We start from the raw sequence: 55778 nt of genomic DNA on the forward strand, positions 1-55778 counted from the left end.
GATCCCTCATATCGACCAGTCCAACGAAAGCGATATGGCGTTTATTACCCGCCTGGCCAAGCGTTACAGCGCTATCACCAAACCGTTCAACGAGCTGTATGTGCTGGCCGAAGCCGGGCAGTTGAAGTCGATCAGCCTTCAGCAACTGCCCGAGGTGAAGTTGTCCGTGAGCCGCGACAATCGCCCCGGCGAGCACGCCTTCATCACCGCCACGCTCGACGAAAAATCACGCGCCAAATATGAGGGCAGCCGCGTCACCTGGTGGGACGCTGGCGCAGGCAAGCGGCGCGTGGTGCAGGTGGGCAATGCGCCTTTTAAAACCTTGCGCCAACCCTGCCAGAACGAAGCCGAAGCGCGCAGCGTGGCCGAAGCCGAATTGCGCCGTGTAGGGCGCCAGGACCTGCAGTTGCTGATCGATTGCCCGGGTAACCCGCTGCTGGCCGCCGAAGGGCTGCTGCGGCTGGATGACACCTGGCCCGCGTACATGCAGGGGCAATGGTCGATCAGCAAAGTGGTGCATACGGGTGACCCGGCGACGGGTTATCGCAGCGCCATCACGGCGGGCGGGTTGTCGACTTGATCGCGTTGCCCCGCGTTTTTTGCACTACCTCTGACTGGAGCAAGGATGCCTATGAATGACGAAGAATTGGCCGCGATCAACCGTTTGATCGCCGCCCTGCAAACCCAAACCGACGGCCAGACAGCGCTTAACGCTGCCATACGGTTGTTGGCCCAGAGCAACCAGGCGTTGGTCGATCTGATCAAGAGCCGTGAACCGGACCCGAATGCTCCGCCTTATCTGGATGGCAAACCGGCGCCCTGATTCAGCCTCGACCCCCGCCTTTCATCTGTTGCACCCACTACAGCCCGCATGAGCGGGTTTTTTATTGTTCATGGAGAACACTCGATGTCGATTCTTACCCAAGGTACCCAGATCTTTGCCCTCGTCCCGCCGGTCTCCGGCACCGGGCCTTACACCGTGCTGGAAGTCGAGCACGCCACCTCGTTCGAACCCGGCGGTGCGCCGGCCGAACAGATTGAAGACACCAGCCTCAACGCCGAGGAGCGCAGCTACAAAAAAGGCCTGCGCACGCCGGGCACCGCGAGCCTGGGCCTGAACGCCGACCCGACCAACGCCAGCCACATCCGCCTGCACCAACTGTCCGAAGCCAAGGGCGATACCGGCGTCAAGTGGGCGGTGGGCTGGTCCGACGGCAAAGACGTGCTGCCGACCGTCAACACCAAGGGCGATGGCTTTGAACTGCCGGCTACCCGTACCTGGTTCACCTTCGACGGTTACGTCTCGGACTTCCCGTTCAACTTTGCGCTGAACGCTGTCGTGACCACCACCGTCACCATCCAACGTACCGGCGCCAGCGCCTGGATCAAGAAAGCCTGAGAGATGCCATGAACCTCAAACAACTGAAAGCCAAGGGCGGCATCGTTGATGGCCAGCCGGTGAAGAAAGACGTCAGCTGGACACACCTGGACAGCAAAACCGGCAAGGAAGTGACTGACACCTTCACGCTGCACATCCGCCGCCAATCGTTTGGTGTGATCGAGCGGCTTTTCACCGGGGGCGAGTCTGCGCAAAGCCGCAACGCCAGTTACCTCGCCGCTTCGGTAATGCTGGGCGCCGAGGGCGATGAGGCGCTGAGTTACGACGATGCCTACAGCCTTGAGCCGTCGTTGGGGTTTGTGATCCTCAACGCAGTCAATGAGGTGAATGGCACAGGTGGCGCTGGCGCAAAGAACTGACGGCCGCCGATGAGTTCTGGCACGAACTGGTGTTGAACGGAGTCGGCGGCCGCACGATTGCCGAAGCCAAGGAACGCATGACCTACCACGAAGCCCTGGCCTGGGGACGCTATATCGACCGATATGGCTCCCTGCACGCCGGTAGGCGGCTGGAGGCGGGCAGCGCACTGGTGGCGCTGCAGACCCACCGGCTGGGCGGCGGCACGGCCGAGTTGATTGATTTCATGCCCCATGAGATGCGCCGGGGCCTGTCACTCGAACGTGCGATGAACGAGTGGCGTTAAGGACGACGCCACTTACCTTGAAACCCGCGCCAAGCGGGTTTTATCCATGACCCGGAGAAACCTATGGCAACTGCTTCCCAGGGTAATCTGACGCTCAACCTCGGCAGCCTGGAGCAGGCCCTGGCGAAGGCGTCACGGATTACCGAACAAAGCATGCGCGAGATGCAGCAGAAGATCGAGGACGCCGCTAAAAAGGTCAGCGCTTCTGCGGCAGCGGCGCTGCAGGTCACGTCCGGCCAGTTCAAGGACTTTCAAAAGTCTTATGACCCGGCCACGGATGCGGCAGAAAAATTCATCCAGAAAAACGCGCAACTGGTGGAAGTGCTCAAGCAGAGCCAGGGGGCGCAGCGTGATTTTGCAGGTTCGCTGGAGGGGCAGTCGAGTTATACCGACCGCGCGGGTTTGAAGTTTCCAGCGGGCGGGCCGTACGCAGATGTTCCTGCACCGGACGTAGGCGATGACACAGCAGGCTTTGCGTTTCTGGATGATGACAAGACGAAAAAGGTCCAGGGCAATTTCGCCGCCATGACCAAACTGGTCGATGATTGGAGCGCAGGCGCTCAAAGCGCGTTCAAGGATTATGTGAGCAGCTCGGGAACTGCCGCGGAACAATCCAAAGCGATGTTCGCCGGCGCTTTCAAGCAGATGGACGATGCAGTCCTGACGTTTGCTACCACCGGTAAATTCAACTTCTCTGATTTCGCCAAATCGGTGCTTAAGGACATGGCGATGATGGCGGCGAAAACTGCCGGTTCGAGTGCACTGAGTTCGTTGTTCAGTATCGCAAGTTCGGCCGTGATGAGTTGGTTGACTCCCTCCGCGGGGGCGAGTGCAGGGGGTGGGCCCCCTGGTTATACCAATGAACTCAACGCGTCCGGTCTGAGGTATTCGCCACCTGCCAAATTTGCCAAAGGCGGCGCTTTCACCAACTCCGTCGCGACAAGCCCCACCGTGGCCCCCATGGCCCTGTTCGGCGAAGCCGGCCCCGAAGCCATCATGCCCCTGAGCCGTGGTTCCGACGGCTCCCTGGGCGTACGTGCCTTGGGCGGGGGCTCGGCGGGCAGCGCAAGCAGCAACCAGGTGGTAATTCAACAAACCATCAACGTTGCCGACGGTCAGGGCGCAGGCACCGATGCCAATGCCCAGAATGTTGCGCGTGCCTACGCAGGTTCTGCCCGTCAGGGCGCTGCCGAACAGATTGCACGTGACCTCAAGCCCGGCGGCCAGATCTGGTCGGCCATCAACGGTCGTTGACCCCCCACGGCTAAGCCTGGAGAAAACATGAGCACAGAAACCTTCACGTGGGTACCCAAAGTGGAGCCGGTCGGCAGCGTCGAGTTTCGCCTGAAAACGGCCAAGTTCGGCGATGGTTACCAGCAAAGCGCTGCGGACGGCATCAACAACAAGACCCAATCCTGGCCGCTGACGTTTGTCGGCGACGAGGCGCGCATTCAGTCGATTGTCGAATTCCTCGACCGCCACGCCGGTGCCAAGGCGTTTAGCTGGACGGCGCCACTGGCGGGCCCCGCGCTGTATCGCTGCAAGGGGTATCAACCGACGCCGATGGGCGCCGGTGTCTATTCCCTGACGGCGACGTTCGAGCAGGCCTTTCACCCCTAGCGTCGAGGCGACGCCCCACACCCCGCCAAATGCGGGGTTTTCTTTGCCCGGAGAAACCTATGTCCATCACAGCAGATATCCAGACCCTGGAGCCCGGGGCCTGGGTGGAGCTTTTCGAGCTCGACGCCACCGCCCTCGGCGCCGAGTTGTACCGGTTTCATGGCTACCCCCAGGAGTCACCGATTTTCTGGCAGGGTCATGAATACTCGCCTTGGCCCATCCAGGCCGAAGGTTTTGAAATGTCGGGGCAGGGCACGCAACCTACGCCGACCCTGGCCGTGGGTAACGTCGGCGGTTTTATTACGGCGCTGGTGCTGTATTTCGAAGACCTGGTGGGCGCACGGCTGATCCGCCATCGCACCCTCGGCAAGTACCTTGATGGCCAGCCCGAAGCAGACCCGGAAGAAGAGCTGCCGCCGGACATCTGGTACGTAGAGCGCAAAGTCGCGGAGAGCAGCGAGACGGTGAAGTTCGAGCTGGCCAGCGCGCTGGATTTCAACGGCGTGCAACTGCCACGCCGGCAAATCGTCGCCAACGTGTGCTGGTGGCTCAGCTGCGGCGGTTATCGCGGCCCTTACTGCGGGTACAACGGCGGGCCGGTGGCGGATGCCAATGACGTGATCGTCACGGATGCCGCCAAGGACAAATGCGGTGGGCGGCTGAGCAGCTGCAAACTGCGTTTCGGCGAGAACAACCCTTTGCCCTACGGTTCCTTTCCGGCAGCGGGCCTGTTGCGGAGCTGAGCATGAACAAGATCAACCTGGCGGCAATCACACGGCACGCCGTGGCGGACTACCCGCATGAATGCTGTGGCCTGCTGATTCGCGAAGGCCGCAAGCGCGTGTATGTGCCTTGCCGCAATACCGCGAGCACCCCAAGCGAACATTTTCGCCTGGCCCCCGAGGACTACGCGGCGGCCGAGGAGCGTGGCGAAATCCTGGCGGTGATACACAGCCATCCGGACTGCCCGGCGGCCCCAAGCGAAGCTGATCGCGTGGCCTGCGAAGCCTCGGGCTTGCCCTGGCACATCGTTGAGGTGCGCAAGGGCGATGACGGGCTTGTTCGCACAGGCGAATGGGCCAGTCTCACACCGAGCGGTTATCAGGCGCCCTTGATCGGCCGCGCCTTCGCCCATGGTGTGCATGACTGCCTGAGCATCATCCTCGATTACTACCGCAGGGAAATGGGCATTGAGCTGGGCGATTACCAACGTGAAGACGGCTGGTGGGACAAGGGCGGCAATTTGTACCTGGACAACCTGCCGGCTGCCGGTTTCGAACCGGTCGGCCAATTGCAGCACGGCGATATTGTGTTGATGCAAATTCGCTCGCCGGTGCCGAACCATGCCGCGATTTACCTGGCTGATGGCGTGCTGCAAAGCGAGCCCGAACATTACCCGGCGCCTGGCTCAATCCTGCATCACCTGTACGGCCGCGACAGCAAACGTGACACCTATGGCGGCTATTGGGGCGAGGTAACGGTGGGCTATTGGCGACATCGCCAACGGCTCAAACACTAATCACATGGGCGGTTTATTTGCCTGGAGGATGCCATGCATCAAGAAAAAGTCAGGACGGTGCGCCTCTATGGCAGCCTCGGTGCGAGCTTCGGGCGTGTGCACCGGCTGGCGGTGAGGAACGCTTCGGAAGCGATACACGCGTTGTGCATTCTGGTACCCGGGTTCGAGCGATTCCTGATGGAGTCCAAGGACAAGGGCGTGACGTATTCGATTTTTCTGGGGCGCGAAAATATTGGGCAGGATCGCCTCCGGGCGCCGTCCGGCACGTCGGATATTCGGATTGCGCCGGTACTGCTGGGCAGCAAGCGGGCAGGATCGATGCAAACCATCATCGGGGTGGCGTTGATCGTGGCCGCGTCGTACTTCTCGGGTGGCCTGGCTGCGGGGGGCAGCGGCTCCGCCTCCACCTTGATCGGCGCCAGTTCCACCACCGGCTGGACCTTTGCCGCGAGCATGGGGATCTCCATGGCCATGGGCGGTGCGATGCAATTGATGTCGCCGATGCCCAAAGGGCTGGGCGCCATGGACCGTCCGGAAAACCGTCCCAGCTACAGCTTCAACGGGCCGGTCAATACCACTATCCAGGGCAGCCCGGTGGGCTTGCTGTATGGGGAGCTGACGGTGGGCAGTGCCGTGGTCAGTGCCGGTATCTACGCGCAAGATCAACTCTAGCCACCGTTTGAAAATGATCAGGAGAGTGGGCTCATGGGAGTGGCAATTCAACAACACACAATGCGGACGGTCCTGTTGTCAGGCTCGCTCGCCAGGCTTTTCGGCCGAGAGCATCGCGTGACCACCTCGGGTGGTTTCAGGGATGTGATGGGCTATTTCAAACAGTTTCCGGGCTTTGAACGCTACATGCTGCAGAGTGCTGACAAGGGCCTGCGCTTTGCCGTGTTCAATGGCAAACGCAACATCGCCGAAGACGATATTCAAAAGCCCTTGGGCAAAGATGTGATTCGCATCGCGCCGGTACTGACCGGCTCCAAACGTGCCGGCGGGCTGCAAACGATCATCGGTGCGGTGCTGATTGCGGTGGCGTATTTCAACCCGTTCGGTTACCTGACCGGCCCGGCCGCCAGCATGATGATGATGGCTGGCGCGTCCATGGCAATGGGAGGCGTCATGCAAATGCTGTCGCCACCGCCCAAAGGGCTGAGTGCCCAGGACAGCCCCAATAACCGCCCGAGTTACAGCTTCAATGGTCCGGTCAATACCAGTGCCCAGGGCAACCCGGTCGGCTTGCTCTACGGTCAGTTGATCGTCGGCAGTTCCGTGATCAGCGCCGGGATCTACGCCCAAGACCAACTCTAACGTTAACCCTCTTTAACCAGCCCGCCGCAGTGCGGGCTTTATTTCGCCTGAAGGAAAGCCATGACTGACCTCACTCTCGCTGGCAGTAAAGGCGGTGGCTCCAAGCCCCGTCCCTCCGTGGAGGCGCCAGACAGCCTGCAAAGTACGGCCTATGCCCGTATCCTCGATCTCGTCAGCGAAGGCGAGATTGTCGGTTTGAAAAACGATAAGCGCTCGGTGTTTCTCGACGAGACGCCCCTGGCCAACGAAGACGGCAGCCTCAACTTCAGTGGTGTGACGCTCGACACCCGCAACGGCAGCCAGGATCAGACGCACATCCCCGGCTTTCCCGCCGTGGAGAACGAAAGCCCGGTGTCCATCGAGCTGCGCAGCGATCAGCCGTGGACTAAGTCCTATTCCAACCTGCAGCTGTCGGCCGTGCGCGTTCGCCTGGCGGTGACGCGCCTGTCGCAGACCAACACCAGCAATGGTGATACCAACGGCTACACGGTGCAGTACGCGTTTGATCTGTCTACCGACGGCGGTACCTTCGTACAGGTGTTGGCGGCCGCGTTCAGCGGTAAAACCACCACGAAATACGAGCGTTCCCACCGCATTGACCTGCCGCCCGCCAAAAGCAGCTGGACCCTGCGAGTACGACGGATTACGCCGAACTCCACCAGTGGCGCGATTGCCGATACCACTACTGTGGAGTCGTCCACCGAGATCATCGACGCCAAGTTACGCTATCCGGGCTCGGCGCTGATCGGCCTGCAATTTGACGCCGCGCAGTTTCAATCGATTCCCTCGCGCTCGTTCGAATTGCGCGGTCGCATCATCAAGGTGCCGAGCAACTATGATCCGCAAACCCGCGCCTACAGCGGGGTCTGGGACGGTACCTTCAAATCCGCCTGGACCGACAACCCGGCCTGGATCTACTACGACCTGCTGCTGCACCAGCGTTATGGCCTCGGTCATTTGCTCAATGCCGGCCAGGTGGACAAGTGGGAGCTGTACCGCATCGGGCAGTATTGCGACCAGCCCGTGTCCGACGGCAAAGGCGGCACCGAACCGCGCTTTACCTGCAACCTCTACCTGTCGGTACGCGCCGATGCCTTGAAGGTATTGCAAGACTTGGCGACCACCTTCCGGGGCATGTCCTATTGGGGTGCAGGTTCGGTGATGGCGGTGGCGGATATGCCGGAAGATCCGGTGTACACCTACTCCAACGCCAACGTGATCGGCGGCCAGTTTGTGTATGGCGGTTCGGCGAAAAAGACCCGCTACACCGTGGCCCTGGTCAGCTGGAATGACCCGACCGACTTCTACCGGCAAAAGGTGCAGTACGTCGACGACGCGGAAGGCATTGCGCGTTATGGCATCCAGCAAACCGAGATCAGCGCGACCGGTTGCACCTCCCAGGCCCAGGCCCAGCGGATCGGCAAATGGGCGCTGTTGACCAACCGCCTGGAGACCGAAAGCGTCACCTTCTCGGTGGGCCTCGACGGCACCCTGGCACGCCCCGGCCAGATCATTCGCGTGGCCGACAACGACCGCGCCGGGCGCCGCATTGGCGGACGCCTGCGTGATGCAACGCTCGACACCCTGACCCTTGATGCCGAAGTGACGGCCGCCGCCGGTGACACCATTACCCTGGTGATGCCTAACGGCAAGGCGGTGTCTCGCGTGGTCAAATCGGTCAGCGCGGGGAACGCCAACGAGCAACAGGTTGTGCTGCAAACCCGGCTTGACGACGTGCCACCGGCGCAATCGATCTGGGCCATCGACTCCGCGACCCTGGCCCTGCAACAGTTCCGTGTACTGTCGATTTCCGAGGACTTTTCGGATAACGAAATCAAGTACAGCCTCAGCGCTGTCAAGCACGTGCCGAGCAAATTCGCCGCAATCGACAACGGCGCGAAAATCGACAGCCCGCCAGTCACCGTCATTCCACCCAGCGTGCAGGCAGCGCCAACCGGCGTGACGGTCAGCAATGACCACTTTGTCGAGCAGGGCAGTGCGGTCAACGTCATGACCATCGAATGGCAACGCCCGGCGAATGCGATTGCCTTCGAAGCGTACTGGCGTAAAAACGATGGCGAGTGGATCTACGCCGGGCGTACCGGTGGCACGTCGATTGAGGTTTCGGGTATTTACGCCGGGCGTTATGTCGCCAAGGTGCGGGCGATCAACGCGCTGGACATTGGCTCGTTGTACAGCGAGTCCATCGAGACGCTGCTCAACGGCAAGACCACCTTGCCGCCAACCGTTGCGGCGCTGACGACCGAGTCGTTGGTGTTTGCGATCAAAGTGAAGTGGCAGATTCCGCAAGATGTGAGCACGGCGGATTTGCAGCGCACGGAAATCTGGTACGGGAAGACTGCCGATTTGGCGCAGGCGACCAAGCTGGGGGATTACGCGTATCCGCAGACTGATGTGACTTTGATGGGGTTGGCAGCCGGCACTTCACTGTTTTTCTGGGCGCGGCTCGTGGACCGAACGGGCAATATCGGGCCCTTCTACCCGGTAGCAGGGGCTGTGAATGGCCACGCGAGTTCCGATCCTGCGGATTACGAAAAATACTTCGCCAATACCATTGGCAAGGGCGCGTTGTACGAAAGCTTGCGTCAGGAAATTGATCTGATTGGCGGCACTGCGCCGGGCTCGGTCAATGATCGTCTGGCGCAAGCCAAGAAAGAACTTCAAGACCTGATCGCTGAAGTCTCCGATACCCTGGAATATGACGCCGCGAAGGCGTATGCCAAAGGTGACATGGTTCGTCAGGGCCAGCATCTGTTCCAAGCGGTCAACCCGGTTGCCTCCAACATGCCCCCACCGAACCCCAGGTTTTGGTTCGACATGGGGACTATTGTTGAAACCAATGCTGCAATGGCATTGGAGATCAGCAAGAACTCCAGTGCGGTCGCGGAGGTGGATGGAAAGGTGAAAGCCACCGCCGAGAAGCTGGACGGCGTCTACGCATTGGCAAAATCAGAATCCGCTGGGGATGAAACAAGTAACGCCGGTGACGACACAGCATCTGTAGGCGTTTGGTCCCTGATGTCGGCCATTGCTGAGCGAGACTTCGCTCAATCACAACGTTCGGATGGACTCGAGACCAAGGTAGGGCAAAACGCAGCGAGCATCCTGGAAGTGGCCACCACTTCGGCCACACTCACCCAGGCGTTGGCCTCGAGAGTGACGACCCTGGATGCCAAGGTTAATAACAACGCAGCGACGTTCAGCGAACAAGTCAATGTATTGGTTTCTGCCGATAAAGTTCAGGCGGATGACATTAGAAGTGTCCGGGCTGTTTCAGGTCAAAACGCCTCCGCCATACAGGAAACCAATCGAGTGTTGGTGGACACCGGTGGCAAGGTCTCGGCGATGAAAACGCTTAAAGTTGAGACCACCAGCGCAGGTAAAAAGGTAATGGCAGGCCTTGCGCTGGGGGCTGATGGCGACACCTCCGAAATCATTGCTTATGCCCAGCGGTTTTCGATTGTCGACGAGACAGGGGGAGGGCTGAAGGTTCCGTTTGTGGTGCAAGGCGGGCAGGTGTTTATCAACGAGGCGATGATTAATACCGCGTTTATTCAAAATATTGTTTTGGGTATGACGCTCCGGTCTGAAGCCAAGGACGTTAATGGCAATCCCCTTCTGGAAATTGATGTTAAATCGGGCACTTTCACCCTTCGTAGTGCCGGCGCCGGGGGCTCAGCGTTACTTAATAATGATGGGTTGGCCGTATTCGATGCGGGCGGCGTGAAGCGCACGGTGGTCGGGAGGTTGTCGTAATGGCTGAGTACGGGTTGAATGTATTCGATGACCACGGTATCAAAACGTTGGGCATGGAAGACTTTACTATCAAGCGTCTTGCATCCCAAATAGTTCCAGCCATTAGCAGCGGTGGTGCAGGCTTCAAGACTGCCTATGATCTAACCATGGACGTACCCGGTTATGACCCGGCCAACTGTTTTGTCATTATCACGCCCCGACAGTATGCGGGGTATGATCAGACTATTTCGGACAGTTGGCCCGTTCTTCCTACTTATGTCGATTTGGGAGGGACAAGGATAGGCCTGCGTACTTGGTTGAACTACGGTGTGTATGACGGGCATCGGTTCAAGTATTACTGGCTGGCGAGAACGGTTGAGTGCGTTGTCGAAGTGGTGAGGGTGGCATAAATGTCTTTCGGGCTTTCTGCGGTAAATGGCGGGGGTGCTGTTGTTATCGGCAGCGATAGCAAAGTATTGGTGTTTTCGGAAAGGGGGGAGTTTAGAATTCAGTCACGTTACACCGACGCACCCGGTTATGGTGTTTTCTACTTTGCCAAGCCGATTTTGACTCAGGAACCGCCACAGGTTTTTCTAAGGATTGTGACGCCTAGTCATATCAGCCTGAGCCTGTATACCACCTTGCTGGGAGCACCCGGGAGCTGGACAGGGTTTAAAGTCACTTCAGGTGCCATGGGAGGAAAGTCCCTGCAAAATCACCTTATGGAGTTTGTGTCCTGCAAATATTCTGACCATAAAAGCACCAGCGCTTATGGAATGGAAATTTATGAAGGAGACGGTAATGTGTCTTTCTCGTCAAGTGATCGAGTTGTCAAATACGGCCGCTTCACAAAAAGCTGGACGTATTCGCAACCGTCCACTTTTTTCAATAATTGGGACAGTGGCATTGTAATGACGCCGGATGAGTTCGTCAGCGTGTCCAGCATGGATCGTGGTGTGAGTTGGTTTGTCAATCATGCACAGTATGCGTCACTTCATATAATGACCGGCAATGTGCGTAAAGTAGAAATTTCGGTTCAGCGGTCTACATTGGGAGACTCAATAAATGTTGATAATCTAGGTGTTACCTACTTTTCAATTCCGATCTGCAAGTTTCCCATTGAGCGTTACTATAACTGATGGTTGGTATGTATCGCTTTTGGATGCGGTGTGCGTCATGGCTTTGCTTATGTCGACACTGCGAGTGCTGATAAACCGTGAGGTTTTTGCCTGGAAAACTGACCTGCTTAAACTTCGAAGGCATTGTAAGGCCGTCTGCAATGTTGACCGGATAACCGAAACTTATTCAAACCCTGCCGTGAGGCGGGTTTTTTTGTCTCTTTTTTTAGGTGATTCATATGGCACGACAAGAGATCGACATAGGCACACGCCCCAGTGGCGTCGGCGGCGACACGCCGCGCAGTGCAATGATCAAGATCAATGCGATGACCGATGAGCTGTATACAAAAGCGCAAAGCTTGGCCAAGGCCACTGGCTGGGGGATGAATCAACCTATCTCCATGAACCCCACCGATAACGCCGACGCTTTGCCCGTCGTCAACGGCTTGTTCATGTTTGGTAATGGGGGCGTGTCGTTGCCGTACCCCTACGTCTTCATCATTCAGATGGTCTCGGCGCCGGGCGGGTATGTCAGGCAAATTGCCTACAGCCTGCTGGAAAACCAGACGTGGGAGCGGCAATTCCTGCAAGGTGCAACTGCTGGCAAGGCCTGGACGCTGCTCGTCAAGGCCGGTGATTTCGGCTACGGCGGTGCTGTAAAGCTGCTGACGACCAGTGCGGACACTGTACAAGCCACCGGCGAGTATTACGGCAATAACATCCCGGGTCCGAACGGGCCGAACAGTTATGGTTTTTTGTCGCATAAATATTTGTCGGCTCAATACTCGGCCCAGGAATGGGTTAACCCGGACACCACCAACACCCTGTTCAGAAGGGTCAACGCAAACGGCACGTGGACGGCGTGGGCCCGCGTCTTTACGGCGGCCAATGCACTGAACGATCCGACCACGGAGACCGGCCTGATGAGCAAGACGCTCGTGGGTGGCTGGACCGTCAGCAAATACGCCAACGGGCAGATTTGTATCCAGGGCGTGGGCCCGGTTACGGCGCCGCTGCCACCGAACCAGCCGACGCTGGTGACGGTGTCGATGCCGGTGGCGATCGTGCCCGGAACCGGTCGGGTCTTTGTCAATGCGCAGCCGCAAAACACCTATGACCACTACGGGGCTTTGAACTGCTACGTCAATGGCACTGCGGCCGTCGATATCATTATCAGGAACGGGCCCGGAACTCAGGCGTTTCAACCGGCTGTCACGGTGTGGGGTTATTGGAAATGATCAAGATAAAGCTGTTCCCCTTTTTGACTGACGAGCCGTTGTCGGTGTCTGTCGAAGATGAGGTGATGACCGTCTGCCGTCAGGTGGTAGACCTTTCCAGCGTTCCAGAGGGTTATCGACTGCCCGCTTCGGCAACGGCATGTGAGCATTTTGTCGACTTCATAGAGCGCATCAACGGCGTGCTCAGTGTGACGCTCAAGTTGCCGGTCACGTGGGATGCTCCCGCGTCCCTGCGCAACCCCGCCGAACCCATGATTATCCACGTGTCGGCAAATGGTCCTGTTGATGTGCCGACACCTCCCGTATCTCAAGCGCTGGCGCAGCAGCCGGTCGAGGGCATTTCCCATGATTGACATTAGCAAGCTGGAAAAAATCAAGAGCGTTCAGGACCTGGACGATGAGCGCACCCTCGACCTGGCTCGCAGTTATCTGAGGGACAGCGATTGGTACGCGCTGGCCCAGATGGAGGAAGGCACGCCGATGCCAGCGGATATCCAGGCTGGCCGCAATGCAGCGCGCGCCACGATCTACCGGCTGGGCGAAAAGCCTCGGCATTGAGGCTTGGCAGCCGCCAATAGAAGTTTTTTGCCCTGACTATGGAGAGTCCGATGGCACGACAGGAAATCAACCTGGGCGCGACACCGACAGGTGTGGGCGGTGATACACCCCGTAGCGCCAATATCAAAATCAATGCCATGACTCAGGAGCTGTACGACACCCGCATCGCTCGGGCTGAGTTACAGGCGATGGGAGTCGTGGGCGAATCAGTGAACGTGGGCGCAATCAGTGCGAACACCCAGCCGATTGGAACGAGCTATGGCTACAGCGGCAGTGATTCACAGGCCAGCGCACTGGGTTGGCCTGTTCTTTATCCCGGCAGTGACGGACCGGTGTGGTGGAACATTGAGACGCGCGGCATTGGTTCGCGCAAGACTCAAATCGCCGTTCAAGCGTTTCATCACGCCGGCAATAACGGTGTGATGTTTACTCGAAGCTGGCACGACTCCGCCTGGAGCCCCTGGAGCAGGGTAATCAGGCAGGGAACGTTCGGCCTTGCCGGCGCTAACTACTTCGCCGGCAACATTGATCAAATAGGCAATGCCACAGGGGGCGGACTCTCGACATTTCAGCTGACCAGTGAGGCGAGCGGGACGCGCCCTGCAGGATGGCCCAGCCTGCACGGTGGGCTGCTTGAGGTTCATTCATGGGATGCCAACACGGCGTCGCAGAACCTGCACATCGGCGGCTCCAACTACACGCGGTTTTTCAACGGCAGCGCCTGGTCTGAGTGGGCGCTGGTCTACACCAGCGCAAATGCACTCTCTCAAGTCGCGGGTGGCCCGGGGCTGATGGACAGCAACTACATCGGCACCTGGCGAGTCGCCAGGTTCCAGAATGGTTTTACGGTGCTCACCAACTCCGTCATTCCGGATGTTGAACTCCCTGCTGCTGGAACGTTGCACACGGTTGTCCAGTTGCCGGTCGCCTTTGATGATTACGGGAGGGTCAGCATCGATGTTCAGTGCCAGCCCTCTACCTCTTGGGACTATTACGGTGTCATTGCGAAATACGCGATATCGCCTTCGGCCGTGGCGTTCGTTTTGCGTAACGGGCAAGTTGCTCAGCGATTCGGCGCGATACGCGTATGCATAACAGGGTATTGGAAGTCATGAACATCAAACTGTTTCCCTTTCTGACCAACGAAACATTGGTTGCCACGGTGTTCGGAGATTCGCTGTGGTTGAACGACGAGGAAATTGATCTATCCGCCATTCCGGAGGGCCATCGGCTCCCCGCATCTGCAATAAACAACCACTGGTTTTCGGCCTCCGACCCCATTGAACGGGTAGGGGGAGTGATTAGCCTGACGCTCAAGTTCCCTGTGAAATGGGACAGCCCCGAGGCCATACGTACGCCCTCGGAACCGATGGTTCTGAGCCTCACTCGCGGCGACGTCAGGTTTCCGTCGGCTGAACCGCCCGGCACAGAAAACAGGCTTGCGAGCGAGATCTGATCGATCTCGCCCATTCAGATCGCCCAGACTAAGGAGAGTCCCATGGCACGACAGGAAATCAATATCGGTGCGGCACCCACTGGCGCGGGCGGCGACACCCCGCGCAGTGCCAGTATCAAGATCAATGCAATGACCCAGGAACTGTATGCCCGCCAGGCTCAATTGGGCTCGGCGGCAACCCGTGATGCAGTCGTAGACAGCGCGGACTTCACACCAGGTCGGATTCCAACCATGGGCCATGCCGGGTGGGGAGGCACGCCCATTCCCAAGAGCCCTACCGACGATGCCAATGAGTTGCCAAAAGTCAGCGGGCTGTTTGAGTTCGGTAATGGCGGGGTCAATTTGCCCAACCCTTATGTGCAGATTCTGCAGATCGCCAACTCAGGTGGGTACATCTGGCAAACCGCGAAGGCGATGCTGGACGAATCGATATTTATACGCGGTCGGCGCGCTGATGGCGCATGGACACCGTGGCGCAGTGATCTTAATTCGTCGTTGTTCGCGTTGGGCTACGGCCCCGGTGCGGTGCCTGGGGAGATGATGGGCGTCTCCTCCGCGCAGACGGCTTCGCCAAATAAAGCGAATACCGGGTTGTACAGTTATTACCGCCACCCGGACGGCGTTCCTGGGTTTGGGGCTATCAGCGTGCTCTCCCAAGTGTGGGGGCATGATCCGCAGTGGCGGGCGCAGTTGTCGATGGCGGTATCGGCAGATGGTCTGCACTTTCGCCAGTTCAGCGTCAATCCGGGGGCTGCGGCACCTCAATGGCGCAGCGTTCTCCACAGTGGCAATGCGATTTCCGGGGTGTTGAACGCCGGTCCTTCCGGTGCGTTGCCGCTCAATTCGGGGCTTATCGAGCGTGGTGGAACCATTGAAAACTGGTATTTCCGCTTTGCCGGCGGTCTGCAAATCTGCCAGCAACGGTTTGTCGGTTACACCGCCGGGGTCACCCGCAATGTGGGGTGGTTGGCGGCGTTCGTCGATTCACCCGTGGCGGTTTTTCACAATGTGTACCCATCGGTTGATTGGGACGTGACAGCCAGGTCCTACGGCGATATCAACGCCTATTACTTTCTATCCGACCGCACCCTGAACAACATAGTGACAGTGACCGCAATCGGGAGGTGGCACGCATGATTATCCATCACGTACCTTTCAGACCTATGGGTATCGCAACACCCACGACGGCTTTCGTGGAAGGTGAACGCCTGATTCTGAACAACGAGCGTATTGACCTCTCCCAGATCCCCGAGGGTATGACTTTGCCGATGTCCGCGATTGAGCACCCGCTGTTTGCAGGGCCGGTCAGTCGCCGAAATGGCGAGATCGAGTTGACCTTGAAACTGGCCGTCAATGCCAATGCTCCAGACTACATGTGGCAAAACGGGCGGCTCCAGGTGTCGGCGGGGCCTGTGCCTTTCCCGGTCGAGCCGGTGGACACGTCTGCATACACCGTCAAACCCGCCGAGGAGGTCGATGATGTTTGATCTTTCGAAACTGGAAAGAACCCTGACGCCGCAAGATATTCAAGCGCAGGCAGATTCCCGGGAGGCGCTGGCTTATCTGCTTTCCACCGACTGGTACAGCCTTCGCTTCATCGAGGAAAACAAGCCTGTGCCTGAAGCCATATTGGCCGCGCGGGCTGTGGCGCGTAGCAAGGTGATCAGATGACCCTCGGCGAGCTTCAACAGGTTCTGCCCAACGCCCGCTCCCAAGCGGGCGTTTTTATTGCGGCGTTGAATACCGCCATGGCGAACCACCAGATAATGACCGCACGGCGCGTCGCCGCCTTCCTCTCTCAGGTCGGCCATGAGTCTGCCCAACTGCGTTACGTACGCGAACTGGGCAGTGACCAATACCTCAGCAAATACGACACCGGCCCCCTGGCCGCCCGCTTGGGCAACACCCCCGAAGCGGACGGCGACGGCCAGAAGTATCGTGGGCGGGGGCTGATCCAGATCACTGGTCGACGCAACTACCTGGCCTGCAGTCAGGCGTTGTTTGGTGACGATCGCCTGTTGCAGCAACCGGAACTGCTCGAACAGCCGCAGTGGGCGTGTGAGTCCGCGGCGTGGTTTTGGCAGAGCAATGGCTTGAATGAGCTGGCGGACAAGGACCAGTTCACGACGATCACCCGACGGATCAATGGTGGTCTCAATGGCCTGGATGACCGTTTGCAATTGTGGGCGCGGGCGAAGGCGGCGTTATGCGTTACCTGACGGGGTGTCGCTGGGTCGGTGTTTGCCTGCTGATGGCGGTTGTGTGGCAGGTGCAGGCCTGGCGTTATGGCGCGCAACTTGAGCGGCAATCGGCTGAGCAAGCCCAGGCGCTCAGTCAGCAAAGCGCTTTTGCCTTGCATCAGCAGCAATTGGAGCAAAACAAACGGCTGGCGTTGGAGCAGCAGCTCGATGCCAGCGACCGGCAACATACTCAGGAGTTGAACGATGCCCAGCTTCATCAGGCTACTCTGCGCGACCGCCTGGCCACTGCTGATGTGCGGCTGTCAGTCCTTCTCGACGCCACCGACCCCGCCAGCGGTTGTGCAGTGCCAACCTCCACCACCGCCGGCGGCGTGGTTCATGCAGCCGCACGCGCCCGACTTGACCCGGCGCATGCTCAACGAATTATCGGCATCACCGACGACGGTGATAACGCCCTGATTGCGTTGCGTGCCTGCCAGGCTTACGTGCACGCCGTCGCCCATTAGCGTCTTGCATCAGTCTGTCGCTTGCGTGTGCAATCTGCTCCTGTAGGGTAGGCGAACCCCCGCCCATTCCTGGAGACGACCGTGAAGGAAATCACTCAACTGGCTGCTGAACTGGGTCGCCGTTTGCAGGTGCTCAATGCCCATGTCACCACTGCCGAATCCTGTACCGGTGGCGGTATCGCAGAAGCCATCACGCGGATTCCGGGGAGTTCGGCCTGGTTTGAGGCTGGGTATGTGACCTATTCCAATCGACAGAAGACCCGGCAGTTGGGCGTGCCCGAAGCGTTGTTCCCCAAAGTCGGCGCGGTCAGCCAGGAAGTGGTGGAAGCCATGGTGCGCGGCGCACAGGAAAAAAGCCTGTCGCGTTTTGCCGTGGCGGTCAGCGGAATAGCCGGGCCGGACGGTGGTTCGCCGGACAAGCCGGTGGGCACCGTATGGCTTGCGTTTGGCGTGGGCGACGAGGTCACAGCCGAGCGGGCGCACTTCCCCGGCAACCGCGACGAGGTCCGCCGACAAACGGTAAAGGCCGCGTTAGAGGGCTTGTTGCGACGAGCTGCAGCAGAAATCGAAAATCAGGGGTAGGCGATCCCGGATCTTTGTGGAACAATACTGTCTACTTATACAGGTGTTGGCCGTCAGGCCTTATTGATTACGTGAGGACTTCAATGGACGAGAACAAGAAGAAAGCCTTGGCTGCGGCCCTGGGTCAGATCGAACGTCAATTCGGCAAGGGTGCCGTAATGCGTATGGGCGATCACGACCGTCAGGCGATCCCGGCTATTTCTACTGGCTCTCTGGGTCTGGACATCGCGCTCGGCATTGGCGGCTTGCCAAAAGGCCGTATCGTTGAAATCTACGGTCCTGAATCTTCTGGTAAAACCACGCTGACCCTGTCGGTGATTGCCCAGGCCCAAAAAATGGGCGCCACCTGTGCGTTCGTCGATGCCGAGCACGCCCTGGACCCTGAGTACGCCGGCAAGCTGGGCGTCAACGTTGACGACCTGCTGGTTTCCCAGCCGGACACCGGTGAGCAAGCCCTGGAAATCACCGACATGCTGGTGCGCTCCAACGCCATCGACGTGATCGTGGTCGACTCCGTGGCAGCCTTGGTACCGAAGGCTGAAATCGAAGGCGAAATGGGTGACATGCACGTGGGCTTGCAAGCCCGTCTGATGTCCCAGGCGCTGCGTAAAATCACCGGTAACATCAAGAACGCCAACTGCCTGGTGATCTTCATCAACCAGATCCGTATGAAGATCGGCGTGATGTTCGGCAGCCCGGAAACCACCACCGGTGGTAACGCGTTGAAGTTCTATGCGTCGGTTCGTCTGGATATCCGCCGTACTGGCGCGGTGAAGGAAGGTGACGAGGTTGTCGGTAGCGAAACTCGCGTTAAAGTCGTGAAGAACAAGGTGGCCCCGCCATTCCGTCAGGCTGAGTTCCAGATTCTCTACGGTAAAGGTATCTACCTGAACGGCGAGATGATCGACCTGGGCGTGCTGCACGGTTTCGTCGAGAAGTCCGGTGCCTGGTATGCCTACAACGGCAGCAAGATCGGCCAGGGCAAGGCGAACTCGGCCAAGTTCCTGCAAGACAATCCGGACATCGCTGCCACGCTTGAAAAGCAGATTCGTGACAAGCTGCTGACCGCAGCGCCAGACGTGAAAGCTGCCGCCAACCGCGAGCCGGTTGAAGAAGTGGAAGAAGTCGACACTGACGTCTGAAGCAAACGATGACTGTTGTACTGGATACACTCGTCGCCGTTCGGCGCACTGCGATGGACCTGCTCGCTCGTCGCGAGCATGGTCGAGTCGAGCTGACGCGTAAACTGCGTCAGCGCGGTGCGGAACCCGAAATGATCGAAACAGCCCTCGACCGTTTGACGGAAGAGGGGCTGCTTTCGGAAGCTCGTTACCTCGAAAGTTTTGTCTCCTACCGAGCCCGTTCCGGCTACGGCCCAGCGCGAATTCGCGAAGAGCTGAGCCAGCGTGGCTTGCAACGCACTGACATCGACCTCGCCCTGCGTGAGTGCGGTATCAGTTGGTCTTCGCAGCTGGAAGACACCTGGCGCCGCAAGTTTTCCGGCCATCTGCCGATTGATGCCAGGGAGCGGGCGAAGCAGGGGCGGTTCTTGAGCTATCGCGGGTTTTCGATGGAGATGATCAGCCGCCTGTTGAGTGGCCGCGATCTGGACGACTGAGCGAACCCAAAAACAAAAGGCCCACTATGAAAATAGTGGGCCTTTTTTTTGCCTTCAAAAAACTCAGGCCGGCTCGGGTGCAACTCGCTGCTGGGCCTTGCCCTGAGCCTGTGCCCAGTTCTCCGGCAAGTTGATGTAATCCACCAATTCCCGCAACCGGCCTTGGTCCCGCCCGTTGAAGTTGAACACCAGCCGCGTCAAATGGCTGAACCTCGGCTCGTCATGCTCTTCGCCCGTGTAGTTGCGCTGCTGAAACTCTCCACTCACGCGCAAGCTGGCGAATTCGGCCTGTAAATGAGCCAGTGCGTGTTCACTGAGCGGGTGGTTCATGCGCACCACAAACTCACGTTTCAACCAGCGGGTTGAGTGGAAGTTGGCATAGAAACGGTTGATTTCATCCACCGCCTCTTCAGCGCTGTACACCAGCCGCACCAGCTTGAGGTCGGTAGGCAGGATGTAGCGGTTGGCTTCCAGTTGGCTGCGGATAAAGTCCAGCGCGCCTTGCCAGAAACCGCCGCCTGGCGCGTCCAGCAATACCACCGGCACCAGCGGGCTTTTGCCGGTCTGGATCAGCGTCAATACTTCCAGCGCTTCATCCAGGGTGCCGAAACCGCCCGGGCACAGCACCAGTGCGTCGGCTTCTTTGACGAAGAACAGCTTGCGGGTGAAGAAGAAGTGGAAGGACAGCAGGTTCTCGGTGCCATCGATGGTCGGGTTCGCGTGCTGTTCAAACGGCAGGGTGATGTTGAACCCCAGGCTGTGCTCCAGGCCTGCGCCCTCATGCGCTGCCGCCATGATGCCGCCGCCACCGCCGGTGATCACCATCAGGTCGGACTTTGCCAGAACCGCGCCGACTTCACGGGCCAGGGCGTACAGCGGGCTTTCGACCGGCGTGCGTGCCGAGCCGAAGACGGTCACCTTGCGTCGGCCCTTGAACTGTTCAAGAACGCGGAAGGCGTTATCCAGTTCGCGAATCGCCTGCAGGGTGATTTTAGCGTTCCAGCGGTTGCGGTCGTCCTGGGCCATGCGCAGGACAGTGAGGATCATGTCGCGATAAAGGGGGATATTCGGGCTGTTGGGGGCGATCAGCTGGAGTTGTGCGTCGACCTGCTGCGTGAGGTCAGTCCCGTTTTGTTCAAAATGACGAAGCAGTTGGTCATTCGATTCGTAAGGCATTCAACTTCTCCTTCTTCACAGAGACTGGGCCGTCGGCGAGAGATTCGTCCGGGGCCGCGACACTGCATGTGTCGCTGCATGCCCGAAGGCAATGCACGGTGCTCGCCAGGCGGCAAAGCGGGCTCTGTATGTTCCTTGTGATTTGGAAACCTTTGCACTGCAAGTCGCAGGAGGGCAAGCCTCTTTTGCCCTGAAAATGTTACAGAACAGCGTGGGAAACGCGGTAGATGGACTGCAGGGATGACTTGATCATGAGCCGAAAAACCGATGGCTGGCAACCGGTTATTGATCACACATGACGTAGTTTGGTTTTTGGCAGGCAGAAGCTGCGGGGGAATGCGCGCGCCGCTGGACAGCCGCGCGCGAAGGGCGAGCGGGTGTTACTTTTTCTTTTTCGCAGCCGCCGGGGCCGGGCAATCCGCTTCCACGAACTTGACCGACGCCACGGGGCGGTTGGTCTTGTTCTCGGTGATGTCGTAGCGCATCACCGCGCCTTTGGCCATCAACTCGCGGTAACCCTTGTTCAGGCACACGCTTTGGCCCAGTTGGAAATACACGGCCTTGGGGTTGGCACGCATCTGTTCTGCACGATCCGGCTGCACGCTGAGGTGATCGATCAGTTGCATGCCTTCAACGGTGTAGGCCACTTCCAGGGTTTTTTCATCGATTTCCCGGGGCAGGTCCTTGTTGCTTTCAGCCGCGACGCTTTGCAGTTTGCGGTTCATTTGGGCCTCCAGCAGCGAGGCTGCCTGGGCGCCCATGGGCAAGACCAGCGCAAATGCGACGGATGGGACGACAAGGCGCAGCATGGAACGCAGCATGAAACTCTCCTGATTCGGTTACTGGTGCATAGACCAGCCACTGCGCTGTGCGTTCAGTGGCGCGCAATTATAGGTGACCCATCGCCACTACAGCCAGGCGTATCGCTGGTAAACTGCGGCCACTTAAGCCTGCTTCGAGTTTCCCTTGTGTCGATTGACCCCTGCTCACGGTGCACCCGATGAGCCACGCCGTCTCCCGTTTGCGCACCCAGCGCCTGGCCCGGGCCGTGCGACCTTTCCTCAACCGTGGTTCGCGCGCCGAGCGCTGCCCCGGCTGCCGGGTGATTCCCGAGTATTGCCTGTGCGCCTGGCGTCCGAAGGTGCCGGCACGCTCTGCCATGTGCCTGTTGATGCACGACGTCGAGCCGATGAAACCCAGTAACACCGGCTGGCTGATCGCCGACGTAATCGCCGACACCACCGCGTTTGCCTGGTCGCGTACTGAAGTCGACCCCGATTTGCTCACCTTGCTGGCCGACCCGCAGTGGCAGCCATACATTGTGTTCCCCGGTGAATTCGTCGCCCCGGAGCGTGTTGTCAGCGAAGTGAACGTGGAGGAGGGCAAGCGTCCGCTGTTTATTCTGCTGGATGGCACCTGGAGCGAAGCGCGCAAGATGTTTCGCAAAAGCCCGTATCTGGAACATTTACCGGTGCTGAGCCTGGCGCCTGAACAGCTGTCGCGTTACAAGTTGCGGCGTTCCAAGCGGGATGACCATTTTTGCACGGCCGAAGTCGCCGCGCTGTGTCTGGAGTTGGCTGAAGATCAGGCCGGCGCCGAAGTGCTCGACGCTTACCTCGACGTATTCAGCACGCATTACCTGGCCGCCAAGTTTCAGATGCCACTGGACCTGACCGATGACGTCCATACGCGTCTCGCACCTTATATACCGGTGGTATAGCCAGACGACGTTTGCATGATGGCACCGTAACCGCACAACCCGCTAAAATGCCAACGGGCGTAGTGCTTGACTCCCTCCCCGGGGCGCCCATAAAAACAGGATCATTTAATCAATGGCCACATACGACATCCTGATAGCCGATGACCACCCGCTGTTTCGCAGCGCGCTGCATCAGGCCGTCACCCTCGGCCTTGGCCCGGACGTGCGGCTGGTCGAAGTGGCCAGCATTGCCGAACTGGAAGTGCGCCTCACCGAAAAGTCTGATTGGGACCTGGTGCTGCTCGATCTGAACATGCCCGGTGCCTACGGTTTTTCCGGGCTGGTGTTGCTGCGCGGGCAATACCCGCAGATCCCCGTGGTGATGGTTTCGGCCCAGGAAGAGGCTGACGTCGTGGTGCGTTCCAAAGAGTTCGGCGCCAGTGGCTTCATTCCTAAATCCAGCTCAATGGAAGCTATCCAGAGCGCCGTGCGCACTGTGCTCGATGGCGACGTGTCCTGGCCGCCGCAAGCGTTTGAAGAAATCAACGTGTCCGACGAAGCCAAGGCTGCCCGCGATGGCCTTGCCAGCCTCACGCCCCAGCAGTTCCGTGTATTGACCATGGTCTGTGAAGGCTTGTTGAACAAGCAGATTGCCTACGAGCTGAGTGTGTCGGAAGCGACCATCAAAGCTCACGTGACGGCGATCTTCCGCAAGCTTGGGGTACGTACACGCACCCAGGCGGCGCTGCTCTTGCAACAACTTGAGTCAATTTCGCAGCATTAATATGTAACCGATTCACGCTTTTTTGACTTTGCGTGAACTAGTTTCCCCACTTCTTTGGTTCAGTTGCCTATCTCTATGTCGCCTTTCAAGGGTCAAACCGGTATCAAACGTATCTTCAACGCAGGGGGCTATTCCCTGGATGGCCTGCGCGCAGCTTTCACCGGCGAGGCGGCATTCCGTCAGTTGGTGTTGCTGAACGTTATCCTGATTCCGTTGAGTTTTTTCCTGCACGTCAGCCGTGTCGAACGCGCATTGCTGATCGCCGTGTGCCTGTTGGCACTGATCGTTGAGTTGCTCAACTCGGCGGTAGAAGCGGCGATCGACCGGATTTCCCTGGACCGCCACCCGCTGTCGAAAAACGCCAAGGACATGGGCAGCGCTGCGCAATTTGTTGCGCTGACCATGATCACCCTGGTGTGGGCCGTCATCCTGATCTAACCCCTCAGGCGATGCTTGGCAGCACGATCTCGTCGCTGCGCTGAACCCCGGCGGTGAAGGCGCGGCACAGTTCCAGAAACTCGCGCATCGCCGAGGTCTGGTATTTCTGTTTATGCCAGATGAAGTAGAACTGCCGGGCCAGGTCCAGGTCCGGGGTTTCTACCGGCACCAGGCTGCCCCGCCGAAACGCGTCACGCAGCGCCAGCCGCGAAATGCAGCCAATCCCCAACCCCGATTCCACCGCCCGCTTGATCGCTTCGGTATGTTCCAGCTCCAGGCGTATATTCAGCGCGCTACGGTGATGGCGCATGGCTTGGTCAAACGTCAGGCGCGTGCCCGAGCCTTGTTCGCGCAGGATCCACGCTTCATGGGTGAGCTCGTCCATCGTGGCTACGCCACGCTTGGCCAAGTGATGCTGAGGCGCGCAAAACACCACCAATTCATCTTCGACCCAGGTTTGCACCTCAATGTCCGGGTGGCTGCAGTCGCCTTCGATCAGACCCAGGTCAATTTCGTAGTGCGCCACCTGATGCACGATATGCGCAGTGTTCTGCACATGCAGCTTCACCTGACTCTCGGGATGCTGCTGCATGAAGCTGCCGATCAGCAACGTCGCCAGGTAATTGCCGATGGTCAGGGTGGCGCCGACCGCCAGCGAGCCGAAGCCGGACTTGCCGTTAAGCAGGTCTTCGATCTCCTTGGCCTGGTCCAGCAGCGCCACGGCCTGGGGCAACAATTGGTGGCCGAGGGCGTTGAGGCTCAGGCGTTTGCCCGCGCGGTCGAATAATTGGCAGCTGGATTGGCGCTCCAGCTCGGTGATCGAGGTGCTGGCGGCGGATTGAGATAAGGCCAGAAGGCCAGCAGCGCGCGAGACGCTTTCCTGCTGGGCGACGGCGACGAAGACTTGCAGTTGACGGAGAGTAAATCGCATATCGATATAACCGATAACCCTTATCTTAATAATCCAGTTAACAGATATTGTCGCCGCCATTAGAATGCTGTGCAATTGCGCACCTATCTTTCTGGCGCAGACCCATTTCCAGGAGTTCCCCGTACATGAGCAACATGAACCACGAACGTGTCCTCAGTGTTCATCACTGGAACGACACGCTGTTCAGCTTCAAGTGCACCCGCGACCCGGGCCTGCGCTTCGAGAACGGTCAGTTCGTGATGATCGGCCTGCAACAACCCAACGGCCGCCCGCTCATGCGCGCTTACTCCATTGCCAGCCCGAACTGGGAAGAGCATCTGGAGTTCTTCAGCATTAAAGTGCCGGATGGCCCGCTGACTTCCCAATTGCAGCACTTGAAGGAAGGCGACGAGATCATCATCAGCAAAAAACCGACGGGCACCCTGGTGCTTGACGATTTGAAGCCGGGCAAACACCTCTACCTGCTCAGCACTGGTACTGGCCTCGCGCCCTTTATGAGCGTGATCCAGGACCCGGAAACCTACGAGCGCTTTGAAAAAGTGATCCTGTGCCACGGCGTGCGTTACGTCAACGAAGTCGCCTACCGCGAATTCATCACCGAGCACCTGCCGCAGAACGAATTCTTCGGCGAGGCCCTGCGTGACAAGTTGATCTACTACCCGACTGTGACCCGCGAACCGTTCGAAAACGAAGGCCGCCTGACCGATCTGATGCGCAGCGGCAAGCTGTTCAGCGACATCGGCCTGCCACCGATCAACCCTGAAGACGACCGCGCCATGCTGTGCGGCAGCCCAAGCATGCTGGACGAGACCAGCGAAGTGTTGAACAGCTTCGGCCTGAAAGTCTCGCCACGGATGCGTGAGCCGGGTGATTACCTGATCGAGCGTGCTTTCGTCGAGAAATAAACATCGCTACAAAAAATTGTGGGAGCTGGCTTGCCTGCGATAGCAATGTGTCATTCAGCACATCAGTGACTGAACCACCGCAATCGCAGGCAAGCCAGCTCCCACACAAGCAGCTCCCACAGTTGTTTTCGGCGTTTAGTTGGCCGCAACCACTTCCAGCACACAGATGACGCCCGCCTCGGGATAGTGCCAACGCACCTCCACATCCCAAAACCGTACGCCATATTCCCGCTCAGGCCCCGGCGTCTGATACGCCGGCCGCGGGTCTTGCGCCAAACACTGATCAATCAATTCCACCAACGGCTCACCCAGGCGCTGGGCATGGCCTTGTGCCTGCTTCAGCGCAGTCTTGAGCCACTGCACAGGAATCAGCGGCGGCGCGCCGCTGGCAATGCTGTTGGTGGCGATGTCGATGATGTCGGCATAGGGCACGTAGGGTTTGATATCCAGCACCGGCGTGCCATCGAGCAGGTCGATCCCGGAAACCCACAGCTTGCCCGGCTCCACTTTGTCGAGCTTCACCACCGACTGGCCGATGCCATTGGGCCGGTGGGTCGCACGGGTGGCAAACACGCCCATGGACGTGTTGCCGCCCAGGCGCGGCGGGCGCACTTTCAAGCGCGGTTTGTCTTCCAGTGCCTCATGGAACAGAAACAGCAGCCACACATGGCTGACCTGCTCCAGGCCCTGCACCGCCTCACCACTGTCGAACGGCGCCACCAACTCCAGCACGCCACGGGCGGCCGGCGCCAGTTGGGGTTGGCGCGGGATGGCGAACTTCTCCTTGAAACAGGAGCGCACAAAGCCGACGGGCGAGACGTTGTAACTCATGGCTTACGCACGCACTCGCAGGGTCAGGCCCTTGAGGAAATTACGCAGCAACTGATCGCCGCACGGGCGGTAGTTGGTGTGGCCGAACTTGCGGAACAGTGCGCTCAACTCAGGCTTGGACACCGGGAACTCGGAGGCCTTGAGGATGGCGTGCATGTCGTCTTCTTTCAGTTCGAAGGCCACGCGCAGCTTCTTGAGGATGATGTTGTTGGTCACCGGGGTTTCGATCGGCTGCGGCGGGCGGCTTTCGTCCTTGCCACGCTTGAAAATCACCAGGCCGTCGAGGAAGTGCGCCATGACGTCGTCAGGGCAGAACACAAAACCTTCTTCCTCATCTTTCTTGAGGTAGGTCAGCAGGTCGTCTTTGGTCACGTCCATGCCGCCGAGCTTGATGATCTCGACCATCTTGTTGTCGCTGATGTCGAGCATGTAGCGCACGCTGCGCAGTACGTCATTGTGAATCATGGTGGGCAATCCTGGTTTTCAACTGAGGACACCGCCGAATCAGGCGGTGTCGAGAAAAGGCGTACGGCTTAGAACTTCTCTTTGCCGGACAGGTAGCGCCATTGGCCGACCGGCACTTTGCCGATGGACACGCCGCCAATGCGGATACGGCGAATGGCGATGACTTTCAGGCCAACCGCTTCGCAGAACAGCGCGATCACACCCGGTTGCGGGTTTTTCATCGCAAAACGCAGGCGGTTTTCGTTCTGCCAGCTGGCTTTGACGGGCGGCAGCTCTTTGCCTTTGTACGTCAGGCCGTGGTTCAGGCGGTTGAGGCCGTGGGCAACCATGTCGCCTTCGACTTCCACCACGTATTCCTGCTCGATCTTGGCGGCATCGGCGGTCAATTTGCGCAGAATTTTCCAGTCCTGGGTAAACACCAGCAGGCCGCTGGCCTTGGCTTGCAGGTCGGCGCTGGCGGTCAGGCGCAGGAAGTGGCCTTTGAGCGGGCGCTTGCTGAAGCGGTGTTCTTCGGACAGGGTGTCGGCGCTGATCGAGGCCATGGCGGTTTCGACGTCGACGCCGACTGGGGCGTGCAGCAGGATGGTGACCGGCTCTGGCACGGTGGCCTTGGCGTCGGGGTCGAGTTCGACCTTTTCGGTGGTGACCTTGAACTGCGGCTCGTCGATCACTTCACCGTCCACCGAGACCCAGCCGCCTTCAATGAACAGCTCAGCCTCCCGACGGGAGCAACCGACCAGTTCGATCAGACGTTTGGAGAGGCGTATGGGGTCAGTCATGACAAGGGCCGTAACAAAAGGGGGCGGCTATTGTACCTGCCTGGCGCCGGTTAATCCCGGACCCATTTCAGTGCTGGTGCTTTTTGTGGGTACTTGCTTGTGTGGGAGCTGGCTTGCCTGCGATTCAGGCACCTCGGTCGTACAGCTGAGCCCGAGGCGATGCCATCGCAGGCAAGCCAGCTCCCACAGAAGAGCGCAAACGCATGTGCAGCAAAGGGTACGGCTGCCCCAGGCCATCATGCTCCGTACGTCCGATCACCTCGAACCCCTGCTTGAAGTAAAACCCCAGCGCTTGCGGGTTCTGCTCATTCACGTCCAGCTCATCGGCATTCAAATGCTCAATCGCATAACGTAACAACTGCCGGCCCAAGCCCTGGCCGCGGTATTGAGGGTCGATAAACAGCATCTCCACCTTGCCGCCCGCTACCCCGGCAAACCCGGTAATACGCTGGCGCGCGTCCCTGGTGCAGATCAGCATCACGGCGTCGAGGTAGCGCGTCAGCACCAGGTTCTTCAGCAACACGATGTAACTCTCCGGCAGGAAATCGTGGGTCGCACGCACCGAATCTTCCCAAATCTGTGTCAATTGCGCGTAATCGCTGCTGGTGGGTGTGTGGATAACCGAATGCTGACGCATGCCTGCTGCCCTTTACCGGTGATTTTGATCAAACGATAGACCGAAAAAAGCCCCGCATCTTGTCCAGAGGCGGGGCTTTTTCAGTTTTTACCGACTCAGTCGCGCTTTTCAGCCCACAAGTCGTATTCATCGGCATCGGTCACGGTGCACCAGACCTTGTCGCCTGGCTTCAAACCGCTGGCATCGTCGATAAACACGTTACCGTCGATCTCCGGCGCGTCAAAGAAGCAACGGCCAACGGCGCCTTGCTCGTCGACTTCGTCGATCAGCACTTCGATTTCCTTGCCGATGCGCAATTGCAGGCGCGCCGAGCTGATTGCCTGTTGGTGCGCCATGAAACGCTCCCAACGGTCTTGCTTGACGTCGTCCGCCACCACGGCCAAGTCCAGCAGGTTGGCGGGGGCGCCTTCCACCGGCGAGTACTGGAAGCAACCGATGCGGTCCAGCTGCGCTTCGGTGAGCCAGTCCAGCAGGTATTGGAAGTCTTCTTCGGTTTCGCCGGGGAAGCCGACGATGAAGGTGGAGCGGATGATCAGCTCCGGGCAGATCTCGCGCCAGTTCTTGATACGCGCCAGGGTTTTGTCTTCAAACGCCGGGCGTTTCATGGCTTTCAGGACTTTCGGGCTGGCGTGCTGGAACGGGATGTCCAGGTACGGCAGGATCTTGCCGGCGGCCATCAACGGGATCAGCTCGTCCACGTGCGGGTACGGGTAAACGTAGTGCAGGCGCACCCACACGCCCAGGCTGCTCAAGGCTTCGCAGAGTTCAGTCATGCGGGTTTTCACCGGCGCGCCATTCCAGAAACCGGTGCGGTATTTCACATCGACGCCGTAAGCGCTGGTGTCCTGGGAGATGACCAACAGCTCTTTCACGCCGGATTTGACCAGGCGCTGGGCCTCGTCGAGTACGTCACCCACCGGGCGGCTGACCAGCTTGCCGCGCATCGACGGAATGATGCAGAAGCTGCAGCTGTGGTTGCAGCCTTCGGAAATCTTCAGGTACGCATAGTGACGCGGGGTCAGCTTGATGCCTTGCGGCGGCACCAGGTCGATCAGCGGGTTGTGATCCTGACGTGGCGGCACCACTTGGTGCACGGCGTTGACCACTTGCTCGTACTGCTGCGGGCCAGTCACAGCCAGCACGCTCGGGTGCACTTTGCGGATATTGCCTTCTTCCACGCCCATGCAGCCGGTCACGATGACCTTGCCGTTTTCCTTGATGGCTTCGCCAATCACTTCCAGCGATTCAGCCTTGGCCGAGTCGATGAAACCGCAGGTGTTGACCACCACCACGTCTGCGTCCTGGTACGTGGACACGACGTCATAGCCTTCCATACGCAGTTGCGTAAGGATGCGTTCGGAGTCGACCAGAGCCTTCGGGCAACCCAGGGATACAAAGCCGACCTTGGGGTTGGCTTTTGCGATGGTGGTGGACATGTCTAACCTCGGTATTGAATGACGCCGCCAGTCGGGCACGACACGGCGGTAAACGGGCACTTGGTGTGCCTCTGATCAAAAAGTGCGCAATTCTAGCGACGGGCAGCGGAATTGACCAGCTTTATGCAGGGAAATGCGACGAGTGCTGCGCTATGCTTCGCGCCGTGACACGTGGGTGAAACCCCTGAGTCAATAATTCGTCTGTAACTGGAAGTAAAACGGCGCATGCTCAGGCAGTGCTGTTTATAAAAGACCTCAGGTCAAAAGGGCAGGAGTGGTTGATGGGTCAGGCAAGTAGTCAGGCAGCAGGTGCCGAACATTCCAACGCAAAGCCGATCGGCATGCTGGTGGCGGCGGTCGGGGTGGTGTACGGCGATATCGGTACCAGCCCGCTCTATACCCTTAAAGAGGTGTTCACTGGCGGTTACGGGGTTCAGGTCAACCATGACGGCGTGCTGGGGATCCTGGCGCTGATCTTCTGGTCGCTGATCTGGGTCGTGTCGATCAAATACATGCTGTTCGTGCTGCGCGCCGACAACCAGGGCGAAGGCGGCATCATGGCCTTGACCGCGCTGGCGCGACGGGCGGCGGGGGAGCGCAAAAAACTGCGCAGTTTCCTGGTGGTGTGTGGCCTGTGCGGTGCGGCGTTGTTCTACGGCGACAGCATGATCACCCCGGCGATTTCGGTCTTGTCCGCGGTGGAAGGCCTGGAACTGGCGTTCGACGGCCTCGAAAAATGGGTCGTGCCGATTGCGCTGGTGGTGCTGGTGGCGCTGTTTCTGATCCAGAAGCACGGCACTGACCGCATCGGCAAGCTGTTCGGGCCGGTGATGGTCACCTGGTTCCTGGTATTGGGCGTCCTCGGTGCATACGGCATTACCCTGCACCCTGAAGTGCTCAGTGCCTTGAACCCGATGTGGGGCGTGCGTTTCTTCCAGAGTCACCCAGGTATTGGCCTGGCAATTCTGGGCGCCGTCGTGCTGGCATTGACCGGTGCCGAAGCGCTGTACGCTGACATGGGCCACTTCGGCCGCAAGCCCATTGCCCGCGCCTGGTTCATCCTGGTGCTGCCGGCGCTGGTGCTCAATTATTTCGGCCAGGGCGCCATGCTGTTGGGCGATCCGGAAGCCGCGCGCAACCCGTTCTACCTGCTGGCGCCAAGCTGGGCACTGATTCCGCTGGTGGTGTTGTCCACCCTGGCCACGGTGATTGCGTCCCAGGCGGTGATTTCCGGCGCGTTCTCGTTGACGCGTCAGGCGATCCAGCTGGGTTACATCCCGCGCATGCATATTCAGCACACCTCCAGCGCCGAGCAGGGCCAGATTTATATCGGTGCGGTGAACTGGTCGTTGATGGTCGGCGTGATTTTGCTGGTGCTGGGCTTCGAGTCCTCCAACGCCTTGGCGTCGGCGTACGGCGTGGCGGTGACCGGCACCATGCTGATGACCACCATCCTGGTGTCGGCCGTGATGTTGCTGCTGTGGAAATGGCCGCCGATCCTGGCGGTGCCGGTGTTGGTCTGCTGCCTGTTGGTAGACGGCCTGTACTTTGCGGCCAACGTGCCGAAGATCATCCAGGGCGGCGCGTTCCCGGTGCTGGCGGGGATCGTGCTGTTTGTGCTGATGACCACCTGGAAGCGCGGCAAGCAACTATTGGTCGACCGCCTCGACGAAGGCGGCCTGCCGCTGCCGATCTTCATCGGCAGTATCCGCGTGCAGCCACCGCACCGCGTGCAGGGCACTGCGGTGTTCCTCACCGCGCGGCCCGACGCCGTGCCCCACGCGCTGTTGCACAACTTGCTGCATAACCAGGTGTTGCATGAGCAAGTGGTGCTGTTGACCGTGGTCTACGAGGACATTCCCCGCGTGCCGGTGACACGGCGTTTCGAGGTGGATGCCTACGGTGAAGGCTTCTTCCGGGTGATCCTGCATTTCGGTTTTGCCGACGAGCCGGACGTGCCCGAAGCCCTGAAGCTGTGCCATCTGGACGACCTGGATTTCAGCCCGATGCGCACCACCTACTTCCTCAGCCGCGAAACCGTGATCGCCTCGCGCATCAAAGGCATGGCACGCTGGCGCGAGGCGTTGTTCGCCTTCATGTTGAAAAACGCCAACGGCAACCTGCGCTTCTTCAAGCTGCCGGTAAACCGCGTGATCGAGCTGGGCACCCAGGTCGAAATGTAAGCGGTTGCTACACGGGAGCCGGCAATCGGCTCCCGTTTTCCTTTCTGAACCCTGTGCAATCCAGCGTTGTCGACTAGGCTCTAAGCACTGTTGAACAGTGCCCACAGAACCCAGAAGAGGTGCGCCATGAGTCAGCTGCTCGAACCCTATACCCTGCGCCAATTGACCCTGCTCAACCGCATTGCCGTGTCGCCGATGTGCCAATACTCGGCCGAGGACGGCCTGGCCAATGACTGGCACCTGGTGCACCTCGGCAGCCGCGCCGTGGGGGGCGCCGGGCTGATTTTCACTGAGGCCACCGCCGTGACTGCCGATGGCCGCATCACCGCCCAGGACCTGGGGTTGTGGAAGGACGAACAGATCGAACCGCTGCAACGCATCACGCGGTTTATTGCCGCCCAAGGCGCGGTGGCCGGGATTCAACTGGCCCATGCCGGGCGCAAAGCCAGCACGCACCGCCCCTGGATCGGCAAACACGGCAGCGTCAAACCGGAAGACGGCGGCTGGGTGCCGGTCGGCGCCTCGCCGATTGCCTTCGACCCTAATCACACCCAGCCCAAGCAGCTGGATGAAGGGCAAATCCAGCAAGTGATCGGTGATTTTGTCGCCGCCGCCAAGCGTGCCTTGACCGCCGGCTTCGAAGTGGTGGAAATCCACGCCGCCCACGGTTACCTGCTGCATCAATTTCTCTCGCCCATCAGCAATCAGCGCCAGGACAAGTACGGCGGTTCCTTTGAAAACCGCATCCGCCTGGTGCTGGACGTGACGAAGGCTGTTCGTGAAGTCTGGCCTGAGGATTTGCCGTTGTTTGTGCGGGTGTCGGCCACCGATTGGGTGGAGGACGGCTGGAACCCCGATGAAACCGTGGAGCTGGCGCGGCGCCTTAAAGACTTGGGCGTGGACCTGATCGATGTGTCCTCCGGTGGCACTGCCGCCAATGCCGAAATTCCTGTCGGCCCGGGCTACCAGACACGCTTCGCCGAGCGCGTGCGCAAAGAGTCGGGCATCGCCACCGGCACCGTCGGCATGATCACCGAGCCGGCCCAGGCCGAGCACATCCTGCGTACCTGCCAGGCCGATATCATCTTCCTCGCCCGTGAATTGCTGCGTGATCCGTACTGGCCGCTGCACGCCGACGACGATCTGGGTGGGCGCAAAGCCATCTGGCCGGCGCAATACCAACGGGCGACCCACCGGGATCAGCCGATTCATGAGTCTGATCTGAGGGATTGATCCCACACGCGCTCTGCCGAGCCCCACCCTGTGGCGAGCGGGCTTGCCCGCGTTGGGGCGCGAAGCGGCCCCTGACAGGGCCGCCGCGTTGCATCAGATAGACCGACGCGTCTGGTTTTAGGGCCGCTTCGCAGCCCAACGCGGGCAAGCCCGCTCGTCACAAGGGTGTAACGGCTACGACCTTTTTCCTTGCTCGCGTTTAACGCAACCCTGAAGCTTGCCGCTCAAGAGCAGGAGGCCATCATGCTGGTGGAGCGAGCGTTAAACGAAAGCGACATCCCCTTACTGGCAAGCATCGACCGCACAGAGCTGGTTCACGAATGCTATCGCATGGAAAACGGTGAACTGGTGCTGTACGCGGCCTTCCACGACATGCGCGGCTGGCCGGAAGGCGAGGCCGAGCAGGATGCCGTGGCGCTGCGCGCTTGCCTCCTGCGCGGCGGCTGGCTGTGGGGCGTGTTCGAGGGCGCGGTGTTGGTGGCCGCCGTGGTGGTGGACAACCGTCCGATTCGTAACCAGAACCTGAACATGCGCCAGTTGAAGTTCCTGCACGTCAGCCATTCTGTTCGTGGCATGGGGCTGGGCGGTCGGCTGTTTGCGCTGGCCTGTGAGCATGGCCGAAGTGTGGGCGTCGATGGGTTGTATGTGTCTGCCACCGAGTCGCGCAACACCGTGGATTTTTACCGGCGTCACGGCTGTTTAGTGTTGCCGCAACCCGACCCCGAGTTGTTGGCGCAGGAGCCTCACGACATTCACCTGTACCGGCCATTGTGTGAGAAAGGTCTGTAGGTCTTTGTTACCGCAGCAATTTTTTTAAGTGAATACTCTAAAAAAATCCCACACGACACGAGATTGTTTCTACGCTTAGGGTAAGTCTGATTTCTGGCCCAGGGAGTCAGTCTGTTTGTCCGGGGAGGCATTGCGCTTCACGGAAGGCGGGTGATGGGCATCAGGAGTTTTAGATCGATATCAGGAGAAACAGTCCATGGCCAAGTCCTATGGTGTAGCGGGTGTGGTGATGTCTTTTCTGACCCGCAGGGTGTCCTTGCGTGGCCGAAGGCTGAGTTCGGATGAAGCGCAATTACTGGAGCAGTACCGCGCCCTGACCGAAAACGATCAGGTGGCAATGCGGTATCTGATGGGGGCGATGAAGAGTGTGTCGCGGTTTTGAGGCCTACCCTGACAACACTGTGGGAGCTGGCTTGCCTGCGATGCAGACACCTCGGTACATCTGATGCACCGAGGGGATGCTATCGCAGGCAAGCCAGCTCCCACATGGCCTTAATTCTGCCGAGAAATCAGGTGTACTTGCGCGCCTCGGGTGCAGGCGGGAAGTACTGGTACAGCCAGGTTTCACTCAAGGTGCGGTCCTGGGTGCGGATAAACAGCCGCAGCTCCACAGGTTCCACGCTGTCACTGGTCGGGTACCAGTCGAACAGAATGCGGTAGCCCTTGATGTTGTCGAGCACCAGCACGCTGAAATCCTTCACTTCACCGTGGGAACAGGTCACCACCGGCTCGATGCCGGTGCCGGCCGGCAGGCGGTCGAGGCCGCCGCCCTTGAAGTCCACGGCAAAACGCCGTGCCCAGACCTCCGGGTAATGCTCGCCCGGTGCCCAGCCTTCGGTGAAGCCGCCCATGCCTGAACGGGTCGCGTCCACTTGCGCCAACGGCGTGCTCACCGGTGGCAGGGCACTCCAGTACAGCTTGTAGCCGTAATTCAGCGAATCGCCGGCGGCCACAGGTTTTTTCGGGGTCCAGAAGGCCACGATGTTGTCCAGGGTTTCGCCGGTGGTAGGAATTTCCAGCAGGTCGATCGAGCCCTCGCCCCATGCCGTGGTGGGTTCAACCCACAGGCTTGGGCGCTTGCTGTACCAGTCCACGGTGTCCTGGTAGCTGGCGAACTCATGGTCGGTCTGCACCAGGCCGAAGCCTTTCGGGTCTTTGTCGGCAAACGCGTTGAATTGCAGCTTGGCCGGGTTGTTCAGCGGGCGGCAGATCCACTCGCCGTTGCCGCGCCACATGGCCAGGCGGTCCGAATCGTGAATTTGCGGGTGAATGGTGTCGCACATCCGGCGCTCGTGGGTGCCGCAGCTGAACATGCTGGTCATGGCAGCGATGCCCAACTGTTCGATGGCGGTGCGCGCGTTGATATGCGCGTCGATGGCCATCACCACCTGATTGGCCTGGCAGTCGATATCGAAGCGGTAAGCACCGGTGGCGCTCGGCGAGTCGAGCAGGGCGTAGACCACGAAGCGTGTGGCGTCCTTGTCCGGGGTTTCGAACCAGAACTGGGTGAAATCGGGGAATTCTTCGCGTTTTTTCGCGTAGGTGTCGATGGCCAGGCCACGGGCAGAAAGGCCGTACTGGCCGGTGGAATCTACTGCACGGAAGTAGCTGGCGCCGAGAAATGACAGCACGTCATGCCGATCCAGTTCCGGTGCCTTGAACAGTTTGAAACCGGAGAAACCCAGGTCGCCGGTCAGCTGTTTGGTGTCGACCGTGGTTTTCGCGTAGTTGAACAGCGAAGGGCGGAAGTGCACCTCGCGCGCCTCACGGGTCTTGGGGTCGACGCTGTGCATGCGCACGGGCGTCTTGAAACCCATGCCGACGTGGAAGAACTGCACGTCGAGCTGGCCGTTCAATTCCTTCCACAGCGAATGGTTACCGTCGTAGCCGATGGCGTTGAAATTCTGCGGTGTCATGGTCGCCAGGGTCGGCGGCAGCACCTGTTTGGTGTCTTTATAGGCCGTCCCGGCCAGTTTTTTCGCCTGGGCTTTGAGCGATTCAAAATCGAAGGCAACGGCCTCGCCATCAGCAGCACGGTTGCCGGCCCAGGCCTGCGCAGCGAGCAGGCCGCTGGCCGATAAACCGGTGTAGGCCGCAATGGCCATGGACGCTTTGAGCAAATTCCTGCGGTGCATAGAGACAACCTGTCGTGAGCAAATCCCGCGCCTTTCCTGGCACGTAGCGGATCAGAAATTACGGTTCGGACATGCCTTCGGCCAAACGCAACGGACAATAAACAGACGCCGGATAGCTTAAGCGGTTCGATGGTGCAGGAAAAATGATTGATAGCGGGGTGATGGCGTTGCATGTGAAACAAGGTGTTTCCGGGTCTGTGCACACGGTAGTCGAGAATTATGAAGATCCCATGTGGGAGCGGGCTTGCCCGCGATAGCGTCGGCACAGACACATCGCCATCGCGGGTAAGCCCGCTCCCACAGGGGTAATGCGTCAGTGCTTGAACATCACATGCCGAACGGTGGTGTAGTCCTCCAGCCCGTACATGGACATGTCCTTGCCATACCCCGACAGTTTCTGGCCGCCGTGAGGCATTTCGCTGACAAGCATGAAGTGGGTATTCACCCAGGTGCAGCCGTACTGCAAGCGCGCGGCCAAACGGTGGGCGCGTCCTACGTCAGCGGTCCAGACGGATGACGCCAGCCCGTAGTCCGAATCGTTGGCCCAGCCGAGCACCTGTGCTTCGTCATTGAACTTGGTCACCGACACCACCGGCCCGAACACTTCACGGCGCACGATCTCATCGTCCTGCTGCGCATCGGCCAATACCGTCGGCTCGAAGAAGTAGCCATTGCCTTCCACCGCCTTGCCGCCGGTCACCAAGCGAATATGCGACTGCGCCACCGCGCGTTCGACAAACCCCGCCACGCGGTCACGGTGCTGCGCAGTGATGAGCGGACCCAACTCGGTGGCCGGGTCATCCTGCAGGCCGTACTTGATGCTGGCGACCGCTGCGCCGAGCTTCTCGACAAACGCATCATAGATATCCGCCTGGGCGTAGATGCGGCATGCAGCGGTGCAGTCCTGCCCGGCGTTGTAGAAACCAAAGGTACGAATGCCGTCCACGGCCGCGTCGATATCCGCGTCGTTGAAGATAATCACCGGCGCCTTGCCACCCAGTTCCATGTGCATGCGCTTCACGCTGTCGGCGGTGCTGGAAATGATATTGGCACCCGTGGCGATGGAGCCGGTGAGCGACACCATGCGCACTTTCGGGTGGTTCACCAGCGGGCTGCCCACGGTTGGCCCACGGCCAAACACCAGGTTGAGTACACCCGCCGGGAAGATTTCAGCGGCCAGTTCAACCAGGCGCAGCGCGGTCAGCGGGGTTTGTTCCGACGGCTTGAGCACCACGGTATTACCGGCAGCGAGGGCCGGGGCGATTTTCCAGGCGACCATCATCAGCGGGTAGTTCCACGGCGCGATGGACGCGATCACGCCGACCGGATCGCGGCGGATCATCGAGGTGTGGCCGGGCAGGTATTCACCGCCGGCCGAGCCGCTCATGCAACGGCTGGCGCCGGCAAAGAAGCGGAACACGTCGGCAATCGCCGGGATCTCATCGTTCAGCGCGGCGCTGTAGGGTTTGCCGCAGTTGTCTGACTCAAGCTTGGCCAGCTCCTCGCCGTGGGCTTCGATCACGTCTGCCAGTTTGAGCAGCAACAGGGAGCGATCCTTCGGCGCGGTTTGCGACCAGCCTTCAAAGGCGGCATCGGCCGCGCGCACGGCGGCGTCGACTTGAGCCTCGCTGGCTTCGTTGATTTCCACCAGCACGCGGCCGAGTGCCGGGTTGAATACGGCCTGAGCCGGGCCTTCGCCTTCGACAAGGTGGCCGTTGATCAAGAGTTTGGTTTGCATGGTTCAGCTCTCCTCAAAACGAGTGTTATCTCCCTGAAGAAACCCAGTTCAACTGTGGGAGCTGGCTTGCCTGCGATAGCGGTGGTTCAGTCGATACCGCTATCGCAGGCAAGCCAGCTCCCACATTGATCGTGTTTCAACAGTGGCAGGTTATTTACCGCCGCTACCCGCCACGCTTTCACCGCCGCGAGTCAGGTAATAGGCGCCCAGAATCGGGAACATCGTGACCAGCATCACCAGCATCGCCACCACGTTGGTCACCGGCACATCCCGTGGGCGACTCAACTGGTTGAGCAGCCACAGCGGCAAGGTGCGCTCATGGCCTGCGGTAAAGGTGGTGACGATGATTTCGTCAAACGACAGCGCAAACGCGAGCATGCCGCCGGCCAGCAGCGCCGAGCCGAGGTTGGGCATGATGATGTAGCGGAAGGTCTGCCAGCCGTCGGCGCCGAGGTCCATCGAGGCTTCGATCAGGCTGTGGGAAGTGCGGCGCAACCGCGCGATCACGTTGTTGTAGACGATCACCACGCAGAACGTCGCGTGGCCGACGATGATGGTGAACATCCCGGGTTCAATGCCCAGCGTCTTGAACGTCGCCAGCAAGGCGATACCGGTGATGATCCCCGGCAAGGCAATCGGCAGGATCAGCATCAGCGACACGCCTTGCTTGCCGAAGAACTCACGGCGATACAACGCCGCCGATGCCAGGGTGCCGAGCACCATGGCGATCAGCGTGGCGATGGCTGCAATTTGCAGCGACAGCTTGATCGCTTCCAGCACGTCCGGCCTTGCGAAGGCCACGCTGAACCACTTCAGGGTGAAGCCTTGGGGCGGAAAGCTGAACGCGGCTTCTTCGGTATTGAAGGCGTATAGGAAAATGATCAGGATCGGGAAGTGCAGGAACACTAGTCCGCCCCAGGCGGCGATCTTCAGCCCGATAGACGATTTCTCAGAGTGCATCGAAGGCCCCCAGGCGTTTGACGATGGAGAGGTAAATAGCGATCAGTACGATGGGAACCAGAGTGAACGCCGCCGCCATGGGCATGTTGCCGATTGCACCTTGCTGGGCGTACACCATGCCGCCGACGAAGTAACCCGGCGGGCCTACCAGCTGCGGCACGATGAAGTCGCCCAGGGTCAGCGAGAAGGTGAAGATCGAACCGGCGGCAATCCCTGGAATCGACAGCGGCAAAATCACCTGCATAAAGGTCTGGCGCGGCTTGGCGCCGAGGTCTGCCGAAGCTTGCAGCAGTGACGGCGGCAAACGCTCGAGCGAGGCCTGGATCGGCAGAATCATGAACGGCAGCCAGATGTAGACGAACACCATGAACCGCCCCAAATGCGAGGTGCTCAAGGTGCTGCCGCCCACGCCGGGAATGCCCAGTACGAACTGCAGAACCGGCTCCAGCCCCAGGTGCTGCACAAACCATTGCGCCACGCCGCCTTTGGCGAGCAACAAGGTCCAGGCGTAAGCCTTGACGATGTAGCTGGCCCACATCGGCATCATCACCGCGATGTAGAAAAACGCTTTGGTCTTGCCCGTGGTGTAGCGCGCCATGTAATAGGCGATGGGGAAGGCGACCACGGCACTGGCGATCGACACCACAATCGCCATGCTCAGGGTGCGCAGGATGATGTCGAAGTTCGACGGCTGGAACAGCGCGGCGAAGTTGGCCAGGGTCAGGTCCGGCGTGACGGCCATGGTGAAGTCGTCGAACGTGTAGAAGCCTTGCCACAGCAGGGTCAGCAACGAGCCGAGGTAGATTGCGCCGAACCAGATCAGCGGCGGTATCAGCAACATCGCCAGATAGAGGTTGGGCTTGCGATACAGCAGGTTGGAAAACCTGCGCATCGGCGGTTGGGATAGGGCCAGGCTCATGTCACACCTCGCCTGCGATGTCGGTCAGCGGGGTCATTGCTTCCCGCGCCCAACGGGCGGTGACGGGCTGGCCGACTTGATGGCCGCTGCTGACGTCCAGCCACTGGTTGTTGGCCTGGCTGATGTTCAGCGCCTGGCCGTTTTCCAGTTTCAGTTCATAGCGCGTGGCGCTGCCCTGGTATTGGATATCGTGCAGTAAACCGCTGATTTCCACTTCACCGGCGCCCAGCGGGCCTTCGGCGAAACGCACGTGTTCCGGGCGAATCGAGAAGGGCTGCGCGCTGCCGCTGAGGCGTTGGGCCAGCTCGCCGCGAAGCACGTTGGAGGTGCCGACAAACTCGGCGACGAACGAGGTGGCGGGTTTCATATACAGGTTGCGCGGCGTGTCGACCTGTTCGATGCGGCCTTTGTTGAATACCGCCACGCGGTCGGACATAGACAGCGCTTCGGTCTGGTCGTGGGTCACGAAAATGAAGGTGATGCCGAGCTGGCGTTGCAGTTTTTTCAGCTCGCTTTGCATCTGTTCGCGCAGCTTCAGGTCGAGGGCGCCGAGCGGCTCATCGAGCAACAACACACGCGGACGATTGACCAGCGCACGGGCCAGGGCCACGCGTTGGCGCTGGCCACCGGAGAGCTGCACCGGTTTGCGCTCGCCGTAGCCGCCGAGGGCGACCATCGCCAGGGTTTCTTCGGCGCGATTGAGGCGCTCGGCCTTGCCGACACCTTTGACCTTGAGGCCGTACGCCACGTTGTCGCGCACATTCATATGGGGAAACAGCGCGTAATCCTGGAATACGGTGTTCACGTCGCGCTGATACGGCGGCAAGCCGGCTGCTTCCTCGCCATGAATACGGATCGAGCCTGCGCTCGGTTGCTCGAACCCGGCAATCAGGCGCAGGCAGGTGGTTTTGCCCGAGCCGGAAGGGCCGAGCATGGAAAAGAACTCGCCGTCCTGAATGTCGATGGAAACCCGGTCAACGGCTTTCACTTCGCCGAACTGACGGGAAACGTGGGTGAATTGGACTGCAAGCGTCATGGTGCGGTGCTCCAAAAAGGCGCGGGTCGTCGCAGCGGCCCGGCCTGGACTTCTGAAAAATCTGGGAATCTGTAATCACTGTGGGAGCTGGCTTGCCTGCGATGGCATCACCTCGGTCTGGCTGAAACACCGAGGTGTCTGCATCGCAGGCAAGCCAGCTCCCACACAAACCCTGCCCACATTGGAACTGTGTGGCCCGGGGGACGTCAGCGGCCGCCCATGATCGCGATGTAATCCTGGGTCCAGCGGCTGTACGGCACGAATTTGCCGCCCTCAGCCTGTGGGGTTTTCCAGAAAGCGATCTTGTCGAACTGGTCGAAACCGTTGGTCTTGCAACCTTCGGCGCCGAGCAGTTCGCTCTCTTTGCACGCCGCAGGCACCGCCGGCAGCGAACCGAACCACGCCGCTACATCACCCTGAACCTTGGGCTGCAACGACCAATCCATCCACTTGTAGGCGCAGTTCGGATGCTTGGCCTCGCTGTGCAACATGGTGGTGTCGGCCCAGCCGGTGGCGCCTTCCTTGGGAATGGTCGACGCAATCGGCTGCTTCTCGTTGACCAGGCCGTTGACCTGATACGGCCAGGCGCTGGAGGCCACCACACCTTCATTCTTGAAGTCACTCATTTGCACGGTGGTGTCGTGCCAGTAGCGATGGATCAACGGTTGCTGGGCGCGCAGCACTTCCAGCACGGCCTTGTACTGGGTTTCGGTCAGTTCGTACGGGCTCTGGATGCCCAGTTCCGGCTTGGTCGATTTGAGGTACAGCGCCGCATCGGCGATGTAGATCGGGCCGTCATAGGCTTGCACGCGGCCCTTGTTCGGCTTGCCGTCCGGCAGGTTCTGCGCTTCGAACAGCACATTCCAGCTAGTGGGCGCGGTCTTGAACACGTTCGTGTTGTACATCAATACGTTCGGGCCCCACTGGTAGGGCGTGCCGTAGGTTTGCTGGCCGACCACGTACCACGGCGCGTCCTTGAGACGCGGGTCGATGTTCTTCCAGTTCGGGATCAACGCGGTGTTGATCGGCTGCACACGTTTGCCGCCAATCAAGCGCAGCGAGGCGTCGCCGGAGGCAGTGACCAGGTCATAGCCGCCCTTGGCCATCAGGCTGACCATTTCGTCAGAGGTGGCGGCGGTTTTCACATTGACCTTGCAGCCGGTTTCCTTCTCGAAACCGGTGACCCAGTCGTAGGCCTTGTCGCTTTCGCCACGTTCGATGTAGCCGGGCCAGGCGACGATATCCAACTGGCCTTCACCGGCGCCGACCGCTTTGAGCGGTTCGGCAGCCTGGAGGCTGGCGCTGGCCAGCAGCGCGGTGGTCAGGGCGCTGAGCAGTGCGGTCTTGTGCGCGGACATGGGGGTTCCCTCTTCTTTAATTATGGTCGGGGCAGTGTGTGCAGCCAGTGACGCATGAGCTTAGTTGTTGTTTTAAAGGTGCTGGCCGTGGCGGGCCATGATGTGCCGCACCACGCTGTAGTCCTGCAGTGAATCGCTGGACAGATCTTTCCCATACCCCGAGCGCTTCAAGCCGCCGTGGGGCATTTCACTGACCAGCATGAAATGGCTGTTGATCCAGGTGCAGCCGTATTGCAGGCGCGCGGCGACCTGCATGGCCTTGTCCAGGTTTTGCGTCCACACCGACGAGGCCAGGCCGTATTCGGAGTCGTTGGCCCAGTCCACCGCCTGCTCCAGTTCGTCGAAGCGGGTGACGGTGACGACAGGGCCAAACACTTCGCGCTGGACGATTTCATCAGTCTGTTTGCAACCGGCGAGCAGGGTCGGCTGGTAATAAAAGCCCGCGCCGGAATGCACGGCGGCGCCGGTGATGCGTTCGATGTGCGGCTGGCCAAGAGCGCGTTCGACAAAACTGGCCACACGGTCGCGCTGGCGCGTGCTGATCAGCGGGCCGAGTTCGTTATCGGCATCGCGCTTGCCGGCAAAGCGCAGGCTGCTGACGGCGGCGCCCAGTTCGGCGACCAGCTTGTCGTGGATTCCGGCCTGGGCATAAATGCGGCAGGCGGCGGTGCAATCCTGGCCGGCGTTGTAGTAGCCGTAAGCGCGCACGCCTTCGACTACGGCTTGCAGGTCAGCGTCGTTGCACACGATCACCGGCGCCTTGCCGCCCAGTTCCAGGTGCGTGCGTTTAAGGGTTTTGGACGCGGCCTGGAGGATTTTTTGCCCGGTGACGATATCGCCGGTCAGCGAAACCATGCGCACTTTGGCGTGACTGACCAGATGCGCGCCGACACCTTCGCCGCCGCCACACAGAATGTTGATCACGCCGCGCGGCAGCAGCGCGTTAAGCGCAGGGGCGAGGGCGAGAATCGACAGCGGCGTATGTTCCGAAGGCTTGAACACCAGCGTGTTGCCGGCCGCCAGCGCGGGAGCGATCTTCCACGCGGCCATCATCAACGGGTAATTCCACGGCGCGATGGACGCCACCACGCCAATCGGGTCGCGCCGCACCATGCTGGTGTAGCCCGGCAGGTATTCGCCGCTCAGTTGCCCGGTCTGGCAGCGCACGGCCCCGGCGAAAAAGCGGAACACGTCCACGGTGGCGCCCAGGTCGTCCTGGCGCGCCAGGTGCAACGGCTTGCCGCAGTTCAGGGATTCCAGGCGGGCAAGGTAGTCGGCTTGTTTTTCGATGGCGTCGGCGATGCCCAGCAGAATGTTCGAGCGTTGCTGCGGCGTGGTGCGCGACCAACCGGCAAACGCGCGGTGGGCCGCAAGAATGGCGGCTTCAACCTGCTCGGTACTGGCTTCGGCGATCTGGGTGAGCACTTCGCCGGTGGCCGGGTTGATGATCGGCTCGGCAAAACCCTGGCCCTGGACCAGTTCGCCGTCGATCAGCAACGCAGTGAGCAGCGGGGTGGGCGCGCCGGACATTTTTCGCGATCTCTTTTCTTGTAGGGCCATGGGCGTTCTCTTGCGAGCGCCTGACCCTTCTCTTATGGATGAACTGAGAGTAGAGGTCAGGCGCGAGGTCAACAAATACTAAATACTGAAAGCAGCATTCGATTAAATAGATGGCTTGCGTGGGTGCGGTTGTTCGCGGGCCACGGTCAGGAACGGGTCCACCAGGGGCGGGCGTGCGGTGCCGCGGCGCCAGGCCAGGCCTACGTCGAGGGTCTGGCTGAGGTCAGCAATCGGCCGCGCTTCGATGATGTCGCCTTCCAGGGACCATGGCCGGTAAGTCATGTCGGGCTGGATCGACACGCCAAGGCCTGCGGCCACGAGGCTTCGCACGGCTTCCGTCGACGCTGTACGCAACGTAACCCGGGGTTGTAATCCCGCGCCGGTCCACATGCGCTGGGCGTTGTGGCCCATTTCGTCCACATTCAGTTGAATCAGCGGCTCGCGGGAGACGTCCGCGAGGTTGATGCTGTCGTGTTCCAGCAACGGGTGCTGCGCCGGCAGCCACAGGCGGTGGGGCGAGTGGGTGAGCACTTCGGTCTGCAGGGCGTGGCGGTCTTCCAGGTTGGACAGAATCAAAACCCCTACATCGATTTCGCCGCTGACCAGCAAATGCTCGATGTAAGGGCGCTCGTCTTCCATCACCCGGATTTCCACATTGGGGTAGGCGCGCTGGAAACGGGTGAGCAAATCGGCGAGGTAATAGCCGGCGACCAGACTGGTTACGCCGATGATCAACTGCCCGGCCACCTGATCGGTGCTCTGTTGCAGGCTGCGCTTGGCGTTGTCGACGGTGGCGAGAATCAGATGGGCCTGGCGCAGGAACTGGTGGCCCTGATGGGTCAGGGTCATGCCCTTGGCATGGCGGTTGAACAGATTGACGCCGATTTCCTGTTCCAGTTGCTGGATCGCCAGGGTCAGGGTCGACTGGGAAATAAACGCCGTTTGCGCAGCGGCGGAGATCGAGCCGGTCTCGGCCACGGCAATAAAGTGTCGGATTTGACGCAAGGTCATCATGCTGGAATTACCAGTGGGGTGTTTTTATAGATTTTCCCGAGTGTATATCGATTTAAGCGAAGGGTAGCGGCGTTACATCTGGAAGCACTCTATATCGCGGCTTTTTGGCACTTGGTTTTACGCTGGGTGCCTATTGCTCCTATGAACCCAAGTGCCTGGAGGCTGCGAATGAATACCCGTGGATTGCTCGATCAGTTGCTCAAATCCGGTCAGGACATGCTGCAAAAGAAAGCCGGCGGCCAACACAAACAGGGCGATAAGAGCGCCCTCGGCGGTTTGCTTGGCGGCAGCGGGCTTGGCAGTTTGCTCGGCGGCGCCGGTGGTGGGGCCCTCGCGGCCGGTGCCATGGGCCTGCTGCTGGGCAATAAAAAAGCGCGCAAATTCGGCGGCAAGGCCCTGACTTACGGCGGGCTGGCCGCATTGGGCGTGATTGCCTACAAGGCCTACGGCAACTGGCAAGCGCAACAGGCCAGCGCACCTCAGGGCGAGCCGCAAACCATCGACCGTCTGCCACCGGCCCAGGTCGAGCAGCACAGTCAGGGCATTCTCAAGGCGCTGGTGGCGGCGGCGAAAGCCGACGGGCATGTGGACGAGCGTGAACGCGCGCTGATCGAAGGCGAGTTCACCAAGCTGGATAATGACCGTGAGCTGCAAAACTGGCTGCACGCCGAACTCAACAAGCCACTCGACCCGGCTGATGTGGCCCGCGCCGCCGCTACCCCGGAGATGGCGGCCGAGATGTACATCGCCAGCGTGATGCTGGTGGACGAAGAAAACTTTATGGAAAAGGCGTATCTGGACGAGTTGGCGCGCCAGCTCAAGCTTGAGCCCGGCCTGAAGGCCGAGTTGGAGAAACAGGTGCGGCTGAGCCAATAACTACCGGCCCTGAGCCGATTAATAATGTGGGAGCCGCTTGTGTGGGAGCTGGCTTGCCTGCGATGCAAGCGCCTCGGTGTGTCAGTCACACCGCAGTGATGCTATCGCAGGCAAGCCAGCTCCCACACAAGCCAGCTTTCACACAAGCGTCACATTGCAATGTTTTTGCATTCCGTGAGCGCTACATCAAAACCCGTTGATAAATGAGGGCTTCTGCTCAGCTATACTCGTCGGCATTTGATCGGCCCTTCGAGGAAATACTGTGAAGAACTGGACCTTGCGCCAACGGATTTTGGCTAGCTTTGCGGTCATTATCGCCATCATGCTGTTAATGGTTGTGGTCTCTTATTCGCGGTTGCTGAAAATTGAGGTCAGCGAACAATCGGTCCGTGATGACGCGGTGCCGGGGGTTTACCTCAGTTCGATGATTCGCAGTTCCTGGGTCGACAGTTACCTGCAAACCCTGGAGTTGCTTGGCCTGCGCGACGACAAGGGCTTGACTGACGCCGACAAGGCCGACTTCAAGACCTTTGAAGGGCGCATCCAGACGCAGATGGCCAACTATCAGAAAACCATCAATGGCCGCGACGACCAGGCAGAGTTCGATAAATTCGAAGCCCTGCACCAGGCCTATAACAAGAGCCTGGCGACCGTGCTCGACAGCCTGCAGCGCAATGACCTGGCTGGTGCACGTAAAGAGTTCACCACCAGCCTGACGCCCGCCTGGACGGCAGGGCGCATGAAACTCAATGACATCATCACTGAAAACAAAAACGTCGCTGACCGTGCGACGGACGCGATTGACGCCTCGGTCGCCGCCGCCAAACTCAGCATGTTCGTGTCGTTGCTGGTCGCCATCCTCGCCGCCGGTCTCTGCGGCCTGCTGCTGATGCGCGCAATCATGGCGCCGATGCAGCGGATCGTCTCGATCCTCGGCACCATGCGCGACGGCGACCTGAGCAAACGCCTGAACCTGGAACGCAAAGACGAATTCAACGCGGTGGAAACCGGCTTCAACGACATGATGACCGAGCTGACTGCTCTGGTGTCCCAGGCCCAGCGCTCTTCGGTGCAGGTGACCACCTCCGTCACCGAGATTGCCGCCACCTCCAAGCAGCAACAGGCCACCGCGACCGAGACGGCGGCGACTACCACCGAAATCGGCGCAACATCGCGCGAGATCGCTGCAACTTCCAAGGATTTGGTCCGCACCATGACCGAAGTGTCCACCGCCGCCGATCAGGCCTCGGTCGCCGCCGGTTCCGGTCAGCAAGGCCTGGCGCGCATGGAAGAAACCATGCACTCAGTGATGGGCGCCGCGGATCTGGTCAACGCCAAGCTGGCGATCCTCAATGAGAAGGCCGGCAACATCAACCAGGTGGTGGTGACCATCGTCAAGGTCGCCGACCAGACAAACCTGCTGTCGCTTAACGCTGCCATCGAGGCTGAAAAGGCCGGTGAATATGGTCGCGGCTTTGCCGTGGTGGCCACTGAAGTGCGCCGCCTGGCTGACCAGACTGCCGTGGCGACCTACGACATCGAGCAAATGGTGCGTGAGATCCAGTCCGCCGTGTCGGCGGGGGTGATGGGCATGGACAAGTTCTCCGAAGAAGTGCGCCGCGGCATGTTCGAGGTGCAGCAAGTGGGCGAGCAGCTGTCGCAGATCATCCATCAGGTACAGGCGCTGGCGCCGCGGGTGTTGATGGTTAACGAAGGCATGCAGGCCCAGGCCACCGGTGCCGAGCAGATCAACCACGCGCTGGTGCAACTGGGCGATGCCAGCAGCCAGACCGTGGAATCCCTGCGCCAGGCCAGCTTTGCCATTGATGAACTGAGCCAGGTTGCGGTCGGTCTGCGCAGCGGCGTGTCGCGTTTCAAAGTCTGATGAGCGACCTCGCGGCTAAACGCGGCGGCGCCCCGGCCGCCAAAAAAGCGCTGTTCCTGGTGTTCAACATCGGCAGCGAACGCTATGCCCTCAAGGCCACCGAAGTGGCCGAGGTACTGCCGCGCCTGCCGCTCAAACCCATCGCCCATGCGCCGCTTTGGGTGGCGGGCATCTTCGCCCATCGTGGTGCGCTAGTGCCGGTTATCGACCTCAGCGCGTTGACATTTGGTGTGGCCGCCCAGGCCCGCACCAGCACGCGTCTGGTCTTGGTCAATTATCAGCCGCAACCCTGGGTCGAGGCGCGCTGGCTGGGCTTGATCCTTGAACAGGCCACCGACACCCTGCGCTGCGACCCTGCCGAGTTCCAGCCCTACGGCCTGGACAACCGTCAGGCGCCCTACCTGGGGCCGGTACGTGAAGATGCGTCGGGCCTGATGCAGTGGATCGGCATCGCCGACCTGCTCACGGAAGAGGTCCGTGACTTGCTGTTTTCAGCCGAGCTGAGCCTATGAGCAGCGACCCGCGGTTCTCGGCCTTTCTGAAGGAGCGCATCGGCCTGGACGTGGCCTCGGTGGGTGAGGCGATCATCGACCGCGCCGTACGCCAGCGCAGCCAGGCCATGCATGCGCAAAACCTGGAGGATTACTGGCAGCGCCTGCAAAGTTCCCATGATGAGCAGCAAGCGCTGATCGAGGCGGTAATCGTCCCCGAAACCTGGTTTTTCCGTTACCCCGAATCCTTTGCGACCCTGGCCCGCTTGGCCAAGGCGCGTCTGGTCGAGATCAAGCAGATGCGCGCGCTGCGTATTCTCAGCCTGCCGTGCTCCACCGGTGAAGAGCCCTATTCGATCGCCATGGCCTTGCTTGATGCAGACCTGGCCCCGCACCAGTTCAAGGTGCAGGGCCTGGATGTCAGCCCGCTGTCGGTTGAGCGCGCGCGCCATGGCGTGTATGGCAAAAACTCCTTTCGCGGCGCGGATATCGGCTTTCGCGATCACCACTTCACCGAGCAGGGTGACGGCTATCGCATCGACGACCGGGTGCGTGAGCAAGTGCGCCTGCAAGTCGGCAACCTGCTTGACCCGGCGCTGCTGGCCAATGAGCCGACCTACGATTTCGTGTTCTGCCGCAATCTGCTCATCTACTTCGATCAGCCGACCCAGAAGCAGGTCTTCGATGTGCTGAAAAGCCTGACCCATGTGGACGGCGTGCTGTTTATCGGCCCCGCCGAAGGCAGCCTGCTGGGCCGTCATGGCATGCGTTCGATCGGCGTGCCGCAATCCTTTGCGTTCAGCCGGCATGTGGAGCCGGTCACGGCGCAGCCTGTGTTTGTGCCGATGCCTGCGCCCTTGCCTCAGCGCAGCGCCGCACCGATCCCGGCCAAACCGCGGCCGTTCAGTACGACGGGGGCGCAGGTGGTGCCGATCAAGGCGCCGCAGTCCGACGCAGGCGACTTGCTCAGCCGCATCGCCACCCTGGCCAACGAAGGCAAAAGTGCCGAGGCCCGCGCCGCCTGTGAGCAGTATCTGAGTAACCACCCGCCGGCCGCCCAGGTGTATTACTGGCTGGGGCTGTTGAGCGACGTGGCCGGCAGCGCCCTGGAAGCCCAGGGGTATTATAGAAAAGCCTTGTACCTGGAACCCCAGCACCCGCAGGCCTTGATGCACCTGGCCGCGTTGCTGGAATCCCAGGGCGACAGTGCGGGGGCGCGCCGTTTGCAGGCACGCGCCGCCCGTAGCGAGCGAGCTGACAGTGAGCCCAAACGATGAGTAGCCCCGACGCGCTCGACACCGCAGGCCTGAACCTGACCCTGGCCGACACCCAGGCCATCGACGATTGCTGGAACCGCATCGGCATTCATGGCGACAAGTCCTGCCCGCTGTTGGCGGAGCATATCCATTGCCGCAATTGCTCGGTGTATTCCGCCGCCGCCACGCGCTTGCTCGACCGCTATGCCTTGCAACAAGACGACCATCGCCCGCAGGCGGCGGCCGAAGTCGACTCGAATGTGGTCACCCGTTCGTTGCTGATCTTCCGCCTGGGCGAAGAATGGCTGGGCATCGCCACCCGTTGCCTGGTGGAAGTGGCGCCGCTGCAACCGATCCACTCGCTGCCGCACCAGCGTTCGCGGGCGCTGCTTGGCGTGGCCAACGTGCGGGGTGCGCTGGTGGCGTGCCTGTCGCTGGTGGAGCTGCTCGGGCTGGACAGCTCCGGCAGCGGCGCGACGGGTGGGCGCATCATGCCGCGCATGTTGATCATCGCTGCGCAAGACGGCCCGGTGGTGGTGCCGGTGGATGAAGTGGATGGCATTCATGCCATCGACGAGCGCATCCTGAATGCGGCGTCGGCCTCGGGTACCCAGGCCAGCGCGCGCTACACCCAGGGCGTGTTGCAGTGGAAAGGCCGAAGCCTGCGTTGGCTGGATGAGGCGCAATTGTTGTCTGCCGTGACCCGGAGCCTCACATGACCCCCGACCAGATGCGCGATGCCTCGCTGCTGGAACTGTTCAGCCTGGAAGCCGACGCGCAGACCCAGGTGCTGAGCGCCGGTTTGCTGGCTCTGGAGCGCAATCCGACCCAGGCCGACCAGCTCGAAGCCTGCATGCGCGCAGCGCACTCGCTCAAGGGCGCGGCGCGAATCGTCGGCGTGGACGCGGGTGTCAGCGTGTCCCATGTGATGGAAGATTGCCTGGTCAGCGCCCAGGAAGGCCGTCTGTACCTGCAACCCGAACATATTGATGCGCTGCTGCAAGGCACTGATCTGCTGATGCGCATCGCCACACCCGGCAATGACGTGGGCCCGGCGGATATCGAGGGCTACGTGGCGCTGATGGAGCGTCTGCTGGACCCCGCCCAAGCGCCGGTAAAAAAAGTGCTGCCGCCGCCCGAGCCTGCCTCGGCGCCTGTGCTTGAAGCGTTGCCGCCGGAGCCCGAACCCGCGCCGCAAGTCGCTGCGTCGGCCCCGCGCCAGACCAAACCCATGACTGAAGGCGGCGAGCGCGTGTTGCGCGTCACCGCCGAGCGCTTGAACAGCCTGCTCGATTTGTCGAGCAAATCGCTGGTGGAAACCCAGCGGCTCAAGCCCTACCTGGCCAGCATGCAACGCCTCAAACGCATCCAAAGCAACAGCGTACGGGCCCTGGACGCGCTGGACAGCCAGCTTAAGGCGCTGGAATTGAGCCTTGAAGCCCAGGAAGCGTTGGCCGACACTCGCCGGCTGTTGAGCGAAGCCCAGGCGTTGCTGGCGGAAAAAACCGCCGAGCTGGACGAATTCGGCTGGCAGGCCGGGCAGCGCGCCCAAGTGCTTTACGACACCGCATTGGCCTGCCGCATGCGCCCGTTTGCCGATGTGCTGGCGGGGCAGGTGCGTATGGTGCGTGACCTGGGCCGCAGCCTGGGCAAGCAAGTGCGCCTGGAAATCGAGGGCGAAAAGACCCAGGTCGACCGTGACGTACTGGAAAAACTCGAAGCGCCGCTGACCCACTTGCTGCGTAATGCTGTCGACCACGGCATCGAAATGCCCGAACAGCGCATTTTGGCCGGCAAACCCGCCGAGGGCGTGATTCGCTTGCGCGCTTCCCATCAAGCCGGTTTGCTGGTGCTGGAGTTGAGTGACGACGGCAATGGCGTCGACCTTGAACGCCTGCGCGGCACCATCGTCGACCGGCACCTGTCACCGCTGGAAACGGCGCTGCGCCTGAGCGAAGAGGAACTGCTGACGTTTCTGTTCCTGCCGGGCTTCAGCCTGCGTGACAAGGTCACCGAAGTGTCCGGGCGTGGTGTTGGCCTGGATGCGGTGCAACATATGGTGCGCCAACTGCGCGGCGCGGTAGTGCTGGAGCAGACGGCGGGGCAGGGCAGTCGCTTTCACCTGGAGGTGCCATTGACCCTGTCGGTGGTGCGCAGCCTGGTGGTGGAGGTGGGCGAAGAAGCTTACGCATTCCCGCTGGCGCATATCGAGCGCATGTGCGATTTGGCGCCGGATGACATTGTGCAGCTGGAGGGCCGTCAGCATTTCTGGCACGAGGGCCGGCATGTCGGCCTGGTCGCTGCCAGCCAGTTGCTGCAGCGCCCGCCGGGGCAGGGTAACGAAGAAACGCTGAAAGTCGTGGTGATCCGCGAGCGTGAGGCGGTGTATGGCATTGCCGTGGAGCGCTTTATCGGCGAGCGCACGCTGGTGGTGCTGCCGCTGGATGCGCGACTGGGCAAGGTTCAGGATATCTCTGCCGGGGCGTTGCTGGATGACGGCTCGGTGGTGTTGATTGTTGATGTTGAAGACATGCTGCGTTCGGTGGACAAGTTGCTCAACACCGGCCGCCTGGAGCGCATCGCCCGGCGCAGCCAGCAAACCACCGAGGCGCCGCGCAAACGCGTGCTGGTGGTGGACGACTCGCTCACGGTGCGTGAATTGCAACGCAAGTTGTTACTAAATCGCGGTTATGAAGTGGCTGTCGCAGTCGATGGCATGGACGGCTGGAACGCGTTGCGCTCCGAAGACTTCGACCTGCTCATCACTGACATTGATATGCCTCGTATGGACGGTATCGAATTGGTCACACTCTTGCGTCGTGATAGTCGCCTGCAATCGTTGCCGGTGATGGTGGTGTCGTACAAGGATCGCGAAGAAGACCGGCGCCGTGGGCTCGACGCTGGCGCCGACTATTATTTGGCTAAAGCCAGTTTCCACGATGACGCCCTGCTGGACGCCGTGGTTGAACTGATTGGAGGCGCCCGGGCATGAGGATTGCGATCGTCAATGACATGCCCCTGGCCGTGGAGGCGCTGCGCCGTGCCCTGAGTTTCGAGCCCGCGCATGAAGTGGCGTGGGTCGCGACCAATGGCCTGGAAGCCGTGCAACGCTGCGCCGAGCTGACCCCGGATCTGATTCTGATGGACCTGATCATGCCGGTGATGGACGGCGTGGAGGCCACGCGGCAGATCATGGCCGAGACGCCGTGCCCGATTGTTATTGTCACCGTGGACCGCCAGGCTAACGTCAGCCGTGTGTTCGAAGCCATGGGCCACGGCGCCCTGGATGTGGTGGACACGCCGGCACTCGGCGTGGGCAATCCCAAGGACGCGGCGGCGCCCTTGCTGCGCAAAATTCTGAATATCGGCTGGCTGGTTGGCCAGCGTGGCAGCCGTGTGCGCACCGACACCACGCCCCAGCGCAGCACGGGTACACGCCAGAGGCTGGTGGCGATTGGTTCGTCGGCGGGCGGGCCGGCTGCCCTGGAAACCCTGCTCAAGGGTTTGCCACGGGACTTTTCTGCCGCCATCGTACTGGTGCAGCATGTGGACCAGGTGTTTGCCGCGGGCATGGCCGAGTGGTTGAGCAGCGCCTCCGGCCTGCCGGTGCGCCTGGCCCGTGAGGGCGAGCCGCCACAAAGTGGTGTGGTGCTGCTGGCCGGCACCAATCACCATATTCGCTTGTTGAAAAATGGCACGCTAGCCTATACAGCAGAGCCAGTGAACGAGATTTACCGGCCGTCCATCGACGTGTTTTTCGAGAGCGTCGCCAGTTACTGGAATGGAGATGCCGTCGGCGTATTGCTGACGGGTATGGGGCGCGATGGGGCCCAAGGGCTCAAGTTGCTGCGTGAACAAGGATATTTGACCATCGCCCAGGATCAGCAGAGCTCGGCGGTGTATGGCATGCCCAAAGCGGCGGCGGCAATTGATGCTGCTGTCGAAATTCGCCCACTGGACAGAATTGCGCCCCGATTGCTGGAGGTTTTTGCAAAATGATCAAGACCTCCCGTTGTGCTGGTTTGCAGGACAGTAATTCAGGTGACTGCACATGAATGATTTACAGATCGACGACATCAAGACCGACGAAAATGCCGCCATGGTGTTGCTGGTCGACGACCAGGCCATGATCGGTGAAGCCGTGCGGCGTGGGTTGGCCCATGAGGAAAACATCGATTTCCACTTTTGCGCCGATCCGCACCAGGCGATCGCCCAGGCGATCCGCATCAAGCCGACGGTGATCCTGCAAGACCTGGTCATGCCGGGCCTCGATGGTCTGACCCTGGTGCGCGAATACCGCAACCACCCGGCCACGGCGAATATCCCGATCATTGTGCTGTCGACCAAGGAAGACCCGCTGATCAAGAGCGCAGCGTTTTCGGCGGGGGCCAACGATTACCTGGTCAAACTGCCGGATAACATCGAGCTGGTGGCGCGTATTCGCTATCACTCGCGCTCCTACATGACCCTGATCCAGCGGGACGCGGCGTATCGCGCGCTGCGCGTCAGCCAGCAGCAGTTGCTGGACACCAACCTGGTGCTGCAGCGGTTGATGAACTCCGATGGGCTGACCGGGCTGTCCAACCGCCGCCATTTTGACGAATACCTGGAGCTGGAATGGCGCCGTGCCATGCGTGACCAGACCCAGCTGTCGCTGTTGATGATTGATGTGGATTTCTTCAAGACCTACAACGACAGTTTCGGCCATGTCGAAGGTGACGAGGCGCTGCGCAAGGTTGCGGCTACCATCCGCGACGCCAGCAGCCGCCCCTCGGATTTGCCCGCGCGTTACGGCGGTGAAGAGTTTGCGCTGGTGCTGCCGAACACCTCCCCGGGCGGTGCACGCCTGGTCGCGGAAAAGCTGCGCATGGCGGTGGCCGCGCTGAAAATCCCGCATATTGCGCCTGCCGAAGGTGCAAGCCTGACCATCAGCATTGGTCTGTCGACCATGACGCCGGTGCAAGGCACGGATTGCCGACAGTTGATTATGGCGGCGGACAAGGGCTTGTATACGGCCAAGCACAATGGGCGTAATCAGGTGGGGATTGAGTAATCTGAGTCTGGCGCGAATTAAAATGTGGGAGCGGGCTTGCTCGCGAAGGCGGTGTGTCAGATAAAGGTGAATTGACTGACCCACCGCCTTCGCGAGCAAGCCCGCTCCCACATTGGACCCTCATCGGTCATTAGATCCTGTACAAAACCCGCCTTTTCGCCAAGCGGGCTGCCGCTCCACCCGGTTTGTCGTTATACTCGTCGGCTTTCAAAAGTTCGCCAACGAGTGCTGCCCGCCATGGAAATCAACCCGATCCTTAACACCATCAAGGACCTGTCCGAGCGCTCCGAAACTATTCGGGGGTATCTTTGACTACGATCAAAAGCATGAGCGTCTGACCGAAGTCAATCGCGAGCTTGAAGATCCGGCTGTCTGGAACAAACCTGAATACGCCCAGGAACTGGGCCGCGAGCGCGCTGCGCTGGCGCAGATCGTCGACACCCTCGACGAACTGAACACCGGTCTGGGCGATTGCCGCGACCTGCTGGACATGGCCGTCGAAGAGAATGACGAAGGCGCAGTGGGCGATGTCGTCGCCGAGTTGGCCCGTCTCGAGGAAAACCTCGCCAAACTCGAATTCCGTCGCATGTTCAGCCACGAAATGGACCCGAACAACGCCTACCTGGACATCCAGGCCGGTTCCGGCGGTACCGAGGCTCAGGACTGGGCCAACATTTTGCTGCGCATGTACCTGCGCTGGGCCGACAAACGCGGTTTCGACGCGACCATCATGGAACTGTCGGCCGGTGAAGTCGCCGGTATCAAAGGCGCAACCGTGCACATCAAGGGTGAATATGCCTTTGGCTGGCTGCGTACCGAAATCGGTGTACACCGTCTGGTGCGCAAGAGCCCGTTCGACTCCGGCAACCGTCGCCACACCTCGTTTTCTGCTGTATTCGTCTCGCCAGAGATCGACGACAAGGTGGAAATCGAGATCAACCCGGCCGACCTGCGTATCGATACCTACCGCTCCTCCGGTGCCGGTGGTCAGCACGTAAACACCACCGACTCGGCCGTACGTATTACTCACGTACCGACCAACACCGTGGTCAGTTGCCAGAACGAACGTTCCCAGCACGCCAACAAAGACACCGCCATGAAAATGCTGCGGGCCAGGTTGTACGAGCAGGAAATGCAGAAGCGCAACGCCGCTTCCCAGGCACTGGAAGACACCAAGTCGGACATCGGCTGGGGTCACCAGATCCGTTCTTATGTGCTGGATGCGTCGCGGATCAAGGATCTGCGCACTAACATCGAGCGCAGCGACTGCGACAAGGTGCTCGACGGCGACATCGACGAATACCTGGAAGCCAGCCTGAAATCCGGCCTGTAACACCCTAATTCTGTGATGGAAAATTTAAAGACATGAGCGACCAACAACTCGACCCGCAAGCCCTGCAACAGGAAGAAAACTCCCTGATCGCCCTGCGCAAGGAAAAGCTTGCTGCCGAGCGCGCCAAGGGCAACGCCTTCCCCAACGACTTCCGCCGCGAAAACTACTGCGATGCCTTGCAGAAACAGTACGCGGACAAGACCAAGGAAGAGCTGGCAGAGGCTGCGATCCCGGTCAAGGTGGCAGGTCGCATCATGCTCAACCGTGGCTCGTTCATGGTGATCCAGGACATGACTGGCCGCATCCAGGTCTACGTCAACCGCAAAACCTTGTCTGAAGAAACCCTGGCC

The 55778-nt window shown here is 60.2% G+C and carries 61 protein-coding genes (2 of these 61 running past the window's edge); 45 read left to right on the forward strand and 16 right to left on the reverse strand.

Annotated elements, in window-relative coordinates:
• The 27 genes from BFW87_RS17480 to recX all read left to right on the forward strand — a co-directional run.
• Positions 1 to 580 carry the 3' portion of a contractile injection system protein, VgrG/Pvc8 family gene (locus tag BFW87_RS17480; protein WP_078741001.1) on the forward strand. The gene continues 431 nt to the left of window position 1, outside the view, so 580 of the gene's 1011 nt are visible here — the last part of the coding sequence; its start codon lies off the left edge, out of view; it ends in the stop codon at positions 578 to 580.
• Between the two features lie 45 nt (positions 581 to 625).
• Entirely contained in the window at positions 626 to 823 is a 198-nt protein-coding gene (locus BFW87_RS17485; RefSeq protein WP_254865904.1) for a hypothetical protein, read from the forward strand.
• An 84-nt stretch (positions 824 to 907) separates the two neighbouring features.
• The gene (locus tag BFW87_RS17490; RefSeq protein WP_078741003.1) at positions 908 to 1399 is read left to right on the forward strand and encodes a phage tail tube protein; all 492 of its coding nucleotides are present in this window, start codon (positions 908 to 910) and stop codon (positions 1397 to 1399) included.
• Positions 1400 to 1407: 8 nt separating this feature from the next.
• Positions 1408 to 1758 (forward strand): phage tail assembly chaperone family protein, TAC, encoded by a 351-nt coding sequence (locus BFW87_RS17495; protein ID WP_078741004.1) that lies wholly within the window; start codon positions 1408 to 1410, stop codon positions 1756 to 1758.
• 29 nt (positions 1759 to 1787) lie between these two features.
• Complete coding sequence (locus BFW87_RS17500; protein ID WP_078741005.1) at positions 1788 to 2042, forward strand: hypothetical protein; 255 nt, start codon at positions 1788 to 1790, stop codon at positions 2040 to 2042.
• 63 nt (positions 2043 to 2105) lie between these two features.
• The gene (locus tag BFW87_RS17505) at positions 2106 to 3296 is read left to right on the forward strand and encodes a phage tail tape measure C-terminal domain-containing protein (protein WP_078741006.1); all 1191 of its coding nucleotides are present in this window, start codon (positions 2106 to 2108) and stop codon (positions 3294 to 3296) included.
• A gap of 27 nt (positions 3297 to 3323) precedes the next feature.
• On the forward strand, positions 3324 to 3662 hold the full coding sequence (locus tag BFW87_RS17510; protein ID WP_078741007.1) for a phage tail protein: 339 nt from the start codon (positions 3324 to 3326) through the stop codon (positions 3660 to 3662).
• A 59-nt stretch (positions 3663 to 3721) separates the two neighbouring features.
• Complete coding sequence (locus BFW87_RS17515) at positions 3722 to 4405, forward strand: phage minor tail protein L (protein WP_078741008.1); 684 nt, start codon at positions 3722 to 3724, stop codon at positions 4403 to 4405.
• A gap of 2 nt (positions 4406 to 4407) precedes the next feature.
• Positions 4408 to 5181 carry a C40 family peptidase gene (locus BFW87_RS17520; protein ID WP_078741009.1) on the forward strand — a complete coding sequence of 258 codons (774 nt, stop codon included), beginning with the start codon at positions 4408 to 4410 and terminating at the stop codon, positions 5179 to 5181.
• A 33-nt stretch (positions 5182 to 5214) separates the two neighbouring features.
• A complete protein-coding gene (locus tag BFW87_RS17525; protein WP_078741010.1) occupies positions 5215 to 5853 on the forward strand; it encodes a tail assembly protein in 639 nt (212 codons plus the stop codon).
• A 33-nt stretch (positions 5854 to 5886) separates the two neighbouring features.
• Entirely contained in the window at positions 5887 to 6495 is a 609-nt protein-coding gene (locus tag BFW87_RS17530) for a tail assembly protein (protein ID WP_078741011.1), read from the forward strand.
• A 60-nt stretch (positions 6496 to 6555) separates the two neighbouring features.
• On the forward strand, positions 6556 to 10272 hold the full coding sequence (gene gpJ / locus BFW87_RS17535; RefSeq protein ID WP_078741012.1) for a TipJ family phage tail tip protein: 3717 nt from the start codon (positions 6556 to 6558) through the stop codon (positions 10270 to 10272).
• Complete coding sequence (locus tag BFW87_RS17540; protein WP_078741013.1) at positions 10272 to 10661, forward strand: hypothetical protein; 390 nt, start codon at positions 10272 to 10274, stop codon at positions 10659 to 10661. Before gpJ ends, BFW87_RS17540 begins: the two co-directional genes overlap by 1 nt.
• On the forward strand, positions 10662 to 11390 hold the full coding sequence (locus BFW87_RS17545; RefSeq protein WP_078741014.1) for a hypothetical protein: 729 nt from the start codon (positions 10662 to 10664) through the stop codon (positions 11388 to 11390).
• Between the two features lie 218 nt (positions 11391 to 11608).
• A complete protein-coding gene (locus BFW87_RS17550; RefSeq protein ID WP_078741015.1) occupies positions 11609 to 12607 on the forward strand; it encodes a pyocin knob domain-containing protein in 999 nt (332 codons plus the stop codon).
• Entirely contained in the window at positions 12604 to 12960 is a 357-nt protein-coding gene (locus tag BFW87_RS17555) for a hypothetical protein (protein WP_078741016.1), read from the forward strand. Before BFW87_RS17550 ends, BFW87_RS17555 begins: the two co-directional genes overlap by 4 nt.
• Complete coding sequence (locus tag BFW87_RS17560) at positions 12953 to 13165, forward strand: hypothetical protein (RefSeq protein WP_078741017.1); 213 nt, start codon at positions 12953 to 12955, stop codon at positions 13163 to 13165. Before BFW87_RS17555 ends, BFW87_RS17560 begins: the two co-directional genes overlap by 8 nt.
• Before the next feature lie 50 nt (positions 13166 to 13215).
• Positions 13216 to 14280 (forward strand): hypothetical protein, encoded by a 1065-nt coding sequence (locus tag BFW87_RS17565; RefSeq protein WP_078741018.1) that lies wholly within the window; start codon positions 13216 to 13218, stop codon positions 14278 to 14280.
• A complete protein-coding gene (locus BFW87_RS17570; protein WP_078741019.1) occupies positions 14277 to 14621 on the forward strand; it encodes a hypothetical protein in 345 nt (114 codons plus the stop codon). Before BFW87_RS17565 ends, BFW87_RS17570 begins: the two co-directional genes overlap by 4 nt.
• Before the next feature lie 42 nt (positions 14622 to 14663).
• On the forward strand, positions 14664 to 15758 hold the full coding sequence (locus tag BFW87_RS17575; protein ID WP_078741020.1) for a hypothetical protein: 1095 nt from the start codon (positions 14664 to 14666) through the stop codon (positions 15756 to 15758).
• Positions 15755 to 16108, forward strand: a complete 354-nt coding sequence (locus BFW87_RS17580; protein WP_078741021.1) for a hypothetical protein — start codon at positions 15755 to 15757, stop codon at positions 16106 to 16108. The genes BFW87_RS17575 and BFW87_RS17580 overlap by 4 nt, the downstream gene beginning before the upstream one ends.
• Positions 16101 to 16292: a hypothetical protein gene (locus BFW87_RS17585; RefSeq protein WP_078741022.1), complete on the forward strand. Its 192-nt coding sequence runs from the start codon at positions 16101 to 16103 to the stop codon at positions 16290 to 16292. The genes BFW87_RS17580 and BFW87_RS17585 overlap by 8 nt, the downstream gene beginning before the upstream one ends.
• Positions 16289 to 16840: a glycoside hydrolase family 19 protein gene (locus BFW87_RS17590; protein ID WP_078741023.1), complete on the forward strand. Its 552-nt coding sequence runs from the start codon at positions 16289 to 16291 to the stop codon at positions 16838 to 16840. The genes BFW87_RS17585 and BFW87_RS17590 overlap by 4 nt, the downstream gene beginning before the upstream one ends.
• A complete protein-coding gene (locus BFW87_RS17595; protein ID WP_078741024.1) occupies positions 16828 to 17328 on the forward strand; it encodes a lysis system i-spanin subunit Rz in 501 nt (166 codons plus the stop codon). Before BFW87_RS17590 ends, BFW87_RS17595 begins: the two co-directional genes overlap by 13 nt.
• Before the next feature lie 81 nt (positions 17329 to 17409).
• Positions 17410 to 17910, forward strand: a complete 501-nt coding sequence (locus BFW87_RS17600) for a CinA family protein (RefSeq protein WP_078741025.1) — start codon at positions 17410 to 17412, stop codon at positions 17908 to 17910.
• An 83-nt stretch (positions 17911 to 17993) separates the two neighbouring features.
• The gene (gene recA / locus BFW87_RS17605) at positions 17994 to 19052 is read left to right on the forward strand and encodes a recombinase RecA (RefSeq protein ID WP_078741026.1); all 1059 of its coding nucleotides are present in this window, start codon (positions 17994 to 17996) and stop codon (positions 19050 to 19052) included.
• Positions 19053 to 19060: 8 nt separating this feature from the next.
• A complete protein-coding gene (gene recX / locus BFW87_RS17610; RefSeq protein ID WP_078741027.1) occupies positions 19061 to 19528 on the forward strand; it encodes a recombination regulator RecX in 468 nt (155 codons plus the stop codon).
• Positions 19529 to 19591: 63 nt separating this feature from the next.
• On the opposite strand, the gene BFW87_RS17615 is transcribed toward recX, so the two are convergent.
• Complete coding sequence (locus BFW87_RS17615; protein ID WP_078741028.1) at positions 19592 to 20704, reverse strand: TIGR00730 family Rossman fold protein; 1113 nt, start codon at positions 20702 to 20704, stop codon at positions 19592 to 19594.
• 380 nt (positions 20705 to 21084) lie between these two features.
• Positions 21085 to 21525, reverse strand: coding sequence for a PA3611 family quorum-sensing-regulated virulence factor (locus BFW87_RS17620; protein ID WP_078741029.1), 441 nt, complete (start codon positions 21523 to 21525; stop codon positions 21085 to 21087).
• Between the two features lie 179 nt (positions 21526 to 21704).
• Between BFW87_RS17620 and BFW87_RS17625 the strand changes: the two genes are divergently transcribed.
• From BFW87_RS17625 to BFW87_RS17635, 3 genes are all read left to right on the forward strand, one after another.
• Positions 21705 to 22424: a tRNA-uridine aminocarboxypropyltransferase gene (locus BFW87_RS17625; RefSeq protein ID WP_078741030.1), complete on the forward strand. Its 720-nt coding sequence runs from the start codon at positions 21705 to 21707 to the stop codon at positions 22422 to 22424.
• A 112-nt stretch (positions 22425 to 22536) separates the two neighbouring features.
• On the forward strand, positions 22537 to 23187 hold the full coding sequence (gene erdR / locus BFW87_RS17630; RefSeq protein ID WP_078741031.1) for a response regulator transcription factor ErdR: 651 nt from the start codon (positions 22537 to 22539) through the stop codon (positions 23185 to 23187).
• 69 nt (positions 23188 to 23256) lie between these two features.
• The gene (locus BFW87_RS17635) at positions 23257 to 23625 is read left to right on the forward strand and encodes a diacylglycerol kinase (protein ID WP_176159775.1); all 369 of its coding nucleotides are present in this window, start codon (positions 23257 to 23259) and stop codon (positions 23623 to 23625) included.
• A gap of 4 nt (positions 23626 to 23629) precedes the next feature.
• On the opposite strand, the gene BFW87_RS17640 is transcribed toward BFW87_RS17635, so the two are convergent.
• Positions 23630 to 24556 carry a LysR family transcriptional regulator gene (locus BFW87_RS17640; RefSeq protein WP_003189054.1) on the reverse strand — a complete coding sequence of 309 codons (927 nt, stop codon included), beginning with the start codon at positions 24554 to 24556 and terminating at the stop codon, positions 23630 to 23632.
• A 125-nt stretch (positions 24557 to 24681) separates the two neighbouring features.
• Between BFW87_RS17640 and fpr the strand changes: the two genes are divergently transcribed.
• Positions 24682 to 25461, forward strand: coding sequence for a ferredoxin-NADP reductase (fpr, locus tag BFW87_RS17645; RefSeq protein ID WP_003189055.1), 780 nt, complete (start codon positions 24682 to 24684; stop codon positions 25459 to 25461).
• Positions 25462 to 25596: 135 nt separating this feature from the next.
• Here fpr and tsaA read toward each other — a convergent pair whose 3' ends face one another.
• From tsaA to rimO, 5 genes are all read right to left on the reverse strand, one after another.
• Positions 25597 to 26292: a tRNA (N6-threonylcarbamoyladenosine(37)-N6)-methyltransferase TrmO gene (gene tsaA, locus BFW87_RS17650; protein WP_078741032.1), complete on the reverse strand. Its 696-nt coding sequence runs from the start codon at positions 26290 to 26292 to the stop codon at positions 25597 to 25599.
• 3 nt (positions 26293 to 26295) lie between these two features.
• A complete protein-coding gene (locus BFW87_RS17655; RefSeq protein WP_078741033.1) occupies positions 26296 to 26757 on the reverse strand; it encodes a DUF1456 family protein in 462 nt (153 codons plus the stop codon).
• A 68-nt stretch (positions 26758 to 26825) separates the two neighbouring features.
• Positions 26826 to 27536: an rRNA pseudouridine synthase gene (locus BFW87_RS17660; RefSeq protein WP_078741034.1), complete on the reverse strand. Its 711-nt coding sequence runs from the start codon at positions 27534 to 27536 to the stop codon at positions 26826 to 26828.
• A 124-nt stretch (positions 27537 to 27660) separates the two neighbouring features.
• The gene (locus BFW87_RS17665) at positions 27661 to 28173 is read right to left on the reverse strand and encodes a GNAT family N-acetyltransferase (RefSeq protein ID WP_078741035.1); all 513 of its coding nucleotides are present in this window, start codon (positions 28171 to 28173) and stop codon (positions 27661 to 27663) included.
• Between the two features lie 95 nt (positions 28174 to 28268).
• A complete protein-coding gene (gene rimO / locus BFW87_RS17670; protein ID WP_078741036.1) occupies positions 28269 to 29609 on the reverse strand; it encodes a 30S ribosomal protein S12 methylthiotransferase RimO in 1341 nt (446 codons plus the stop codon).
• Positions 29610 to 29890: 281 nt separating this feature from the next.
• Here rimO and BFW87_RS17680 point away from each other — a divergent pair, with 281 nt between their 5' ends.
• The 4 genes from BFW87_RS17680 (at position 29891) to BFW87_RS17695 (ending at position 34196) form a co-directional block, all read left to right on the forward strand.
• Positions 29891 to 31792, forward strand: a complete 1902-nt coding sequence (locus BFW87_RS17680; protein ID WP_078741037.1) for a potassium transporter Kup — start codon at positions 29891 to 29893, stop codon at positions 31790 to 31792.
• A 126-nt stretch (positions 31793 to 31918) separates the two neighbouring features.
• Positions 31919 to 33025 carry an NADH:flavin oxidoreductase/NADH oxidase gene (locus BFW87_RS17685; protein ID WP_078741038.1) on the forward strand — a complete coding sequence of 369 codons (1107 nt, stop codon included), beginning with the start codon at positions 31919 to 31921 and terminating at the stop codon, positions 33023 to 33025.
• 243 nt (positions 33026 to 33268) lie between these two features.
• Entirely contained in the window at positions 33269 to 33814 is a 546-nt protein-coding gene (locus tag BFW87_RS17690) for a GNAT family N-acetyltransferase (protein ID WP_078741039.1), read from the forward strand.
• 196 nt (positions 33815 to 34010) lie between these two features.
• Complete coding sequence (locus BFW87_RS17695; protein WP_078741040.1) at positions 34011 to 34196, forward strand: hypothetical protein; 186 nt, start codon at positions 34011 to 34013, stop codon at positions 34194 to 34196.
• Positions 34197 to 34323: 127 nt separating this feature from the next.
• On the opposite strand, the gene BFW87_RS17700 is transcribed toward BFW87_RS17695, so the two are convergent.
• The 8 genes from BFW87_RS17700 to BFW87_RS17740 all read right to left on the reverse strand — a co-directional run bounded on the left by BFW87_RS17700 (position 34324) and on the right by BFW87_RS17740 (position 44534).
• Positions 34324 to 35949 carry a glucan biosynthesis protein D gene (locus tag BFW87_RS17700; RefSeq protein WP_078741041.1) on the reverse strand — a complete coding sequence of 542 codons (1626 nt, stop codon included), beginning with the start codon at positions 35947 to 35949 and terminating at the stop codon, positions 34324 to 34326.
• A gap of 313 nt (positions 35950 to 36262) precedes the next feature.
• Positions 36263 to 37687 carry a gamma-aminobutyraldehyde dehydrogenase gene (locus tag BFW87_RS17705; protein WP_078741042.1) on the reverse strand — a complete coding sequence of 475 codons (1425 nt, stop codon included), beginning with the start codon at positions 37685 to 37687 and terminating at the stop codon, positions 36263 to 36265.
• Positions 37688 to 37837: 150 nt separating this feature from the next.
• Positions 37838 to 38647 carry an ABC transporter permease gene (locus BFW87_RS17710; RefSeq protein WP_016977919.1) on the reverse strand — a complete coding sequence of 270 codons (810 nt, stop codon included), beginning with the start codon at positions 38645 to 38647 and terminating at the stop codon, positions 37838 to 37840.
• A complete protein-coding gene (locus BFW87_RS17715) occupies positions 38637 to 39566 on the reverse strand; it encodes an ABC transporter permease (RefSeq protein WP_078741043.1) in 930 nt (309 codons plus the stop codon). The genes BFW87_RS17710 and BFW87_RS17715 overlap by 11 nt, the downstream gene beginning before the upstream one ends.
• Position 39567: 1 nt before the next feature.
• The gene (locus tag BFW87_RS17720; RefSeq protein ID WP_078741044.1) at positions 39568 to 40602 is read right to left on the reverse strand and encodes an ABC transporter ATP-binding protein; all 1035 of its coding nucleotides are present in this window, start codon (positions 40600 to 40602) and stop codon (positions 39568 to 39570) included.
• Between the two features lie 206 nt (positions 40603 to 40808).
• Positions 40809 to 41960 (reverse strand): putative ABC transporter substrate-binding protein YdcS, encoded by a 1152-nt coding sequence (gene ydcS / locus BFW87_RS17730; RefSeq protein WP_078741046.1) that lies wholly within the window; start codon positions 41958 to 41960, stop codon positions 40809 to 40811.
• 72 nt (positions 41961 to 42032) lie between these two features.
• A complete protein-coding gene (locus BFW87_RS17735) occupies positions 42033 to 43490 on the reverse strand; it encodes a gamma-aminobutyraldehyde dehydrogenase (protein WP_176159769.1) in 1458 nt (485 codons plus the stop codon).
• A gap of 132 nt (positions 43491 to 43622) precedes the next feature.
• Complete coding sequence (locus BFW87_RS17740) at positions 43623 to 44534, reverse strand: LysR family transcriptional regulator (protein ID WP_078741048.1); 912 nt, start codon at positions 44532 to 44534, stop codon at positions 43623 to 43625.
• A 168-nt stretch (positions 44535 to 44702) separates the two neighbouring features.
• Here BFW87_RS17740 and BFW87_RS17745 point away from each other — a divergent pair, with 168 nt between their 5' ends.
• From BFW87_RS17745 to lysS, 10 genes are all read left to right on the forward strand, one after another.
• Positions 44703 to 45410, forward strand: a complete 708-nt coding sequence (locus tag BFW87_RS17745) for a tellurite resistance TerB family protein (RefSeq protein ID WP_078741049.1) — start codon at positions 44703 to 44705, stop codon at positions 45408 to 45410.
• A 262-nt stretch (positions 45411 to 45672) separates the two neighbouring features.
• A complete protein-coding gene (locus BFW87_RS17750; RefSeq protein WP_078741050.1) occupies positions 45673 to 47295 on the forward strand; it encodes a methyl-accepting chemotaxis protein in 1623 nt (540 codons plus the stop codon).
• Positions 47295 to 47807, forward strand: coding sequence for a chemotaxis protein CheW (locus tag BFW87_RS17755; RefSeq protein WP_078741051.1), 513 nt, complete (start codon positions 47295 to 47297; stop codon positions 47805 to 47807). The genes BFW87_RS17750 and BFW87_RS17755 overlap by 1 nt, the downstream gene beginning before the upstream one ends.
• Positions 47804 to 49063, forward strand: a complete 1260-nt coding sequence (locus tag BFW87_RS17760) for a CheR family methyltransferase (RefSeq protein ID WP_078741052.1) — start codon at positions 47804 to 47806, stop codon at positions 49061 to 49063. Before BFW87_RS17755 ends, BFW87_RS17760 begins: the two co-directional genes overlap by 4 nt.
• Positions 49060 to 49761: a chemotaxis protein CheW gene (locus tag BFW87_RS17765; RefSeq protein ID WP_078741053.1), complete on the forward strand. Its 702-nt coding sequence runs from the start codon at positions 49060 to 49062 to the stop codon at positions 49759 to 49761. Before BFW87_RS17760 ends, BFW87_RS17765 begins: the two co-directional genes overlap by 4 nt.
• On the forward strand, positions 49758 to 52034 hold the full coding sequence (locus BFW87_RS17770) for a hybrid sensor histidine kinase/response regulator (protein ID WP_078741054.1): 2277 nt from the start codon (positions 49758 to 49760) through the stop codon (positions 52032 to 52034). The genes BFW87_RS17765 and BFW87_RS17770 overlap by 4 nt, the downstream gene beginning before the upstream one ends.
• On the forward strand, positions 52031 to 53041 hold the full coding sequence (locus BFW87_RS17775; protein WP_078741055.1) for a chemotaxis response regulator protein-glutamate methylesterase: 1011 nt from the start codon (positions 52031 to 52033) through the stop codon (positions 53039 to 53041). The genes BFW87_RS17770 and BFW87_RS17775 overlap by 4 nt, the downstream gene beginning before the upstream one ends.
• Before the next feature lie 52 nt (positions 53042 to 53093).
• A complete protein-coding gene (locus BFW87_RS17780; protein ID WP_078741056.1) occupies positions 53094 to 54095 on the forward strand; it encodes a response regulator in 1002 nt (333 codons plus the stop codon).
• Positions 54096 to 54332: 237 nt separating this feature from the next.
• A protein-coding gene (prfB, locus tag BFW87_RS17785) for a peptide chain release factor 2 (RefSeq protein WP_139372452.1) occupies positions 54333 to 55428 on the forward strand; the annotation gives its coding sequence in 2 pieces (ribosomal slippage) (positions 54333 to 54404 and positions 54406 to 55428; 1095 coding nt in all).
• Between the two features lie 32 nt (positions 55429 to 55460).
• Positions 55461 to 55778, forward strand: the beginning of a protein-coding gene (lysS, locus tag BFW87_RS17790; RefSeq protein WP_078741057.1) for a lysine--tRNA ligase. The gene runs 1185 nt beyond the window's last position; 318 of the gene's 1503 nt are visible here — the first part of the coding sequence; its start codon is at positions 55461 to 55463; the stop codon falls past the right edge of the window.

The organism is Pseudomonas fluorescens (assembly GCF_002022275.1).
Lineage (GTDB): Bacteria > Pseudomonadota > Gammaproteobacteria > Pseudomonadales > Pseudomonadaceae > Aquipseudomonas > Aquipseudomonas fluorescens_AJ.

Bases quoted from the DNA above. Each gene is read 5' to 3' on its own strand.
- BFW87_RS17485 (WP_254865904.1), top strand. From the start codon at position 626: ATGCCTATGAATGACGAAGAATTGGCCGCGATCAACCGTTTGATCGCC.
- BFW87_RS17490 (WP_078741003.1), top strand. From the start codon at position 908: ATGTCGATTCTTACCCAAGGTACCCAGATCTTTGCCCTCGTCCCGCCG.
- BFW87_RS17495 (WP_078741004.1), top strand. From the start codon at position 1,408: ATGAACCTCAAACAACTGAAAGCCAAGGGCGGCATCGTTGATGGCCAG.
- BFW87_RS17505 (WP_078741006.1), top strand. From the start codon at position 2,106: ATGGCAACTGCTTCCCAGGGTAATCTGACGCTCAACCTCGGCAGCCTG.
- BFW87_RS17510 (WP_078741007.1), top strand. From the start codon at position 3,324: ATGAGCACAGAAACCTTCACGTGGGTACCCAAAGTGGAGCCGGTCGGC.
- BFW87_RS17515 (WP_078741008.1), top strand. From the start codon at position 3,722: ATGTCCATCACAGCAGATATCCAGACCCTGGAGCCCGGGGCCTGGGTG.
- BFW87_RS17520 (WP_078741009.1), top strand. From the start codon at position 4,408: ATGAACAAGATCAACCTGGCGGCAATCACACGGCACGCCGTGGCGGAC.
- BFW87_RS17525 (WP_078741010.1), top strand. From the start codon at position 5,215: ATGCATCAAGAAAAAGTCAGGACGGTGCGCCTCTATGGCAGCCTCGGT.
- BFW87_RS17530 (WP_078741011.1), top strand. From the start codon at position 5,887: ATGGGAGTGGCAATTCAACAACACACAATGCGGACGGTCCTGTTGTCA.
- gpJ (WP_078741012.1), top strand. From the start codon at position 6,556: ATGACTGACCTCACTCTCGCTGGCAGTAAAGGCGGTGGCTCCAAGCCC.
- BFW87_RS17540 (WP_078741013.1), top strand. From the start codon at position 10,272: ATGGCTGAGTACGGGTTGAATGTATTCGATGACCACGGTATCAAAACG.
- BFW87_RS17545 (WP_078741014.1), top strand. From the start codon at position 10,662: ATGTCTTTCGGGCTTTCTGCGGTAAATGGCGGGGGTGCTGTTGTTATC.
- BFW87_RS17550 (WP_078741015.1), top strand. From the start codon at position 11,609: ATGGCACGACAAGAGATCGACATAGGCACACGCCCCAGTGGCGTCGGC.
- BFW87_RS17555 (WP_078741016.1), top strand. From the start codon at position 12,604: ATGATCAAGATAAAGCTGTTCCCCTTTTTGACTGACGAGCCGTTGTCG.
- BFW87_RS17560 (WP_078741017.1), top strand. From the start codon at position 12,953: ATGATTGACATTAGCAAGCTGGAAAAAATCAAGAGCGTTCAGGACCTG.
- BFW87_RS17565 (WP_078741018.1), top strand. From the start codon at position 13,216: ATGGCACGACAGGAAATCAACCTGGGCGCGACACCGACAGGTGTGGGC.
- BFW87_RS17570 (WP_078741019.1), top strand. From the start codon at position 14,277: ATGAACATCAAACTGTTTCCCTTTCTGACCAACGAAACATTGGTTGCC.
- BFW87_RS17575 (WP_078741020.1), top strand. From the start codon at position 14,664: ATGGCACGACAGGAAATCAATATCGGTGCGGCACCCACTGGCGCGGGC.
- BFW87_RS17580 (WP_078741021.1), top strand. From the start codon at position 15,755: ATGATTATCCATCACGTACCTTTCAGACCTATGGGTATCGCAACACCC.
- BFW87_RS17585 (WP_078741022.1), top strand. From the start codon at position 16,101: ATGTTTGATCTTTCGAAACTGGAAAGAACCCTGACGCCGCAAGATATT.
- BFW87_RS17590 (WP_078741023.1), top strand. From the start codon at position 16,289: ATGACCCTCGGCGAGCTTCAACAGGTTCTGCCCAACGCCCGCTCCCAA.
- BFW87_RS17595 (WP_078741024.1), top strand. From the start codon at position 16,828: ATGCGTTACCTGACGGGGTGTCGCTGGGTCGGTGTTTGCCTGCTGATG.
- recA (WP_078741026.1), top strand. From the start codon at position 17,994: ATGGACGAGAACAAGAAGAAAGCCTTGGCTGCGGCCCTGGGTCAGATC.
- recX (WP_078741027.1), top strand. From the start codon at position 19,061: ATGACTGTTGTACTGGATACACTCGTCGCCGTTCGGCGCACTGCGATG.
- BFW87_RS17615 (WP_078741028.1), bottom strand. From the start codon at position 20,704: ATGCCTTACGAATCGAATGACCAACTGCTTCGTCATTTTGAACAAAAC.
- BFW87_RS17620 (WP_078741029.1), bottom strand. From the start codon at position 21,525: ATGCTGCGTTCCATGCTGCGCCTTGTCGTCCCATCCGTCGCATTTGCG.
- BFW87_RS17625 (WP_078741030.1), top strand. From the start codon at position 21,705: ATGAGCCACGCCGTCTCCCGTTTGCGCACCCAGCGCCTGGCCCGGGCC.
- erdR (WP_078741031.1), top strand. From the start codon at position 22,537: ATGGCCACATACGACATCCTGATAGCCGATGACCACCCGCTGTTTCGC.
- BFW87_RS17640 (WP_003189054.1), bottom strand. From the start codon at position 24,556: ATGCGATTTACTCTCCGTCAACTGCAAGTCTTCGTCGCCGTCGCCCAG.
- fpr (WP_003189055.1), top strand. From the start codon at position 24,682: ATGAGCAACATGAACCACGAACGTGTCCTCAGTGTTCATCACTGGAAC.
- tsaA (WP_078741032.1), bottom strand. From the start codon at position 26,292: ATGAGTTACAACGTCTCGCCCGTCGGCTTTGTGCGCTCCTGTTTCAAG.
- BFW87_RS17655 (WP_078741033.1), bottom strand. From the start codon at position 26,757: ATGATTCACAATGACGTACTGCGCAGCGTGCGCTACATGCTCGACATC.
- BFW87_RS17660 (WP_078741034.1), bottom strand. From the start codon at position 27,536: ATGACTGACCCCATACGCCTCTCCAAACGTCTGATCGAACTGGTCGGT.
- BFW87_RS17665 (WP_078741035.1), bottom strand. From the start codon at position 28,173: ATGCGTCAGCATTCGGTTATCCACACACCCACCAGCAGCGATTACGCG.
- rimO (WP_078741036.1), bottom strand. From the start codon at position 29,609: ATGTCCACCACCATCGCAAAAGCCAACCCCAAGGTCGGCTTTGTATCC.
- BFW87_RS17680 (WP_078741037.1), top strand. From the start codon at position 29,891: ATGGGTCAGGCAAGTAGTCAGGCAGCAGGTGCCGAACATTCCAACGCA.
- BFW87_RS17685 (WP_078741038.1), top strand. From the start codon at position 31,919: ATGAGTCAGCTGCTCGAACCCTATACCCTGCGCCAATTGACCCTGCTC.
- BFW87_RS17690 (WP_078741039.1), top strand. From the start codon at position 33,269: ATGCTGGTGGAGCGAGCGTTAAACGAAAGCGACATCCCCTTACTGGCA.
- BFW87_RS17695 (WP_078741040.1), top strand. From the start codon at position 34,011: ATGGCCAAGTCCTATGGTGTAGCGGGTGTGGTGATGTCTTTTCTGACC.
- BFW87_RS17700 (WP_078741041.1), bottom strand. From the start codon at position 35,949: ATGCACCGCAGGAATTTGCTCAAAGCGTCCATGGCCATTGCGGCCTAC.
- BFW87_RS17705 (WP_078741042.1), bottom strand. From the start codon at position 37,687: ATGCAAACCAAACTCTTGATCAACGGCCACCTTGTCGAAGGCGAAGGC.
- BFW87_RS17710 (WP_016977919.1), bottom strand. From the start codon at position 38,647: ATGCACTCTGAGAAATCGTCTATCGGGCTGAAGATCGCCGCCTGGGGC.
- BFW87_RS17715 (WP_078741043.1), bottom strand. From the start codon at position 39,566: ATGAGCCTGGCCCTATCCCAACCGCCGATGCGCAGGTTTTCCAACCTG.
- BFW87_RS17720 (WP_078741044.1), bottom strand. From the start codon at position 40,602: ATGACGCTTGCAGTCCAATTCACCCACGTTTCCCGTCAGTTCGGCGAA.
- ydcS (WP_078741046.1), bottom strand. From the start codon at position 41,960: ATGTCCGCGCACAAGACCGCACTGCTCAGCGCCCTGACCACCGCGCTG.
- BFW87_RS17735 (WP_176159769.1), bottom strand. From the start codon at position 43,490: ATGTCCGGCGCGCCCACCCCGCTGCTCACTGCGTTGCTGATCGACGGC.
- BFW87_RS17740 (WP_078741048.1), bottom strand. From the start codon at position 44,534: ATGATGACCTTGCGTCAAATCCGACACTTTATTGCCGTGGCCGAGACC.
- BFW87_RS17745 (WP_078741049.1), top strand. From the start codon at position 44,703: ATGAATACCCGTGGATTGCTCGATCAGTTGCTCAAATCCGGTCAGGAC.
- BFW87_RS17755 (WP_078741051.1), top strand. From the start codon at position 47,295: ATGAGCGACCTCGCGGCTAAACGCGGCGGCGCCCCGGCCGCCAAAAAA.
- BFW87_RS17760 (WP_078741052.1), top strand. From the start codon at position 47,804: ATGAGCAGCGACCCGCGGTTCTCGGCCTTTCTGAAGGAGCGCATCGGC.
- BFW87_RS17765 (WP_078741053.1), top strand. From the start codon at position 49,060: ATGAGTAGCCCCGACGCGCTCGACACCGCAGGCCTGAACCTGACCCTG.
- BFW87_RS17770 (WP_078741054.1), top strand. From the start codon at position 49,758: ATGACCCCCGACCAGATGCGCGATGCCTCGCTGCTGGAACTGTTCAGC.
- BFW87_RS17775 (WP_078741055.1), top strand. From the start codon at position 52,031: ATGAGGATTGCGATCGTCAATGACATGCCCCTGGCCGTGGAGGCGCTG.
- BFW87_RS17780 (WP_078741056.1), top strand. From the start codon at position 53,094: ATGAATGATTTACAGATCGACGACATCAAGACCGACGAAAATGCCGCC.